General features: G+C 47.2%; 49 protein-coding genes and 1 pseudogene (1 of these 50 only partly in view). 44 read left to right on the top strand and 6 right to left on the bottom strand.

Going from position 1 to position 55,229, the window contains the following annotated elements:
• From I2D94_RS09560 to I2D94_RS09625, 13 genes and pseudogenes are all read left to right on the top strand, one after another.
• A protein-coding gene (locus tag I2D94_RS09560) for an O-antigen ligase (RefSeq protein ID WP_195396587.1) crosses the window boundary here: on the top strand, positions 1–596 show its 3' end. Its footprint begins 607 nt before the window's first position; only the last 596 of its 1,203 coding nucleotides appear in the window; its start codon lies off the left edge, out of view; the stop codon is at positions 594–596.
• Positions 559–1,524 carry a glycosyltransferase gene (locus tag I2D94_RS09565; RefSeq protein ID WP_195396589.1) on the top strand — a complete coding sequence of 322 codons (966 nt, stop codon included), beginning with the start codon at positions 559–561 and terminating at the stop codon, positions 1,522–1,524. Before I2D94_RS09560 ends, I2D94_RS09565 begins: the two co-directional genes overlap by 38 nt.
• Before the next feature lie 17 nt (positions 1,525–1,541).
• A complete protein-coding gene (locus I2D94_RS09570) occupies positions 1,542–2,618 on the top strand; it encodes a polysaccharide pyruvyl transferase family protein (RefSeq protein ID WP_195396591.1) in 1,077 nt (358 codons plus the stop codon).
• A gap of 160 nt (positions 2,619–2,778) precedes the next feature.
• A pseudogene (locus tag I2D94_RS18685) lies at positions 2,779–3,789 on the top strand (transposase); the annotation flags it as partial.
• Between the two features lie 213 nt (positions 3,790–4,002).
• Positions 4,003–5,556 carry a lipopolysaccharide biosynthesis protein gene (locus I2D94_RS09585; protein ID WP_195396597.1) on the top strand — a complete coding sequence of 518 codons (1,554 nt, stop codon included), beginning with the start codon at positions 4,003–4,005 and terminating at the stop codon, positions 5,554–5,556.
• A 30-nt stretch (positions 5,557–5,586) separates the two neighbouring features.
• Entirely contained in the window at positions 5,587–7,293 is a 1,707-nt protein-coding gene (locus tag I2D94_RS09590) for a thiamine pyrophosphate-binding protein (protein WP_195396599.1), read from the top strand.
• A gap of 1 nt (position 7,294) precedes the next feature.
• Positions 7,295–8,140 (top strand): thiamine pyrophosphate-binding protein, encoded by an 846-nt coding sequence (locus I2D94_RS09595; protein ID WP_195396600.1) that lies wholly within the window; start codon positions 7,295–7,297, stop codon positions 8,138–8,140.
• A 2-nt stretch (positions 8,141–8,142) separates the two neighbouring features.
• Positions 8,143–9,201 carry an NAD-dependent epimerase/dehydratase family protein gene (locus tag I2D94_RS09600; RefSeq protein WP_195396602.1) on the top strand — a complete coding sequence of 353 codons (1,059 nt, stop codon included), beginning with the start codon at positions 8,143–8,145 and terminating at the stop codon, positions 9,199–9,201.
• Positions 9,202–9,264: 63 nt separating this feature from the next.
• Positions 9,265–9,405, top strand: a complete 141-nt coding sequence (locus tag I2D94_RS18690) for a VanZ family protein (protein WP_370544613.1) — start codon at positions 9,265–9,267, stop codon at positions 9,403–9,405.
• 255 nt (positions 9,406–9,660) lie between these two features.
• Positions 9,661–10,563, top strand: a complete 903-nt coding sequence (locus I2D94_RS09610; RefSeq protein WP_195396604.1) for a sugar phosphate nucleotidyltransferase — start codon at positions 9,661–9,663, stop codon at positions 10,561–10,563.
• Positions 10,564–10,569: 6 nt separating this feature from the next.
• A complete protein-coding gene (locus tag I2D94_RS09615) occupies positions 10,570–11,217 on the top strand; it encodes a VanZ family protein (RefSeq protein ID WP_195396606.1) in 648 nt (215 codons plus the stop codon).
• Positions 11,218–11,477: 260 nt separating this feature from the next.
• Positions 11,478–13,244: an IS66 family transposase gene (locus I2D94_RS09620; protein ID WP_195396608.1), complete on the top strand. Its 1,767-nt coding sequence runs from the start codon at positions 11,478–11,480 to the stop codon at positions 13,242–13,244.
• Between the two features lie 235 nt (positions 13,245–13,479).
• A complete protein-coding gene (locus tag I2D94_RS09625) occupies positions 13,480–13,632 on the top strand; it encodes a hypothetical protein (RefSeq protein WP_195396610.1) in 153 nt (50 codons plus the stop codon).
• Between the two features lie 194 nt (positions 13,633–13,826).
• On the opposite strand, the gene I2D94_RS18280 is transcribed toward I2D94_RS09625, so the two are convergent.
• A complete protein-coding gene (locus tag I2D94_RS18280; protein WP_229056838.1) occupies positions 13,827–14,411 on the bottom strand; it encodes a transposase in 585 nt (194 codons plus the stop codon).
• Positions 14,412–14,449: 38 nt separating this feature from the next.
• Positions 14,450–14,980: a helix-turn-helix domain-containing protein gene (locus I2D94_RS18285; protein ID WP_229056839.1), complete on the bottom strand. Its 531-nt coding sequence runs from the start codon at positions 14,978–14,980 to the stop codon at positions 14,450–14,452.
• A gap of 209 nt (positions 14,981–15,189) precedes the next feature.
• On the opposite strand from I2D94_RS18285, the gene I2D94_RS09635 reads away from it, so the two are divergent.
• From I2D94_RS09635 to I2D94_RS09690, 12 genes are all read left to right on the top strand, one after another.
• Complete coding sequence (locus I2D94_RS09635; RefSeq protein ID WP_195396612.1) at positions 15,190–16,011, top strand: transketolase; 822 nt, start codon at positions 15,190–15,192, stop codon at positions 16,009–16,011.
• Entirely contained in the window at positions 16,004–16,933 is a 930-nt protein-coding gene (locus I2D94_RS09640) for a transketolase family protein (RefSeq protein WP_195396613.1), read from the top strand. Before I2D94_RS09635 ends, I2D94_RS09640 begins: the two co-directional genes overlap by 8 nt.
• A gap of 163 nt (positions 16,934–17,096) precedes the next feature.
• Positions 17,097–18,149, top strand: a complete 1,053-nt coding sequence (locus I2D94_RS09645) for an ABC transporter ATP-binding protein (RefSeq protein WP_195396614.1) — start codon at positions 17,097–17,099, stop codon at positions 18,147–18,149.
• Positions 18,142–19,062, top strand: coding sequence for a carbohydrate ABC transporter permease (locus tag I2D94_RS09650; RefSeq protein ID WP_072684408.1), 921 nt, complete (start codon positions 18,142–18,144; stop codon positions 19,060–19,062). Before I2D94_RS09645 ends, I2D94_RS09650 begins: the two co-directional genes overlap by 8 nt.
• Positions 19,063–19,074: 12 nt before the next feature.
• Positions 19,075–19,917, top strand: coding sequence for a carbohydrate ABC transporter permease (locus I2D94_RS09655; RefSeq protein ID WP_229056840.1), 843 nt, complete (start codon positions 19,075–19,077; stop codon positions 19,915–19,917).
• A 47-nt stretch (positions 19,918–19,964) separates the two neighbouring features.
• Positions 19,965–21,302, top strand: a complete 1,338-nt coding sequence (locus tag I2D94_RS09660; protein ID WP_006059252.1) for an extracellular solute-binding protein — start codon at positions 19,965–19,967, stop codon at positions 21,300–21,302.
• Positions 21,303–21,373: 71 nt separating this feature from the next.
• Complete coding sequence (locus tag I2D94_RS09665) at positions 21,374–21,940, top strand: hypothetical protein (RefSeq protein ID WP_195396615.1); 567 nt, start codon at positions 21,374–21,376, stop codon at positions 21,938–21,940.
• Positions 21,933–23,204: an alkaline phosphatase family protein gene (locus tag I2D94_RS09670; RefSeq protein ID WP_195396616.1), complete on the top strand. Its 1,272-nt coding sequence runs from the start codon at positions 21,933–21,935 to the stop codon at positions 23,202–23,204. The genes I2D94_RS09665 and I2D94_RS09670 overlap by 8 nt, the downstream gene beginning before the upstream one ends.
• Positions 23,205–23,444: 240 nt before the next feature.
• On the top strand, positions 23,445–23,594 hold the full coding sequence (locus I2D94_RS09675; RefSeq protein ID WP_156788879.1) for a hypothetical protein: 150 nt from the start codon (positions 23,445–23,447) through the stop codon (positions 23,592–23,594).
• Between the two features lie 457 nt (positions 23,595–24,051).
• The gene (locus I2D94_RS09680) at positions 24,052–24,252 is read left to right on the top strand and encodes a hypothetical protein (protein WP_006059257.1); all 201 of its coding nucleotides are present in this window, start codon (positions 24,052–24,054) and stop codon (positions 24,250–24,252) included.
• Between the two features lie 113 nt (positions 24,253–24,365).
• The gene (locus tag I2D94_RS09685; RefSeq protein WP_195396617.1) at positions 24,366–25,190 is read left to right on the top strand and encodes a PfkB family carbohydrate kinase; all 825 of its coding nucleotides are present in this window, start codon (positions 24,366–24,368) and stop codon (positions 25,188–25,190) included.
• Positions 25,187–25,936, top strand: a complete 750-nt coding sequence (locus I2D94_RS09690) for a TIGR04076 family protein (protein WP_195396618.1) — start codon at positions 25,187–25,189, stop codon at positions 25,934–25,936. Before I2D94_RS09685 ends, I2D94_RS09690 begins: the two co-directional genes overlap by 4 nt.
• A gap of 443 nt (positions 25,937–26,379) precedes the next feature.
• On the opposite strand, the gene I2D94_RS09695 is transcribed toward I2D94_RS09690, so the two are convergent.
• A complete protein-coding gene (locus I2D94_RS09695; RefSeq protein WP_195396619.1) occupies positions 26,380–28,080 on the bottom strand; it encodes a proline--tRNA ligase in 1,701 nt (566 codons plus the stop codon).
• A gap of 140 nt (positions 28,081–28,220) precedes the next feature.
• Between I2D94_RS09695 and I2D94_RS09700 the strand changes: the two genes are divergently transcribed.
• From I2D94_RS09700 to I2D94_RS09760, 13 genes are all read left to right on the top strand, one after another.
• Complete coding sequence (locus I2D94_RS09700; RefSeq protein WP_072684416.1) at positions 28,221–28,454, top strand: FeoA family protein; 234 nt, start codon at positions 28,221–28,223, stop codon at positions 28,452–28,454.
• Entirely contained in the window at positions 28,451–30,463 is a 2,013-nt protein-coding gene (feoB, locus tag I2D94_RS09705; protein WP_195396621.1) for a ferrous iron transport protein B, read from the top strand. Before I2D94_RS09700 ends, feoB begins: the two co-directional genes overlap by 4 nt.
• 119 nt (positions 30,464–30,582) lie before the next feature.
• Positions 30,583–31,665 (top strand): glycine cleavage system aminomethyltransferase GcvT, encoded by a 1,083-nt coding sequence (gcvT, locus tag I2D94_RS09710; protein ID WP_195396623.1) that lies wholly within the window; start codon positions 30,583–30,585, stop codon positions 31,663–31,665.
• A gap of 166 nt (positions 31,666–31,831) precedes the next feature.
• Entirely contained in the window at positions 31,832–32,215 is a 384-nt protein-coding gene (gene gcvH, locus I2D94_RS09715; protein ID WP_195396625.1) for a glycine cleavage system protein GcvH, read from the top strand.
• Positions 32,216–32,218: 3 nt separating this feature from the next.
• The gene (gene gcvPA, locus I2D94_RS09720; protein ID WP_195396627.1) at positions 32,219–33,541 is read left to right on the top strand and encodes an aminomethyl-transferring glycine dehydrogenase subunit GcvPA; all 1,323 of its coding nucleotides are present in this window, start codon (positions 32,219–32,221) and stop codon (positions 33,539–33,541) included.
• On the top strand, positions 33,538–34,968 hold the full coding sequence (gcvPB, locus tag I2D94_RS09725) for an aminomethyl-transferring glycine dehydrogenase subunit GcvPB (protein ID WP_195396629.1): 1,431 nt from the start codon (positions 33,538–33,540) through the stop codon (positions 34,966–34,968). Before gcvPA ends, gcvPB begins: the two co-directional genes overlap by 4 nt.
• A gap of 4 nt (positions 34,969–34,972) precedes the next feature.
• Positions 34,973–35,968, top strand: coding sequence for a lipoate--protein ligase (locus I2D94_RS09730; RefSeq protein WP_195396631.1), 996 nt, complete (start codon positions 34,973–34,975; stop codon positions 35,966–35,968).
• Positions 35,959–37,308, top strand: coding sequence for an NAD(P)/FAD-dependent oxidoreductase (locus I2D94_RS09735; protein ID WP_195396633.1), 1,350 nt, complete (start codon positions 35,959–35,961; stop codon positions 37,306–37,308). The genes I2D94_RS09730 and I2D94_RS09735 overlap by 10 nt, the downstream gene beginning before the upstream one ends.
• A gap of 147 nt (positions 37,309–37,455) precedes the next feature.
• Positions 37,456–38,958, top strand: coding sequence for an IMP dehydrogenase (locus I2D94_RS09740; protein ID WP_006060786.1), 1,503 nt, complete (start codon positions 37,456–37,458; stop codon positions 38,956–38,958).
• 181 nt (positions 38,959–39,139) lie between these two features.
• The gene (gene guaA, locus I2D94_RS09745; RefSeq protein WP_072684424.1) at positions 39,140–40,447 is read left to right on the top strand and encodes a glutamine-hydrolyzing GMP synthase; all 1,308 of its coding nucleotides are present in this window, start codon (positions 39,140–39,142) and stop codon (positions 40,445–40,447) included.
• Positions 40,448–40,793: 346 nt separating this feature from the next.
• On the top strand, positions 40,794–41,813 hold the full coding sequence (locus I2D94_RS09750) for an AbiH family protein (protein ID WP_072684435.1): 1,020 nt from the start codon (positions 40,794–40,796) through the stop codon (positions 41,811–41,813).
• A 600-nt stretch (positions 41,814–42,413) separates the two neighbouring features.
• Positions 42,414–43,652: an amidohydrolase family protein gene (locus I2D94_RS09755; protein WP_195396635.1), complete on the top strand. Its 1,239-nt coding sequence runs from the start codon at positions 42,414–42,416 to the stop codon at positions 43,650–43,652.
• 56 nt (positions 43,653–43,708) lie between these two features.
• Entirely contained in the window at positions 43,709–45,814 is a 2,106-nt protein-coding gene (locus I2D94_RS09760) for a LamG-like jellyroll fold domain-containing protein (RefSeq protein ID WP_195396637.1), read from the top strand.
• A 316-nt stretch (positions 45,815–46,130) separates the two neighbouring features.
• Here I2D94_RS09760 and I2D94_RS09765 read toward each other — a convergent pair whose 3' ends face one another.
• Together I2D94_RS09765 and I2D94_RS09770 are read right to left on the bottom strand one after the other, a co-directional pair.
• The gene (locus tag I2D94_RS09765; protein WP_195396639.1) at positions 46,131–47,723 is read right to left on the bottom strand and encodes a hypothetical protein; all 1,593 of its coding nucleotides are present in this window, start codon (positions 47,721–47,723) and stop codon (positions 46,131–46,133) included.
• 287 nt (positions 47,724–48,010) lie between these two features.
• Entirely contained in the window at positions 48,011–48,568 is a 558-nt protein-coding gene (locus I2D94_RS09770) for a DUF5662 family protein (RefSeq protein WP_195396641.1), read from the bottom strand.
• A gap of 141 nt (positions 48,569–48,709) precedes the next feature.
• Between I2D94_RS09770 and nusB the strand changes: the two genes are divergently transcribed.
• From nusB to recN, 6 genes are read left to right on the top strand one after another with little or no spacing between them, the layout of a single operon-like run.
• Complete coding sequence (gene nusB / locus I2D94_RS09775; protein ID WP_195396643.1) at positions 48,710–49,087, top strand: transcription antitermination factor NusB; 378 nt, start codon at positions 48,710–48,712, stop codon at positions 49,085–49,087.
• Positions 49,084–50,415, top strand: coding sequence for an exodeoxyribonuclease VII large subunit (gene xseA / locus I2D94_RS09780; protein ID WP_195396645.1), 1,332 nt, complete (start codon positions 49,084–49,086; stop codon positions 50,413–50,415). Before nusB ends, xseA begins: the two co-directional genes overlap by 4 nt.
• Entirely contained in the window at positions 50,412–50,633 is a 222-nt protein-coding gene (xseB, locus tag I2D94_RS09785) for an exodeoxyribonuclease VII small subunit (RefSeq protein WP_006060764.1), read from the top strand. The genes xseA and xseB overlap by 4 nt, the downstream gene beginning before the upstream one ends.
• Positions 50,630–51,472: a polyprenyl synthetase family protein gene (locus I2D94_RS09790; RefSeq protein WP_195396647.1), complete on the top strand. Its 843-nt coding sequence runs from the start codon at positions 50,630–50,632 to the stop codon at positions 51,470–51,472. Before xseB ends, I2D94_RS09790 begins: the two co-directional genes overlap by 4 nt.
• A 24-nt stretch (positions 51,473–51,496) precedes the next feature.
• Positions 51,497–53,362, top strand: a complete 1,866-nt coding sequence (gene dxs / locus I2D94_RS09795) for a 1-deoxy-D-xylulose-5-phosphate synthase (protein ID WP_195396649.1) — start codon at positions 51,497–51,499, stop codon at positions 53,360–53,362.
• Between the two features lie 23 nt (positions 53,363–53,385).
• The gene (gene recN / locus I2D94_RS09800; protein WP_195396651.1) at positions 53,386–55,056 is read left to right on the top strand and encodes a DNA repair protein RecN; all 1,671 of its coding nucleotides are present in this window, start codon (positions 53,386–53,388) and stop codon (positions 55,054–55,056) included.
• Here the strand turns inward: recN and I2D94_RS18290 are convergent.
• Positions 55,048–55,229, bottom strand: a 182-nt coding sequence (locus I2D94_RS18290) for a hypothetical protein (protein WP_229056841.1), incomplete at its 5' end; no start/stop codon positions are given. The genes recN and I2D94_RS18290 overlap by 9 nt on opposite strands.

Raw genomic sequence — 55,229 nt, forward strand, 5'->3', positions numbered from 1 at the left:
GAATTATTGGAACGATTGTTTTCTTGGCTTTCGTGTGGTTAATTAGTCTTAATCGGGATTTTTTTGCTAAACCTATTGTATTTCTTGGAGCGGTTCTGCTCGGCTTTTGGTTTATGTGGGGATATGAAGCTATTTTGAACAATCAGCATATTGTTGCTTTGATTACTGTATATCTTCAAAGAAGTATTTCTCTTACAGGTAGAACGATTATTTATACTGAAATGGCAAAGATTATGAATGATCATTGGCTATTAGGATTCGGCTATGGAAGCAGTTATGAAATTTGTCGTTCCCAGATAGGATTTGCGGATACTCAAAATGCATTGATGGAGTGGATAATGCAGATTGGCATCATCGGGTCAGTTTGCTTGATAATTGTATTGATTTACGCCTTTTCAAAATCGAAAAACTTAAAAAACGAAAAGCAATGGATTTGGCTTGCTGGGTATATATATACATTAATATTTATTGGAACAGTCGAGATAACATACACAATGTATTTCTTTGCTGTCCTTGTTTTAATCTATGTGCTTGGAGTAGAAGTAAGGAGGAGGGGCAATGAGTGCATTGATCAGTGTGATTTTACCTGTTTATAAAGTTGAAAAGTACATAGGTAAATGTTTGGATTCTATTTGCAAACAGTCATACGATAGTCTAGAAGTAATTTTGGTTGATGATGGATCACCGGATAGATCAGGGATAATATGTGACCAATATGCCGCAAAACACGCAAATTTTGTGGTGATTCATAAAGAGAATGGTGGTGTATCATCTGCAAGAAAAGAAGGTCTCGCTAGGGCAAATGGTGAATATATTTCTTTTGTAGATAGTGATGACTATTTGGAAAATGACTATTTTGAAAAATTGGCAAATGAAATTGGAGAGAATTGTCCAGACATTATCTGTTGCAATTGTATTGATGAGGGCGATGTACATCAGCCTAATATATGTATCACAGAAGATAGTTGTATTGAAACATTATCGGATAAAATGGAATGTTATTTTGCAGGGATGAGGTTTGCATATGTAGTCTGGGGAAAGTTATATAAGAAAGCATTAATTAGTCAAATTGATATGCCCTCAATGCGATACACAGAAGACACGTATATGATACTACAGGCATTTAAACTAAGCGCTAAGATAGTACTGTTGAATTATGCTGGATATCATTATAGAGTTCAGGAAGAAAGTGCGATGGCAGTCGCAAAAAAGATAGAAGTCATAAGAGATACATTAATTACAATAGAATATGTGGGAGAGATATGCTCAAACTTAAATAACGAATATAAAGAAAAAGCGGATACATTAATGCAAAGGTATTTGTATATTGCTATCCTTGAAAATTGTCGGGGAATGAATCGGACAACAAAATTGATTGATATAAAACCTTACATGAATAAGGCACTTAGTAGTAAAAAGATCAGTCTGCAAAGCATAAAGGAAAAAGCTTTAATAATATTATATTATGCTAATGAAAAAATAGTAAGAAGTACCTTAAGCAAATTTTTAAAAGATAAGATATAAAACGGTGGAATGAATAAATGAGAGTTGGAGTTGTAACCATAACAAATGGACCATGTAATTTTGGGAACCAGTTGCAAAACAGTGCAGTAATAGCGATTTTGGATAAACTGGATGTAAATGCAGATACACTTTTTTTTGTTTATAGAGCAGAGTATTTAGCAAGTATAAAGCATAAATTGAAGAATACAGTATTTTCAGCATTCAAACTTGGAGATTACTTACAGGCGCAACGTGAGTTAGCCTTCGAAATATTTTCAAAAAGATATGTTAAATACACTAAACCGATAAAAAAATCTGTTCCTCCGGAAGTTGTTGATAAATATGATTGCTTTATTTGTGGAAGTGATCAAGTTTGGAACCCCAATTTTAGCACAGATGATATAATGTGGGATTACTATTTGCTTGCTTTTGCACCAGAAAACAAAAGAGTTTCGTTTGCTGCGAGTATAGGTGTGTCTGATATACCCAAGGAAAAGGAGAATAAATTTGTTGGCGCGTTAAATGGATATAGAGCAATATCTGTTAGGGAAGAAGCTGGAGCAACACTTATTAGGGAAAAGGTAGGAAAAACGGCAGAAATGATTATTGATCCAACCTTAATGTTGAATAAAGAAGAATGGGATAGAATAGCTCGAAAACCGAAAAAAATAAATTGTAGTAAAAAATATGTGCTTACATACTTTTTGGGAGGTAAAGGCGAACGAGTTTCCTGTCAAGTTGAAAAACTAAGAAAAAGTGGTTACGAGATATATAATTTATTAGATAGAGGTCAACCGGATTTGTTTACCGCAGACCCTGCAGAATTTGTTTATTTGATATCTAAAGCAAGTTTGATTTTAACGGATTCTTTTCATGCGTGTGTTTTTTCTTTTATATATGAAAAACCATATTTAATCTATGCGCGAGAGGGAAAAGAAAATGGAATGATTTCAAGAATAGAGACCTTGCTTTCGAAATTTTGTATGCAACGAAAATATGTTGATAGTGGCTTGAAGAATGAATTGTTTGAACACAATTATTCAAAAGGGAAATTACTATTAAATGAAGAGCGAGAAAAAGCCATCCAATTTCTTAAAGAGGCATTGGAAATATAAACTTATGAGGATATAGTTAGTGTCTGCTGAATAATCAAAAAAGTCTTATAAATCAAGCGCTTCCTCTTGAAAAGTGGTATGATAGATGCAAGGAAATAAGGCTTTTTCATTAAATTTTCTTGCATCTGGAAGCTGCGATTATGGATCGGAGGTAGAACTCATGTATCATTCCACTGAAAACAGACAAATCAGCTTTGATGATTTCTTTCAGCCGGCAGGTCTTCATATGAACCCGAATAACCGCTGGATTCGTCTGGCAGATATGATACCATGGTCAAAATACGAGAAAAAGTATTCTCATTTTTTTAAGAATGATACGAAGGTTGGAAACATCTCCAAGCCTTTCAGAATGGCGCTTGGCTCATTGATTATCCAAAGTAAATACGGCTACTCAGACCGTGAAGTGGTTGACCGGATAACCGAGAATCCGTACTATCAGTACTTTGTCGGTCTCCCGGGTTACTAGGAGGAGAAGCCGTTTGATGCAGGCATGATGGTTTACTTTCGCAAGCGTGTCAATGCAGATGTTCTGAATGAGAACAATCTGGAATTTCTGGAGCAGGAAGCGCAAAAAATTGAAATACCTTGACGCATGGATGGCCGAGGGCTACGCAGCACCATTTGACAAGCGGATGACACAGGAGTATCTGACAATCCGGGTGCTGTATGAACAGTAGCTGTACATGTATGAAAGACGCATTCTGTTGAAAACCGTATTGTTAGTATCTTACAGCCGTACATCCGGCCGATCGTCAGAGGTAAGGCTAAGAACCCGGTTGAGTTTGGCACAAAACTTGATATCAGCATTGACGAAAAGGGTTATGCCAGACTTGAATGGGCATCCTTTGATGCGTACAATGAAGGTCTGTATCTTCAGGAAGCGGTGGAGCGATACAAGGAGCGTACTGGACATTATCCTGAGCGTGTTTTGGCTGATACCATATACCGTAACCGTGAAAACCGCAGATACTGTAAGGCCCATGGAATCCGGTTATTCGGACCAAAATTTGGAAGACCATGCAAGGCAACAAAGGCGGCTGACAGGATACTGGAGTATCAGGATAATACGGATCGTATCGAGGTTGAAAGAGTGCTCAGCCTGGCAAAACGTTGCTATGGCTTAGACCTGATTCGGTGTAAACTGCCGGAAACAACAATGACAATCATCTCATGATCCATCTTTGCAATAAATCTCTTCAAGGCATTGAAGGGCATTTTGCGCAATTTTTGGAAGCCATTAGATTTTGGCTTTTATTAGAGTCAAACGGCTGTGTGCGAACAGTATGACAGTCTGTGAATCTGCTGAAAAATGAGGTGATTCAAAAAAGCTGAGTTATTCAGCTGACACTAGATAAACCTAAGGCAGGGAGGTAATAATCAACCGATGAGAATAGAAAGAACAAAAAACGCAACCCGAAATATGGTGTTTGGTATTGCGCTGAAAATATATCAGATATTAATGCCGTTTTTTATGCGTACTGCAATGATTTATTTCATGGGAGTGCAATATCTTGGATTGAATAGTCTTTTTACTTCGATTCTGCAAGTGTTAAATCTTGCAGAGCTAGGCGTTGGTAGTGCCATGGTTTATAGTATGTATAAACCAATTGCGGAGGATGATACTGTAACGATATGTGCTTTGATGAAAATATATCGTACATATTATTCTGCTATTGGCGCAGTAATTGCTGTGGTTGGTGTTATTTTAACACCAATTATTCCACATCTAATTAGCGGTGATTTACCGACAGGTTTGAATGTTTACATCTTATACTGGATGAATTTGGGAGCAACGGTGTTGTCCTATTGGCTGTTCGCATATAAAAATGCTTTGTTTCAGGCACATCAGCGAGTTGATGTTACAAGTAAGGTGACCATTGTTACAAACACTTTCCAATATGCTGCTCAGTTGCTTATTATTTTTGCTACTCAAAATTATTATTTGTATCTGATTGCTACTCTTTTTACACAGGCACTTACAAATATAATTACAGCTGTAGCTGCAACAAAGATGTATCCGGATTACAAGCCAGCTGGAAAAATGAACAAACAAGTAGTAAAAGAAATCAATAATCGAATTCGTGACTTGTTTACATCTAAATTGGGCGGAGTGATAGTAAACTCAGTCGATACTGTAGTTATTTCGGCTTTTCTTGGACTTACAGTGCTTGCAGTATACCAAAACTATTATTTTATTTTAACATCAATTATTGGTATCGTGAGTATTGTTTTTCAGTCATGTACGGCCGGAATTGGAAACAGTGTTATAGTGGAAAGTAAAGAAAAGAATTTTAATGATTTAAAAAAATTCACTTTCATCATTGTTTGGATTGCAGGATTTTGTACATGTTGTTTTCTTTGTCTTTATCAGCCATTTATGAAAATATGGGTTGGAGATAAGCTGATGTTGGAGTTCCCGGCTGTAATTTGTTTGTGCGTATACTTTTTTATATTCGAAATCAATCAGTTACTAAATACATATAAGGATGCAGCTGGTATTTGGCACGAAGATAGATTTAGACCATTAGTAACAGCTGCAGTCAACCTTGGAATGAATCTTGCACTGGTTCAAGTGTGTGGAATTTATGGAGTACTGTTATCAACAGCTCTTTCAATGTTGTTTGTTGGAATGCCTTGGCTTTTACATAATTTGTTTACAGTACTTTTTAAAAAGTCGCAAATGCGTTGTTATTTATTTAGGTTAGTGAGGTATGTTTTGGTGACTGTGATTAGTTGTTTGCTTTGCGGCTATCTCTGTTCTTATTTGCATTTTTCTGAGTATTTAACATTGATTGTGAGGGGGGCAGTATGTTGCGTTATACCTAATGTTGTATATTGGCTGGCATATCATCGAATGCCAGAATTTAGAGAAAGCATACAGCTGGCAGATAAAATAACTAAGAACAAATTTAAGTTAGAAGAAAAAATTCTGCGTTAATAGCAAATACTGTAAGAGGGTGAATAGAAAATGAGTCATAAGTATACAGATGAAATTAATGCACTTGTGTTGGTTTCATTATTAAAAGAACATCATATTCGAAAAATAATAGCATCTCCTGGAACAACAAATATTTCATTTGTTGGGTCTGTGCAGTTTGACCCATATTTTGAAGTGTACTCAGCCGTGGATGAAAGAGCTGCTGCCTACATGGCATGTGGATTGGCAGAGGAAAGTGGGGAACCTGTTGTACTGACATGTACAGGTGCTACAGCTTCTAGAAATTATATTCCAGGGCTTACAGAAGCGTTTTATCGGCACTTACCGGTGCTGGCCGTTACATCAACGCAACATTGTGGAAGAGTAGGAAATAATGTTGCTCAGGTTATAGACCGAAGTGTGCAATTCCGAGATATGGTTAAAAAGAGCATTCAGCTTCCTACAGTCCATAATGATGAAGACAAACAATACACAATTACCGCTGTGAATGATGCATTGTTAGAATTGACACATGGAAATCAGGGACCTGTTCATATTAATTTGATTACAACTTATTCGAATGGATTTACGGTAAATGAATTACCAAAATATAGAGTGATTCGCAGAATTGTAGATTCAGATTTTCCTCAACTTCCGAATGGACGGATTGGTATATTTGTAGGTGCCCACGAGGCTTTTACCAGAGAAGAAGTAGAAATTATAGACGAATTCTGTGAGAGTAATAATGCGGTTGTGATTTGTGATCAAATCAGCAATTATCATGGCAAATACCGCTTCCTTGCCAATCTTGCAAATAGTCAAGAAATTGATTTGGGTACAAGGCAATTCGACTTGATTATTTATATAGGCTATATACATGGTGCTTACATTAATTTTCATGGTAACCAATTATGGCGTGTCAATAAAGATGGTGTTATTCGTGATCCATACAGAAATTTAACGTGTGTTTTTGAAATGGAAGAAAAGGAATTCTTCAAGCAATATTGTGGAGATAAGAAAAATAATACAATTTATGAGAAATGCATGAAAGAAACAAAGCAGCTTTTGAGTAAAATCCCTGAGTTGCCATTTTCAAATATGTGGATCGCAAAAGAAACAGCATCACGAATTCCGAACCATTCGATTTTACATCTTAGCATTCTTAATACTTTAAGAGTATGGAATTATTTTGAGACTCAAGATGATGTTCTCTGTTATACAAACTCCGGTGGATATGGAATAGATGGATGTTTATCTTCCTTCTTAGGTTCTGCTGTGGTCAATCCGGATAAAGAACATTATATGATAGTGGGGGATTTATCATTTTTTTATGATTTGAATACAGTATTCAATTCAATTTCTACAAATGTTCATATTATGTTGATTAACAACGGGGTTGGAACAGAATTCAAGAATTATAATCATAGAGCTGCATATTTTGGTGAAGATGCAAACTCGTTTATGGCAGCGAAAGGTCATAATGGTGAGAAGAACACTGAAGTTGTTAAGGAACTTTGTTCTGATTTGGGAATAGAATATATATCTGCGTCTAGTAAACAGGAATATTTGCAAAATAGAGACAGATGGCTTGAAAAATCCGGCAGTCCTATTCTTTTTGAAATATTCACAACAGATAAAGATGAAAGTGATGCCTTGCGGCTTATGAATACAATTGAAGAAAATCGTTCATTAAAGAGTAGATTGAAAAAAAGCAAGGTCTGGAAAATAGCACGAAGAATAATAAAGGGGAATAAATAAAATGGAATTTAATGGAATCAAACACATAGTATTTACCCCGGATGTGAAAGAAGCAGATTTCATAAAATCTGCGAAGCAAAGCGGAGTGAACTGCATTCCGATTCTGGATGTAAGATCAGCGGTATACACTGCAACTGGGATAAGTGCTCAAAATAAGGAAATGACGGTTGTTTGTGTAGGTGCAGGTAATTCTTCTAGGAGCGCATTTTCCGGCATGACAGAAGCTTTCTATAGAAAACTTCCGGTTGCATTGGTTACTTTTGGGACGGAACTTGATTATTCACTTGAATTGAATGATGTTGTCTGCGGACATTATGTGATTTCATCTGAAGATCAAATTAAGCACTATTTAAATAAGGAGTGTCCGGTACATATTGAAGTTCAAGTGCCCACTCAATCAATAAATAAAATAGAGTGCCTGAAAATTCAGGAGTCTCTTATGCGAGTTCTCAAGAAGGATTCCTACCTCTACATTGGACAAGGAGTGAGAATGCACCCGCTTTCTTTTAAGTGTAAGATTGTTGAGGGTGGTATGTCAAATTGTCATGAGGGAGCAATGGCAAACGTTTTAGGAGCATCTTTAGCAAAAATACACAGAAGATACATAGGATTAATCACGGAAGAAGAATTCATTCATGATATGAATACTCTTGGAAACATAAATATCAACGATTCATTATTGTATATCGTAGCCGTTCATGAGATGAATTTGACATTGAAAAATTATGCGAAGTCTCTTGGATTTGAGGTTTACACAGAAGTTGGGGACAAGATAGAGGACGCATTTATGGAAAAATTGTCAAATGGAAACAAGAAAACTGTGATCTTCATATCGCAGGAGGACTGATTATGGAGATACTTATATTAGGCGGAACGGGAGCAATGGGGGTTCCCCTTGTTAAACTACTTTCCGCGAAGGATGATATGAATGTATATGTGACTACCAGATCTAAAAAGGAAAGTATGGGGAATATTACATATATACAGGGAAATGCTAAGGAAGTTGATTTTTTCAATTCACTTATGGACAGAAATTATGATGTCATTATTGATTTTATGGTCTACTCTACTGATGAATTAAAGAATAGATTAGAGGTTTTGCTGAGTAAGACAAGGCAGTATTTTTTCTTTAGCTCATCGCGTTGTTATGCTGATTCAAAGGAACCAATAAAAGAAGATAGTCCAAGATTAGTCGATGTCTGTGAAGACCCAGAATATCTTGCGTTGGATGAGTATGGAATGGCGAAGGGAAGAGAAGAAAATCTGCTTAGATCAACCGGAAAGAAAAACTGGACAATTATTCGTCCTTATATCACATACAACTCTTATCGTATACAGTTGGGCGTGTATGAGAAAGAAAACTGGTTGAAACGAATTCTTGAAGGGAGAACAATTGTATTTCCGAAAGATATTGCAGATAAGAAGACATCTCTGACCTATGGTCCAGATGTTGCAGGTGCGATTTTGGATTTAATCGGCAATGAAAAGGCTTATGGAGAAGCTTTTCATATTACTACGGCAGAAAGTCATACATGGAGAGAAATTCTCGAATTCTACTGTCAGAAAATAGAAGAAAAAACGGGAAAAAAACCAAAGGTAAAGTATGTTGAAAACTCTAAAGAACTTCAAAAGGTATGGAACCATTGGCAAATCAAATATGATAGATTGTATAATCGGGAATTTGATAATTCTAAAATTGAATCAGTCCGAGGACATTATGTGTATAAAGATACATTTAGTGGTCTAGAGGAATGTTTGGAAGAATTTTTGGAGAAACCGAAGTGGATTCCTGGAATGAATGTAGGTTATGAGGCTTATTGTGATCGAGTAACTGGGGAGAGGACATCTTTGAAAGAAATTCCTGGAAAGAAAGCAAAATTAGTATATTTGAAACGACGTTACTTGTGATTGTTCTATAGAGTTACTAACCTAATGGTCTGTCAATAAGTTGCGCTGTTGTACTGTCAGTAAATTGCTCTTGTTCAGAAAAGCACGAAGCTTGGACTGATCTTCTCCATGAGAATCGAGATGTTGCAGTTGCTGCTACGACTGGGCACATTCCAGGTATCAGACATCGTGTACAACACGCTTGGTGGTTGCTGGGCGGAATAGTGTACTTGGAAGCAAAGAAAGTACACGAAAGGCTGTCAAAGTAAGAAATAATATAATAATACTGAGGCAAATGAGACTGATTGTGTCTCAGGTGGTGCCTTGACTCTGGGGCCACGGGAGACCGTGGATCTCGCTGCTCTGATAAGTCACACACCTCTGCGCGGTGAGCAGTAGGCAACGATCTTATGATTGGCTGAGATGCGAAGAGTAAAAACTATGATAAAATTAATTTGATAGAAAAAGTGAGATAAAATTATGAACACAACATTACTTATTATGGCGGCCGGTATCGGCAGCCGTTTCGGAACAGGAATTAAACAGTTGGAGCCGATAGATGATGCTGGACATATCATCATGGACTACTCAATCCATGATGCGATTGAGGCAGGTTTCAACCATGTAGTATTTATCATCCGCAAGGATATCGAGAAGGAGTTCAAAGAGGTCATCGGAGACCGTATTGCCTCTATTTGCTCTTCTCATAACGTAACTGTGGACTACGTTTTCCAGGATATCAATGATATTCCAGGAGAACTTCCGGAAGACCGTACAAAGCCGTGGGGAACCGGTCAGGCCGTGCTTGCGGCAAAGAGTGTAATCGATACCCCGTTCATTGTGATTAATGCAGATGATTATTATGGCAAAGAAGGTTTCAAAGCAGTCCATGAGTATTTGGTGAATGGTGGCAAGTCCTGCATGGCAGGTTTTGTGCTGAAGAACACACTATCCGATAATGGTGGTGTGACCCGCGGCATCTGCAAGATGGATGAGGAAAAAAACTTGACAGAGGTTGTGGAGACCAAGAACATCGTAAAGACCGCAACTGGGGCAGAGGTAGACGGTGTGAGCATTGATGTGAATTCCCTGGTTTCCATGAATATGTGGGGATTAACTCCTGATTTTCTGGATGTTCTGGAGGAAGGCTTCAAAGAGTTTTTCGAGAAGGAAGTCCCGGGCAATCCTCTGAAAGCGGAATACTTGATTCCCATCTTCATCGGTGAATTGCTGGAGCAGGGTAAAATGTCCGTGAAGGTTCTGAAAACCAACGATACCTGGTACGGCATGACCTATCACGAGGATGTCGCAGCAGTAAAGGACAGCTTCAAGAAGATGCTGGCGGATGGCATGTACAAGGCTGACCTGTTCAGTGATCTGTAAACGACGATGAAAGAAACGATTGATTTACTCGGAAAGATCCTCACAAACATTTTAACTGCTCTTTATGAGCCATTTGGATTCTCGCTCTTGCTTTCTTTTCTTGCTATGTTTTTCTACCTGTATGCGTATGAGCCAATACATGCTGGCAAAGGCTGGAAGAGTGCCATAGTGACCTGGTATCAGAAATTCAAAGAGAGTGTGTTCTTTCGGAAGTTGTTTTTCTTATTTTTTGTGACCTCACTTATTCTGTTCCGAACCCTGTTAAATCGGAATCTATGGATGAATCCTTTGTCCGATGTTATGGGCGGTTGGGGCATCTGGGAGACAGTGAATGGTGAACAGAAGCTGACCACCGAATGCATTGAGAACGTAATCATGATGGTACCGTTCTCAGCAGTAGTGATGTGGACATTCGGAGAGAAGATAGGAAACGGCTGGAAGAAGATCCTGTGGCAAAGCGGTAAGATAGCGTTCATCTTCTCGATAAGCATTGAGATGTTGCAGTTATTGCTTCGCTTGGGAACGTTTCAGCTATCAGACATCTTCTATAACACACTTGGTGGAATGATTGGCGGATTGATGTATTGTGCAGTTACTATTCACCGAGAAGGAAGAAAGGACAACAGAAAGAGAAGAAAAAGGAAGAATGGATAAAGTAATCTGGAAGGCTGGAAAAAAATACAGATTAAAGTCATTTCACATAATGTGGAGAATAAGCACAAGAATCACCATAAGTGAAAGGTTATCCACAATGAATTTTCAAACTTTATAGCTCTAGGGTGGATATTCAATCTTTTTGAGTCATTTTGAATCCCTCGGATGACTCCTAAATCAGTCCGCTCCCTTGGGATAGAAGGCACCTTTCAGAAGTTCCCCACATTGCATGCCCGTGCTTAGCGTGCTACACTGAAGCTATGAAAAATACAAACACTTTAACACGAAATATCAATCGTCTGTCGCCTGAACTCTACTTTACGAATGCCGATTATTTTGACGAAGGATTAATTCTATCTCTGGAGAATCAGGTAAAACAGAATCAGATCCTCTCCGATCGTATTTCTCTCTATCAAGTCAGTGCTTTAAAAAATAAGAATACAATTCAAAGCCTGACACTGAAAACGAAAGATATGAAAGTTCAGCTTTATAATCTGAAAAACAAGGAGCGGGATAAGGAAACTACGATTGAGGATCTCGATCATGAAATCGAAGAGATTTATGAAATTCTTAATGATCAGATCGGAAGTCGGGATACAACGATTGAAGAACAGGATAAAATCATTCAAGAACAGAATGAGGTCATCAATGAGCTTCGCAGACAGTTAAAGAAATATCGATTCGCGGATACGACCAATACGAATAATCCAACCTCAGCGTATCCTTTTGATAATGAAGTTAAAATCCAGGAATCCCAAGCTAAGAAACCAAGAAAACCTCAACCCGTGAACCTGCGCGAAGTTTCAGGTAAAAAGAAAGGCGGACAAAAGGGACACGTTGCCCATCATAATAAAATGAGTACGCATCCTGATATCCTTCTTGACCAGTGGGTTATCAAAGCGCCTTCCGGAGCCCAGGCAGTCAAGGTGCGTGGAAAAGTTCGCTATTATAGAACCCAGGAAATTCATGCAGAGTTCATTACCTCGGTGACAGAAACCCGATATCACCTCAAGAAAACAGGGATTCAATTGGACGAGTCGGTAATGAGGAAGTATGCGATTAACAGTGTCACATATTCGTCATCCTTGAAAGCCCAGGTTCTTTATCTCAATAATAAGGGCGTGATCGCTCTGGATCGACTGTGCACAATCCTCAACGAGTTAAGTCATGGAGCGCTGTCCATCCAGCCGTCTACAGTCGCCTGTTGGATGGCGGAGTTTGACCGCAAAAGTGAAGGATACCGGAAGTGGATTCTGGATGAGATTTTAAAATCATGGGTTGTGCATGTAGATGAAACAGGCTATAAAATCAACGGAGATCAAGCTTGGATCCATGTTCTAAGCACAGAATCCTGTGCGTATTTTATGATGACTAAAAAAAGGAAAGATATAGAAAATGGACCGCTAAAGGTTCTGGAAATGTTTGAGAACGTCTTAATTCATGATCATTACAAGGCCTACTATGATCTTGAGCCTTGTATTCATGCCGAATGTAACGAACACATCTTGAGATCTTTGAAGGGTGGCGTTGATTTTGATGATGTCAAAAAATGCCAGGAGATGATCACTCTGCTTCAGATAGCTCTGCATCGAAAACACGAACTGCAGGCACAGGGAATCCAGCAAATGGCAGAAGAAGAATACAAGGCCATTGAAGAAAAATTTCTGAACATCGCGGAACAAACGGTCAAGGAATACTATGACGAACATCCGGATATCGAAACGAAATATGTTCCGGAGGCGATTAAGACCTTGAAACGGATGAAGGAATACATCAAGGAACATCTTCTGTTCCTACGGGATTTTAGTGTGCCTTTTGATAATAATGAAGCCGAAAGACAGGCAAGAATCTGTAAGATCTTTAAAAAGATCTCAGGTCAGTGCGCAACCCTGGAAACAGGAAAGCATAAGATGGCCATGTTGAGTGTGCTTCAAACGGCAACGAAACAAAAACAGAATACCTTGGAAACCCTCGAGAATATCCTGAATTCAGGATGGCCACAGAGTCAACCGGCAGTTTTAAGCTGATCCGGTTTTCTTTTCCCTCACTTCTCGGTGAATAGTAACCATTGTGCAGTGATGAAGGCAAGAAAACGTCTGTAAAACTGGATGAAATTGTGATATACTGGGAGCGGTAGCTCCCTACGCTGCTCTGATAATCACACACCTCTCCGTGGTGAGCAGGAGGCAACGATCTTATGATCGGCGAAGATGTGGAGAGAAAACTATGTAACAGAAACAAACTAATTGAGGGGGAATAAACATGGCAAATGATTCAATGAAGAAAGAGTTAGTTGCGCATAAGGTTTATTCGGCGTGGCAGTTTATTACATATAGCTCAATTGAAAAGTTAAGTTCCACTTCAGAAAGTGAAAAAAGAAAAGTGGAAATTACTCATACAAATGCGATAAAATAAGGAGAAAATGAAAGAAACTAGCCCGTAAGTCTAGGCTAGTTCGGGTATTTGGTTTATAATGCAAATGGAAAAAGGCATAAAAAAGAGCGCATTAAAAGTGAATGGAAATCGACACTTTTTGAAATGAAAGAGTTACTTCCACTTGATTTTTGACCGTTACAGACTTCTTGCTGCTTGTATTTATGCTTTGAACATTACTTCAATAAGTGAGGCTTGAGGGTGACTTGATCGTGGGGGATCTCAGTCAATCCATAGCTAAGGAATCGATTAGCCATCTCACTATTGAAGAAGCGGAGGACGCTGAACGATGTTTTGTTGTTCAGCTTCTTTTTGTTATAGGAATTGATATGGGATGAGATGAGATTCGCCTTTTCTTGCGAATCCAAGCCGAGAGCGTATAAATCAACCTGCTTAGGACAAATCTCCCGGATGAGTAAATGAACATTTTCAAGTGAGCCCTTTTGCCAGCTGGCCATCGGATCGCAATAAAAGAGTCTTGTTCTTCGGGTTCCATCTTTCCTGATTTCTACAGAATCCGCTAAAACAAACTCGCTGCCTCGATCTGTTTTGAGTACCATCACTTCTTCATTGAACAGCGCCTCTCCCAAGATAGTTTCTAAGTACAGGATCCCTTCCAACATATTTTCAGACGTTTTCTGTTGGTGATAGACGCAGAACAGAAAATCATAGTTCAAGAACTTGAAGGTTTGAAGGAAAGGTCCATTTGAACCATCGTTGTAAACCGTGTCCATTTCAACGATGGAGGCATCGGGATTCATTTCTATAAATTCTATGAAGTCTTTGTGAGTTCTTCCCTTCAAGTAAGATCGGTCTTTTCAGAGAGCTTGATTTCAGGATGGTTTTGTAGAATGGCATAGACCGACTGCCCTTGCGCTAACAAAGGATTGATTAGGAGGCCAAGCTGCTTGATCTGAGAAAGGGTTGCATTGACGCCAATCCTCGTGTTAATAAGGCTATCCCGATACTCGTCATTGGCTTTAGAAGCAGAGTACTTGTATTTGTCATAGTGACAGCGCTGATAGGCTTCACAGCCGTTACAGGCACCCGGAGAGCGATCCCTGCGCTTACAGATAAACTTTATATAGGAAGGGCATTGAGTAGAGCAGGCAGGCGTTTTTTTGTCTTTGCATTTTGGGAATAAAGAACAATCAATCGGATAACTGGTAGAAAAGGATTTGAGGCGGTGCGATTTGATTTCTTTACTAATGGTGCTTTTATCCTTGCTCAGGGTTTTGGCAATGGCGGCTTTCGTGGAACCGTGGGGAATCCCCGTTTCGATAATTTGGCGTTCAGCTAAAGTAAGATGGAGAACCTTGTTGCAAGTCATAGAATTCAGCTCCTTTCGTGTCAAGCAAATAGTGAAAGAGTAACACGTCAACTAGAACTTTGTGTAAGAGTGATTTCTACTTGCCCTGCCCTGAAGTGAAACTTAACTTTTTAGTTGAGATTTTTTTATTTTGTGAAATTTACCCGTTTTCTTTTTTACATTCTGTACCAATAATGATAGAATAGGGAAGGCTAAAAGGAGTGAAGGAAATGAATCAAACTGAAATGAAGAAGATTGCTGCCGAAGTGCGCAAAAATATTATCCGCATGACCTGTGCAGCACAGTCAGGCCATCCGGGCGGATCGTTGTCGGCAGTGGAAATTTTAGTTTCCCTGTACTTTAACGAAATGAACATCACAGAAGAGAATGTTGACGACGTCTGCCGCGACAAATTTGTACTGTCCAAAGGACACGCTTCGCCGGTGCTCTATTCCGTATTAAAAGAAAAAGGGTTTATTTCACAGGAAGAGTTAATGACGTTCCGGAAAATCAATTCTCACATTCAGGGACATCCGAACATCAGCATTAAAGGTGTCGACATGTCGACCGGTTCGTTAGGACAGGGCTTATCCTGCGCGGTGGGCATGGCGCTGTCGTATAAAATCCATCATCAGGACTTCCGCGTTTATGCGTTAGTCGGAGATGGAGAAAGCGAAGAAGGTCAGATCTGGGAAGCGGCGATGGCGGCCGCCCATTACAAACTGGACAACCTCGTCGCGATTTTGGACTTTAACGGACTGCAAATTGACGGTAAGATTACCGACGTCATGAATCCAACTCCTTTTGATACAAAATTCAGAGCGTTTGGCTGGAATGTGATCGAGGTTGACGGACACGATTACGATCAGCTTGAAAACGCCTATGCGGCGGCCAGAGAATGCAAGGGTCAACCGACGCTGATTCTGGCACACACGGTGAAGGGCAAGGGCGTTTCCTTCATGGAAAACAAAGCGAACTGGCATGGCGTAGCGCCGAAGCCGGAAGAGGCGGAAGCTGCGATTCAGGAATTGGAGGCACAGATCAATGGCTAAGATTGCAACCCGGGAAGCTTATGGAAAAGCGCTGGCTGAACTGGTCAGTGAAAATGAAAATATTGTCGTGCTGGACGCGGATCTCAGCGGTTCCACAAAATCAGGCATGGCGAAGAAAGTGGCGCCGGATCGCCATTGCAACATGGGCATCGCAGAAGGCAACATGATGGCCGTGGCTGCGGGATTAGCTTCCTGCGGCAACACAGTATTTGCCAGCAGCTTTGCGATGTTTGCGGTCGGCCGTGCGTATGAACAGATCCGCAACAGCATCGGCTACCCGCAGTTAAACGTGAAGATCTGCGCTTCGCACGCCGGAATTTCAGTCGGTGAAGACGGTGCATCTCATCAAACCTTTGAAGATATCGCGCTGATGCGTGGTATTCCGGGGATGAAAGTAATCTGCCCTTGCGATGCAGTGGAAGCGGAAGCCGCGGTGAAAGCCGTTGCGGCAATCAACGGGCCATGCTTTGTCCGGTTAGGCCGCAGCGCTGTAGAAGTCATCCATGACGAGAACTATCACTTCGAAATCGGGAAGGCAGATGTCTTAAAAGAAGGCAAGGACGTCGTCATTCTGGCTACCGGCCTGGAAGTTCAGGAAGCGATGAAAGCCTGCGACAGTCTGAATGAAAAAGGAATTACGCCGACATTGATCAATATCCATACGATCAAGCCGATCGATGCGGAAACGATCGTGAAATACGCGCAAGATGCCAAGCTGATTGTCACCTGCGAGGAACACAGCATCATCGGTGGGTTAGGCAGCGCGGTGGCGGAAGTGCTGAGCGAGCAATGTCCGCGCAAGCTTGTCCGTGTCGGGCAGCGCGACGTGTATGGCGAAAGCGGCAAGCCAGCGGAACTTCTGCACAAATACAAAATGGACAGCGACGCGATTGTGGAAGCGGTTCTCAACAATTTAAAGTAACACACTTATCCTGGTTTGCTTCTTATGCGAGCCAGGATTTTTTTTACGCAATTATCACAATTTTAACAAAGAAAGCATTTTAGTTTTATTTACGAAGGCTGTGAAATGCTTTATAATGTTCATGATGTAAACAATTCAATTAAAATATTTCAGGAGGGGAAACATGCAAGTCCAATTAGTGGATCTGGTTAAGGATTTTGGTCAGACCGTGGCGGTCGATCACGTCAATCTGACGATAAAAGACGGCGCGCTGACAGGGTTGTTAGGTCCGTCCGGCTGCGGCAAATCAACGACGCTGTATATGATTTCCGGTTTGGAACAGCCCACCTCAGGCAAGATCTTGTTCGACGGGGAAGATGTGACCGAGGTGCCGGCAGAGGAGCGCGGCATCGGCTTGGTATTCCAGAACTATGCCTTGTATCCGCATATGACCGTGCAGCAGAATATCATGTTCCCGTTAGTCAACGCAAAAGTAAAAAAAGAGGAAGCGCTGGCGCGGTGTATGGAGATGGCTAAGCTGGTCAAGGTCGACGATCTGCTGAAGCGTAAACCGTCGCAGCTTTCCGGCGGCCAGCAGCAGCGGGTGGCAATCGCCCGGGCGTTGGTCAAGCAGCCGAAGGTTCTGTTGTTGGACGAACCGCTGTCCAATCTCGATGCCCGTCTGCGTTTGGAAATGCGCGAAGAAATCCGCCGCATTCAGAAAGAAACCGGCGTCACGACGATTTTCGTGACCCATGATCAGGAAGAAGCGATGAGCATCACTGATGAAATCGTGTTGATGAAAAAAGGTGTTATCCAGCAGCAATGCTTCCCGCAGCGGATGTATCTGGAACCAGCTAATCAGTTTGTCGCCGGCTTCTTAGGCAATCCGCCGATGAATTTCGTGGAGGTTCAGGCTGAGCAGGGGATGATCCGCTTGAACGAAGCGCAGTATCCGGTACAGGAAGACATCAGCGGAACAATGCTGGCGGGCATCCGTCCGGAATCGTTTACGCTGGGAGAGGAACTGACGGTCGTGGTAGAATCTGTGGAAATCCGCGGTCGCGACCAGCTGATCACCTTTACGCTCAATGCCACTCCGGTTCATGCTTTGATTGACAGCGTGCATTTAGTCAAAGCCGGCGCGCCGATCTCCCTGGCTATTAAGGGTAAGCGCATCTATCTGTTTGACAAGGAAACCGGTCGGCGGCTGAATAAGGAATTTAAGTATGAGTAAGGCTCCTGCGGTAAAAAAGCGCTCCGCGTGGAAGAAATTCTACGAGAGCTATAAAGCCTATCTCTATCTCGCTCCGGCGATTTTAGTCATGCTGGTTTTCGTACTCTATCCGCTGGTGAAAGTGTTCCGGATGGGGTTTTATACAAAGTACAACTATCTGACGGAAGTCGGCAAGGGGTTTGGCCTGAAGGCGTTCGAGCATGTTCTCGGCGATCCTTCCTTCCAGCTGGCGCTCAAGAATACGCTGATCATCTTTGGGGTCGGCCTGCCGATTTCGCTGATCATCGCGCTGGTGATCGCCGTCCTGATCAACTCCAAAGTCAAATTCAAAGGCGTTTTCCAAACGGTGTATTTTCTTCCGTATGTCACCTCGATCATCGCGATCGGCATTGTGTTCCGCTGGCTGTTCCATTCGGAATACGGCTATATCAATTATTTTCTGAGCCTGTTCGGGATTCCGGCAATGAAGTGGCTGTCGGATCCGAAGCTGGCGATCTGGGCCGTTACGATCTTCTATATCTGGAGTGGCCTGGCATTTAAGATCGTGCTGTTTCTGGCAGGTCTGCAGAAAATTGACGAGCAATACTATCAAGCGGCCCGGATCGATGGAGCGAGCAAGCTGCGGACGTTCTTTCACGTCACGCTGCCGCTGTTGTCGCCGACGCTCTGGATGGTCATCATGGTATCGGTGATCTACGCCTTCAAGCTGTATAATGAAATCTTCTCGCTGTTCTCCGGTCAGGCCGGTCCGGCCAACAGCGCGATCACCGTTGTTTATTACATTTATGATATGTTCTATAACCGCAATCAGGTTCATTATGCCTCGGCGGCCGCGATCATTCTGTTCATCATCATTACGGTCGTGACGATGATCCAGAACCAGGTGTCCAAGCGGTTCATCCATTATAACTAGGAAGGGGAGAGCATGATGAAAAAGAAAAACAAGCTGCCAGGTCAACTGGGCACACTGCTCAAATATGCCTTCCTGATCGCCGGCGCGCTGACGATGCTGTTCCCATTTCTCTGGATGATTCTGACGGCGTTCAAAACCCTGGATGAATCGATCCGGATTCCGCCGATCTGGTTCCCGAAGGAATGGATGGCGGTAAACTTCAAAACGGTTTTCGATACCGCTCCTTTCGGGCAGTATTTCATCAACACCTGCATCATCGCGACGATCTCCACGCTGCTGGCGGTTGTGGTCACGGTACTGGCGTCCTTCGCCTTTTCCGTTCTGGAATTCAAGGGGAAGAAATTCTGGTTCTGGCTGTTTCTGTCGACGATGATGGTGCCGACGGAGCTCTTGATCATCCAGAACTATGTCACCGTCTCCCATCTGGGCTGGCTGGATACCTACCAGGGCATTATTATTCCAACCCTGGCCAGCGGGTTTTACATCTATATGCTGCGCGAATATTTTATGCAGGTACCGCCAATCTTATATAAAGCCGCGAAGATCGACGGCTGCAGCGACTGGCGTTATCTGTGGAAGGTCATGGTCCCCATGAGCAAGAATGCGATCGCAACGATCTCGATCCTGCACTTCATCACGACCTGGAATTCCTTCCTGTGGCCGTTAATGGTCACCAACAGTCCGGACAAGCGGGTGCTGACGACCGGCTTGATGTACTTCAACAACGACGCTTCATCCTTCGTGAATCTGCAGATGGCCGGCGCCTGTGTCGTCATTCTGCCGATGGTCGTCTTCTATCTGATCTTCAGAAAGCAGATCATCAACGGCGTCGCCCGCGGTGGTATTAAAGGGTAGCCTTGGGCAGGCCCTTTGATATATAAAATAAAGAGAGGAAAGAAAACATGAAAAAAGGCTTAATTTGCATTCTTTCTCTGATGATGGTTCTCGGCTTAGGCGCTTGCTCGTCCAACGGCGGCAAGACGACGGAACCGGAGAACGGCGGCTCGGACAAGGCCGCTTTAGTCACAGAGATCACCAGCCCGATCAGCATTGAATTCTGGCATAACTGTACCAACATCCAAGAGGAAATCGTCAACCAGCGGGTTGAGGAATTCAACAGCACGATCGGTAAGGAAAAAGGCATCACCGTCACCGCGATCAACCAGGGCTCCAGTGCGGAAGTCAACAACAAGGTTGTCGGCGCGGTCAAGGCAAAGAACGCTCCGGCGGTGGTTCTGTCCCAGCAGACCTATGTGGAAGATCTGCTCGCCTCCGAAGCGGTGGTCGATCTGACGCCGTATATCAACGATGCGGCGGTCGGCATGACGGACTACGACGATATCTATGAATCGTTCAGAACATTCGGCGCCAACTATTCCGTCGAAGGAACGTATTCGCTGCCGTTTACAATGTATACGGAAGTGCTGTACTACAATCAGAAATTCTTTGAAACCAACGGATTAACCGTGCCGACAACCTGGGAGGAGCTGGCTGAAACTTCTGCGAAGATTCAGGCGATCACAGGCAAGCCGGCATTTGGCACCGACTATCCGGCGGATATGTTCATCACGCTGACCAAGCAGTTCGGCGGCGATTACACCAACGTCAAGGGCGAACTGTTATTCAACAGCGAGGCAGCCATCAAGGCGCTGACCTACATGCAGGAAAATATCCAGAACGGCAATTTTCGGTTAGCGGGCGAAGACATGTTCTTCTCCGGTCCGTTTGCCAACGGAATCGTTCCGATGTATATCGGCAGAACCGTGGAAAGCCAGTACATTTCCAGCAAGATCGCGGATCCGGAACAGGTTGTCTGGGCTTCCGCCGCAATTCCGCAGGCTGACGCTGCCAACAAGCAGGTCATTTCCAACGGTTACGTTTTAGCGGCGCTGAACCAATCCGGCAATGCGGAACAGAGCTATGCGGCTTATGAATTCATCAAATTCATGTCAAGCAAGGAATCCAACCTGCCGATGACGCTGAACACGGGGTATCTGCCGATCCGCCAGAGCGTGGTTGACGATGCAGAATACAAAGCATTCGTGGAAGCGGGCACCAACGACACGAAGATCTCCGGTCCGGCTCAGTCCGACGCTTACTTCTTCCTGCCGGCGTTCTCGACGGACGACTACACATCCAGCGCAGTTTATGAAGCGGTGAAGACGATGATGGACGAAGTGCTGGTCAATTTCAAAGATCCGGCAGCGGCCATCGAAGCTTGCCTGAACAGCCTGAAATAACCAACGACAGGGAAGGGGAGTGCCGGTTTGACTTCGCTTCCCTTTCTTTTTATGAAAGGAGGCGCAACGCCATGGATTTAAAAGGTTTGAAAACAAAACACGGATATCAGGCTGAGGAATTGATCTCCGCCCTGCAGAAGCTGATCCGCCGCGCAGAAACGGAACGGGCCGCGACGGTGGCGATGGAATGCTGCATGAGCAGTGAAGCGTTGGAAGACTTTGTCTGGAAACGCTTAAAAGCGATCTGCGTAGAGGATATCGGCATGGGCCAGCCGCAGGCGGCGCCGGTGATCGACAGTCTCGATCATTTCCGCAAGGATTTCGACTATGGCGAATCCGATCGTTGGATGTTCACGGTGCATGCGGTTCGTTATCTTTGTCTGTGCGATAAAAACCGTGATTCCTGTAATCTGAAAAGTCTGATCAAGCGGAAGCTGGAAAGCGACCCGAAGGGGATTGAGCTGCCGGACTTCGTATATGACATGCACACGGAAAAAGGCCGTGCGATGGGACGAGGCTATCTGCATTTCCTGGATGAAGCCAGTCAGGTAATCCCTGAAGTGCAGGTGGAGGAAAACACCTGGAAGCAACAGCTGCGGGCGCTGATGGCAGAGAATCAGGAGGGACATCATGAATAAAAAGACACTTGTCATTTCGATCGACGCGTTGATCAGCGATGATATCCCGCTGTTGGAAACGCTGCCGAATTTAGGCCCCCTTGTAAAAGGCGCGGCGCAGGTGCGCGATATCGAGTGCATCTATCCGACGCTGACCTATCCGTGTCATGTTTCGATCATGACGGGCTGTTATCCGAATAAGCACGGCATCGTTCATAATGAGCGGCTGCAGGTCAATGTGCCGAAGCCGCAGTGGAACTGGTGGTACAAGGATATCCGGGTCAAGACGATGCTGGATTACGCGAAAGCGGCAGGACTGAGCACCGCTACAGTGACCTGGCCGGTCATGGCCGGTTCCGCCGCCGATTACAACATTGCGGAAATCTGGGCGCCGACGATCAACGACGACCCGACAGACATCTGCACTCAGGCTAACAGTCCGGCAGTCGCAGAAATTTTTGAACGCAACAAAAGTCGTTTAAAATGGATGCTGACGCCGGAGTTTGATAACTATGCCGAACATTGCGGCGCGGAAATTATCGAAACGTTCCAGCCGGATCTGATGTTTATCCATTTCTCCTATGTTGATCATCAACGACATCAAAACGGCGTAAAAGGTGAAAAAGTCAATGAAGCACTGAGGTTTGTGGATGATAAGATCGGCACGCTGATCGCTGCGCTCAACCGTCAGAATTTATTGGACAAGACCAACATCGTCATCCTGGGCGATCATGGTCAGATCAATGTATCCCATTTGTTCAATCTGAACAAGTTGTTTTATGATCGGGGATTGATCGATATCGATGAACAGGGGAAGATTACAGACTGGCGGATGTACGCTCAATCCTGCGCTTTCTCTGCGCATATTCATTTAGGCCCGGCGATGGATCGGAATGAAGCGGCGGCGATACTGAAAGAAATTCAACAAACCTATCCGCAGGAAATTGAAAAAGTATGGACGGCTGAGGAAGCCCTGAATCAGTGGCACATGAAGGGAGATTTCGAGTTCGTGGTGGAAGCGGTGACCTCCGTTTCCTTTGGCAAGAACCTGACGGGCGATCTGATCGAGTCCGTTGATAATTTCGACTATAAATTCTCAGTTGCCACGCATGGACATCTGCCGACGAAAGGCGATCAGCCGCCGTTTATTCTAAGCGGTCCGGATATTAAGATGGGCGTCCAGATTCAAGGGGCGAAGCTTGTGGACGAAGCGCCGACAATTATGAAGATTTATGGTATTGTCATGGAAGATATTGACGGTCATCCGCTCGATGTTGTGCGTTAGCCTTTCAGCTTTCATCGAAGATCAGGGTCAATCACTCAGAGAGTAACGAATAGAATGTAAAAAAAGCAATGAGCGGACAGAGCTTGTTTCTAGTGAAAGAAACGCGGTCGAGTCCGTCGATCATTGCTTTTTTTAACCTTTGGATATCTTGTTTTTAAAACTCAAATAAGTTGATTTCATTATTGAGTTATAGACTAGTCTATGCTAGACTTAAATTGCCCGAGGAAAGGATGTGAAGAGATGGGGAAGTCCAAGGGCAAGAGAAAAAGAAGCACGCCCAATGATCAAGACCAAATCAGTCTGATTATTGAAATCGTTAAACTAATAACGGCAATTATCAGTTTAATCGGTGTGCTTCTTCCTTTTCTTAAAGAGATCGGCTTATTTTGAGCCTTTCTCTTTCCCATCTCTATTATATGCAAAAAAGAGATAGAAAACAATCGCAAAATTTTTTAGTCGATTCGTTGGGACTCAGCTTAAAATGAAGTCATTGTTATATGTTGCCATCTATAAATGCCACTAAGAAATTTTGCCAAGTGAAATGGATTAGATTTAGTTCGTTTTATCAAACTCAAATAAGTTAAGATCACTATTGAGTTATAGACTAGTCTATGCTAAACTTAAGTTGCCCGAGGAAGGATGTGAAGAGATGGGAAAATCCAAGGGCAAGAAAAAAAGAACTACGCCCAATAATCAAAACCAAATCAGTTTGATCATTGAAATCATTAAACTAATAACGGCAATTATCAGTTTAATCGGCATAGTTCTTACATTCTTAAGGGAAATTGGCTTATTTTAAGCCATTCCCTTCCCATCTCTATTATATGCAAAAAGGAGGCAGAAAACAATGGAAAAAAAGACTTTTAATCAAGCGGCTTATGTTAATGAATATAAGAAAAAGTTCTATAAACAGTATGCGTTTCGTTTCAGTTTGAAAAAAGATCAAGCGATTATTGATCACTTGGAAAAGCAAGCAGATAAAACAAATTATATTAAATCACTCATTCAACGTGATATCGAAAAATCAGAAAAGGAAAGTTCATTATAAACTAAATATATTTCGCTGGATAGACTAGTTTTCTCTCAATCTCTGCGATTGAGGCGGACGTTTGTTCTGAGGGCATGCTATAATAACGCTGTGAATTAAAGGGAGAGTTGGAAATGGAAAAAGAAATTCTACTGGTTAACGATTTGTGCGGCGTTGGGAAAGTCGCCTTGTCCGTTATGATTCCGCTGTTGTCAGCACAGGGACATATCGTGCATAATCTGCCGACCGCGCTGGTGTCCAATACGCTGGATTACGGTGTTTTTGATATTCAGGATACGACGGACTTTATGGAGAATACACTGAATACCTGGGATCAGCTGAACTTTCATTTCGATTGTATCTGCACGGGATTTCTCGTTTCAGAAAAACAGGTAGAATTATTAAAACGATTGTTTGTCCGTCATCCGGAGGCACTGAAAATTGTCGATCCGATTCTGGGCGATGAAGGGCATCTGTATCCGGGTGTGGATCCTTCCGCCGTCGAACTGCGCAGAGAATTAGCTGCTTCGGCCCAGGTGATCGTTCCTAATTTAACGGAAGCAGCACTGTTATGCTCGCATCCTGACTGGGGGATCAGCGTTACCCGGAAACAGAAGGATCAGCTGCTGGACGAATTGACAGCGTTAGGCTGCAGCTCGGCCGTGATCACCAGCGTCGTCTTTGCGGAAGATGGCGGTCATTATGTTTGTGGCCGTGATGAACAAGGCGTCAGCTTCGATCTCCCGTTTGAAATGATTGACGTTCGGATTCCCGGTACCGGCGATGTGTTCTCCGCCGTTTTGGCCGGGGCATTGCTGCAAAAGAAAACGCTGCCGGAAGCGTGTCAAAAAGCAATGGATGCCGTTGAAGCGTTAATTCGCCAAAATCAGTACAATTCCGATTTATATCGGGGCCTGCGGATAGAACAGGCCATCACTGAAAACCGGGGGATTCTATGATGAATTCCAGAGCTAAGATTATCATCACGCTGATCGATCGGAAGGGACCCAACGGCTGTCACCGGGGACATCAGATCGGTGATAGTTATGACTTTGACACAGAACGCGGACAATTGTGTCCTATGGCGGCGCATGTCGCGTTTCCTTACATCGATATTCTTCGCTATGGCGGACAGATTCCCGGCAATCCGGAAAACCGCGCGGTGTTCTGCTGCCCGGATGTCGATACGATCAATGTTTACCGGATTGAAAAACTGGTGAGTCAGGATACAGAACGACTGGAGCTCACGCCTTTGACTGTCAAGGATGCAGATACCGTCCTGGCGATGGCCGGCAAGGAATCCGTTGCCCGCTATATGCGCTTTTCGACGTTGAAATCTCGTTCGGAGGCCGTGGACTTAATCCTGCAGCTGACCGCGGGAATTAACAATGCCTGGCTTGTGACCAGAAAATCGACGCAGAAACCAGTGGGCGTGCTGGCATTAAAGCAAACGGAGAAGCCCGAAGTGCGGGATGTGACTTTGTTTCTGGATGAACCAGCCTGGGGCTACGGATTGGGGCAGGAATTGCTGAGCTGGGCAACGGATTTTGCCAGTCAAACTTTGAATATTTCTGTACTGCAGGCTTATATTGCCATGGAGAACACGGCCTGTCAGCGCCTTTTAAGCCGTTTGAATTATAAATTGGAAAAACGCTTCGATTTTGAGGATCAAAGCGTTCTGGTTTATCACAGAATAATCAATTAAAGCTGCGTTCGTTTCGGGACTTGACCTAAACGGAAAGGGGTCTTCCGACGGAAGAACAGAAGACTGCCGAAAAGAGCGGTAACGACTTCCAACAACGATTTCATAAGCGATGTTCCTCCTTTGTCTTTATTCTATGCTTATCCTGGCGGATCTACCATGGACAGGCATGACAAAATCCTCACAATTTTGTAAGGTTTGTGATTCCTTGATTCCTGGAAGCGCAGCCGGCCTGGAGAAGCTGGAAAAGCGGAGGAGATCAAGTCGGCCAGGTTCTGCCGATTATGAGCTTAGACTAAAAACTAACAGTCATGCCAATGAAGCTTGGAAGCGAGATCCAACATCCAGAATAAAAGCGAATGACGCTATTCATGCCAATAAAAAAGTGATTTCTGACATTGAATCCAGAAGATCACTTTTTATTTTACCGTGATTGTCCTTTTGACTTACTCGCCCTGATGAATGAGCTCTAAAACCTTAGCGACTACGTTGTCAATGCTGATGTCTTCCGCTTTTTCCGCCTTGCGCAGCTTCATTTCAACAAGACCGTCGCCGATTTTCTTGCCGACGGTCAGCCGGATTGGCGTACCGATCAGATCCATATCCTTGAACTTAACGCCCGGCCGTTCATCCCGGTCGTCCAGCATGACATCGACGCCGGCTGCCTGCAGCTGGGCATACAGCTGTTCTGCGGCAGCCATCTGCTGCTCATCCTTTTTGGCAATGACAACGATCGCTACCGGATACGGCGCGATATTGATCGGCCAGCATAAGCCATGCTCATCGCTGTGCTGTTCAGCCAGCGCGGCCATGCAGCGGCCGATGCCGATGCCATACGAACCCATCCAGACCGGATTCAGTTTGTTTTCCTGATCGAGATATTCCAGATCCATCGCCTGAGCATATTTCGTTCCCAATTTAAACGTATTCCCGATTTCAATGCCTTTTTTAAAGACGATCTTGCCGCCGCAGATCGGACAGGTATCGCCTTCCATGATCTGCCGGACATCCGCCGTGTAATCCGCTTTGAAATCTTCCTGATTGACATGGATATAGTGATATCCCGTCTTGTTGGCGCCGGTGATGAAATTCGCCATATGCGAAACTTCCAGATCCATGATTAAAGGACAATGCAGACCGATCGGACCAGCGAAGCCGATTTTGGCGTCGGTCGCTTCGACGACCATCTCAGGTTCTGCTAGCGCGATTTCCAAGCCGCCGACAAGCTTGAGAACCTTGGTTTCATTGACTTCCCGATCGCCCCGGACCATCACCGCAAACGGCTTGCCGTCGATGTTGTAAATCAATGTCTTGACAAATTGATTAGCCGCTTCATGCAAAAACTCGGTGACTTCCTCGATCGTGCGCGCATTCGGTGTTTCCACCAATTCCTTCGGCAGATGCGCTTCCATGCTGTCAGCGCCCTCATCTTTGCACGGCGCAACTTCCAGGTTGGAAGCAAAGCTGCATTGGTCGCACAGAACTAAAACATCCTCGCCGATTTCCGTGACCGCCTGGAATTCCTCGGACAAAAGTCCGCCCATGACGCCGGTATCGGCGCGAACGATCTTGTAATCCATGTGCATCCGGTCAAACGCCCGCTTGTAAGCATCGAACATCTTTTGATAGGCGACGTCCATGCCTGCTTCATCCTTGTCAAAGGAATAAGCGTCCTTCATGATGAACTCGCGGACGCGGATCAAACCATAGCGAGGCCGCGCTTCATCCCGGTACTTCGTCTGAAACTGATATAAATTGAACGGCATGTCCTTGTATGAGCGGATTTTCATGCCCGCCGCAACGGCGAACAGTTCCTCGTGTGTCGGACCGAGAACATAGCTCTTGTTAAACCGGTCCTTCAGCGAGAACATGCTGGAACCGAAGTTATCCCGCCGGCCGGATGCGACGTAAACTTCTTCCGGGATCAACGCCGGCATCAACAATTCCTGGCTTCCCGCCTGATCCATTTCTTCACGGACGATGTTTTCAATTTTTTTCAGCACTTTATACCCAAGGGGAAGGTACATATAGACTCCTGCCGAGCTTTTTTTGATCATGCCCGCGCGAACCAGCAGATTACCGCTGACGGAATCTTCATCCTTTACGTTCTCACGCAGAGTCGTAAAGAAACTTTGACTTAATCTCATAACGCTTCTCTCCTATTCTTTGAAATTAACCTTTCTGATTATACCACAATCTGCCTGTTATACCAGAGTGAGGATGTCGAAATTTGCGCGGAAGGAAGGACTTTTTATAAGCATAGTCTGTAAGGAAAGGAGAGTCAGCGATGAAACTAACACAATTGCCATCCGGCCTCAGCGCAGTCATCACGCGCATTGACCTGCCGCCGGCGCTGGCGGACCGGCTGGAAGCTCTGGGTTTGCGGGTGGGCGAGGACATTGAATTTGTCCGCAGTGCGCCGCTGCAGGATCCGGCGGAATACAGCGTCGGGGGCAGCCTGATCGCGCTGCGCCGGCCGGATGCCGCGCGGATCCATGTCGCTTTGAAGAAAACCGAATGAAGACCGTAGCCTTTGTCGGCAATCCCAACGCCGGGAAAACTGCCTGGATCAACGCGCTGTCGGATGCTGGGTTTGAAGTTGGCAACTGGCCGGGCGTTACGGTGGAGCGCAAGCAGGCACAGGTTGAATGGGATAAGGAAGCGATCACCCTGATCGATCTGCCGGGTATTTATGATTTACAGAAAACCAACAACGAGGAACAAATCACCCAGGACTTTCTGGAATCCCAGCCAATCGACTGTCTGATCAACGTCCTGGACGCGACGCATTTACAGCGGGCGCTGCGGCTGACGCTGAAATTAAGGATGCTGCAGATTCCGATGATTCTGATTTTTAACTTTTACGACGAGGTGCTGAAAAATGGAATTGAGATTGACGCGGCAAAGCTGAGCCGTCGTTTGGCCTGTCCGATTCTTTGCGCCAGCGCGTTTGACAAGCAAGCCGGCCGCCAGGTGAAGGACACCGTTCTGGCGATGCTGCATCAGCCCTTTGACGGCTACCGGCCGCTGCTGCCAAAACCGTTGGAACAGGCGTGGGTCGATGAAGTCAACGCGCTGCAGCTGGCAGAACCCTTTGCCTCGCCGCTGGCGTTGAAGAAACAAGCCTATCAAAAGCTCTGTGACCGCCAGCCGCAAGCGATGCATGAGGCGCTGTACCGAGCGGTCGACAGCTTGATGAGCCATGTTCGTCAGGATCCACAGCGGCGGCTGTTAAAAACCAAGCGGATCGACGCGGTGCTGCTGCACCGGATCTGGGGACTGCCGCTGCTTCTGGCGATGAGCTTTGGGATGCTGATGCTTATCTATAATGGCAGCGCGCCGTATGTGGCTTGGCTGAATCAATTAACTCTCTGGATGCAGCACGGCTGCCGGCTCTTATTGGCCTCAATGCCGGCCTGGGTGCAATCGTTGGTCTGCGATGGGTTGTTGGCAGGGATCGGCAGTGTGCTCAGCTTTTTACCGTTAATGGCATTTTTGTATTTCTTCCTCGGCTTGCTGGAAGAAAGCGGCTATATGGCCCGGATCGCGTTTTTAATGGACCGGCTGATGCGGCCGTTTGGCTGCAGCGGCAAAGCGTTTGTTTCCTTGTTGTTAGGCTTGGGATGCAATGTTCCGGCCGTGATGGCGACGCGCGTGATTGAAGAGGAAAGCAGCCGCCGGCGGACAGCGCTGGTCGTTCCATTAATCAGCTGCGGCGCGCGCTTGCCGATTTATCTGTTGTTTTCGGCGGCGTTTTTTCCCGGACAGGGTGGGTTGGTCGTGTTTACGCTGTATGGATTAAGCCTGGTCAGCGCGTTGGTGTTATCGCTGGTGCTGTCGCTGCCGGAGCATCGCAAACAGCCGTGGATGGTGCTGGAGCTGCCGGTATATCGCCGCCCATCGCTGCCGGTGGTGTTCAACAAGGTCCGCCAGGAAGTCAAAAATTACACCCGTAAAGCGCTGACTGTCGTGATGCTGGCAATGACAGTGCTGTGGGGACTGACCTATTTTCCGACCGGGGAGATCGCCACGTCCTACGCCGCGCAGTTTGGCAAGGCGGCGTCCGTGATTTACGAACCGCTGGGTTTCGGCACGCAATGGCCATTGGTTGCCAGCCTGCCTGGATCCATCGCGGCCAAGGAAACAGTCGTCGGTTTTCTGGCTTCGGTGTTAAGCGAAACAACGGAAACGCCGCCGGATTTTGCCGAGGAATCCCGGAACCTGATTTCAGGTCTGGGCGAAGCGGTGAAAAACAGTGTCGTGCACCTAGCGGATTTCAGCCAGGAAGGGCAGGATGCCGGTTTGATCAGCGAACTGGGCGCGCTCTTTCCAGATCCGTTAGGCAAGCTGCGGGCCTATTGCTTCCTTGTCTATTGTCTGTTTTCGATTCCCTGCATCATGACGCTCAACGCCCTGCGGCAGGAATATGGAACGAAGCTGATGCTGAAATCCATCGCGATCATGCTGGCGCTGCCGTATGTGGTCAGTCTGCTTTTATTCCAATTAGGACGCTTGCTGTTCTGGCTGTAATCGGTTGGATAGGAAAAAGAACAGAGTTATCTTGTGAAGTGCAGAACTTTATGGAAAAGCGCTTTCATTTTCGCTATAATAAAGCTACAAGAGGAACCTGAAAAGGAAAGGAAACGAAGATGACAGAAAAAACATCGTTATACGACTTTCATCAAAGCCACCAGGGCAAGCTCGTTGAATTTGCCGACACCTGGCTGCCCGTCCAGTATCCAACCGGCATCCTGAAAGAACATCAGGCGGTCCGTGAACAAGCGGGACTGTTCGATGTGTCGCACATGGGCGAATTTCTCGTCGAAGGTCCTGAAGCGGCCGCTTTTCTCGATCATTTGCTGACCAACAAGATCGCCAATCTGAAACATGGACAGATGCGCTACAGCTGCCTGTGTTATGAAGACGGCGGCACGGTCGACGATCTGATTGTCTACCGGTTTGACGACGAGCATTTTTTATGTGTTGTCAATGCTTCCAACAAGCAGAAAGATTGGGAGTGGTTTAATCAGAACTGCCGTCTCGACGTCCGGCTGCGCAATGTTTCATCGCTCATTTCGCAAGTTGCGCTGCAGGGCCCCAAAGCAATTGAGATCCTGGGCAAGATTGCCGATCTGACTTCACTGCCGGCAAAATCGTATTGGTTTACCGATCAGATCGCGGTCGCTGGCAAGGCCTGTCTGGTTTCGCGCAACGGCTATACCGGCGAGGACGGCGTCGAAATTTACATGCGCAATGAAGACGCGATGGCGATCGTCGAGGCGATCATGACTGCCGGAACGCCGCTGGGATTGATCCCGTGCGGACTGGGCGCGCGCGACACGCTGCGCTTAGAAGCGGCGATGCCACTGTATGGGCATGAGCTGGACGCTGAGACCTCACCGTTAGAGGCGGGTCTGAACTTCGCGGTGAAACTGGATAAAGCTGATTTTATCGGCAAGCAGGGAATTCAGGAAAAAGGTCTGACGAAGGTCCGGATCGGTCTGGAACTGCTCGACCGCGGCATTGCCCGCGAGCATTACGAGGTTCGCCAGGATGGAGCAGTCATCGGTCACATCACCAGCGGGACGATGGCGCCGACGCTGGGCAAAGCGATCGCGATGGCCTATGTCGACGTCGATCACGCTCAGGATGGCGCTGAGGTCGAGGTTGTTCATGGAAACCGAAGCATGAAGGCGCTGATCACGCCGATGCCGTTTTACAAACGGAAATAACGCGGATCAAAGGACGGAAAAGGGCGAAGGAAAACGTTCGTGAAGCGCAGAAACATGGCCTCAGCTTCCGCTTGAACGAGGAAACCTGCAGTCCTTGCTGGAATGGAAAAAACCGGCGGGACTGGGACAATAAAAATAAAATAAGAAATGAAGGAGGACACACAAAATGTCAGTCGTAAAAGAAGGTCTGCTTTACAGCAAGTCGCATGAATGGGTTGAAACGCTGCCAGACGGCACAGTAAAAATCGGAATTTCCGATTACGCGCAGGACAGTCTGGGTGATATCGTATTTGTCGACATGCATCCCGCCGGCGAGGAAGTCGAAGCGGAAGGCGCGTTAGCCGATGTCGAATCCGTCAAAGCCGTCAGTGAAATTTATTCGCCGGTCGCCGGAACGATCAAAGAAACGAATGAGGAATTGATCGACGCTCCGGAAAAGCTGAACGAGGACTGTTACGGCAACTGGATCTGCGTGATGGAGAACGTCAGCGGATTAGACGATCTGTTAAGCCCGGAAGCCTACAGCGAATATCTGACGACGCTGGAGTAGCCCATGAGCGATTACATTGCATCCAGCCCGGAAGAATTGCAGGCGATGCTCGATTCGCTGGGGCTGAAAGATTTAGACGCTTTAACCGGGCATCTGCCCGAAGCGGTGCTTTTAAAGGAAGACGGCTGGGATCTGCCGGAGGGCATGAGTGAATTTGAAGTGTTGGCGAAGCTGAAGAAAATGGCCTCGCACAACCGGATTTATGAAGATCTCTACCGCGGGGCGGGCGCTTACCGCCATTACATCCCGAGTCTCGTCAACGCGCTGTCCAGCCGCGGCGAGTTTCTGACGGCGTATACGCCGTATCAGGCGGAAATGAGTCAGGGACTGCTGCAGTCCATTTTTGAATATCAGACAATGATCTGCGAGCTGACGGGCATGGACGTCAGCAACGCCAGTGTGTATGACGGCGCGACGGCCGCGGCTGAAGCCTTGCTGATGTGCCGGGATCCGAAGCATCGCCGCGTGCTGGTGCCAGCGTCGGTGCATCCGCAGATCCTGCAGGTAATCCGGACGTACGGCGAGGCCTACGGTATGACAATCACTGTCTTAGAGTGTCCGCACGGCGTGCTGGAAGAAAGTGTGCTGCGGGAAGCGCTGAGCGAGGATACGGCCTGTCTGCTTTTGCAGCAGCCGAACTATTTCGGTTTAATTGAAGACGCAGAAACGCTGTTTGCAGCGGCGGCGGAGAAAAAGGTAAAAGGGATTCTGCACATCAATCCGATCGCGGCGGCACTGCTGCCGTCAGCGAAGGAAGCCGGCGCTGTGATCGCGGTCGGCGAAGGCCAGCCGTTAGGCATGCCGCTGAACTTCGGCGGGCCGTATCTGGGCTTTATGGCCAGCGTATCGGCGATGATGCGCAAGCTGCCCGGCCGGATTGTCGGCCAGAGTACCGATCACGAAGGCCGGCGGGCTTACGTCCTGACCCTGCAGGCCCGTGAACAGCACATCCGCCGGGAAAAGGCCAGCAGCTCGATCTGTTCCAATCAGGCGTTATGCGCGCTGAGAGCGGCGATCTACTGCAGCGCGATGGGCACGGAAGGCATCGAACAGGTCGCCTCGCACTGTGTCAGCAACGCCCATTATTTAGCGCAGGAGCTATGTGAAAAAACAAAGCTCAAACTGAAATATGCCGGCGAATTCTTCCATGAATTCGTAACGGTCAGCGACGTGCCGAGCGGCGTGCTGCTCAAACATCTGGAAGATCACGGCATCCTGGGCGGACTGCCGCTGAGCGATCACGAAATTCTGTGGTGCGCGACAGAAGTGAACAATAAGGAAAATATGGATCATCTGGTCGAACTGATCGGGGAGGTGGCCGCATGAGCCAGCTGATTTTTGAACGCGGAACCCAGGGACATCGGGGCGTGGCGCTGCCAAAGCTTCAGGTTCCTGCGTATACTTTAAAAACAAAACTGCGCGCTGAGAAACCGCAGCTGCCTTCGGTCAGCGAACTGGAGGTCGTGCGCCATTACACCGAATGCTCCCAGCGTGTCAAGGGCGTCGATCACGTCTTTTATCCATTAGGCTCCTGCACGATGAAATACAATCCGAAAGTCAACGAAGACGCGGCCAACCTGGAGGGCTTTACGGCGATCCATCCGCTGGCGCCGGAAGAGGACGTGCAGGGCTGTCTGGAAGTTGTCGCAACGCTGGAAAAATATCTGACGCAGATCACCGGCATGGATGCGTTCTGCTTCCAGCCGGCCGCAGGCGCGCATGGCGAATTCAGCGGCCTGATGACGATCCGCAACTATTTGAAACGCCATCATGAAGATCAGCGCACCGTCGTGTTCGTGCCGGATTCCGCTCATGGAACCAATCCGGCCAGCGCGGTGATGGCGGGCTTTACGGTCAAGCAGATTCCAAGCAACGCGGAAGGCAACGTCGATGTGGAAGCGTTGCGGGCGATGGCGGATGAAACGACCGCGGCGCTGATGCTGACGAATCCCAACACATTGGGCCTGTTTGAAAAAGATATTTTGGAAATCACAAAAATCATTCACGACGCCGGCGGTCTGGTTTATTACGACGGCGCGAATCTGAACGCGATCATGGGCATTGCGCGTCCGGGCGATATGGGCTTTGACGTTGTCCATCTGAATCTGCATAAGACGTTCTCCACGCCGCATGGCGGGGGCGGGCCGGGCAGCGGGCCGATTGGCGTCAAGCGCCATTTGATTCCCTATCTGCCGTCGCCGCGGATCGAAAACGGCCGGATTCATGAGGACTGTCCGGAAAGTTTAGGCCGGATGAAGATGTTCTACGGCAATTTCGGCGTCATGGTCCGGGCTTTAACCTATGTCATGATCTTAGGCAAGGAAGGTCTGCGCCGGACAAGCCAGGTCGCGGTGCTCAACGCTCGCTATCTGGAACATGAACTGAGCCGGAACTACGATATGGCGATTGACCAGCCGTGCATGCATGAATTCGTCATGACGCTGAAACGTCAGCATAACGACCTGGGCGTCAGTGCGATGGATATCGCCAAGGGGATGATCGACCGCGGCATCCATCCGCCGACGATGTATTTCCCGCTGATCGTGGAAGAAGCGCTGATGGTGGAACCGACGGAAACCGAACCGAAGGCGGTGCTCGATGAAGCAGTGCGCGTGCTGAGTGAGCTGCTTGACTTGGCGGCCAGTGATCCGCAGGCACTGCAGGCATGTCCAACGACGACGCCAGTCGGCCGGATCGACGAGGTTCAGGCGGCCCGGCATCCGATTCTGCGCTGGCAAAAGGGAAACAAATAGCACAATGCTGTATTTTACAGAGGGTCAGACTTTTGACCCTTACTTTAATTTAGCGATGGAGAAGTGGCTGTGCGATCATCTCGACGGCCGGCGGATTCTCTATCTGTGGCAAAACGAGCATACCGTTGTCATTGGCAAAAACCAGAATCCGCTGAAGGAATGTCGGCTGGCGGCGCTGAAGCAGGACGGCGGCTTGTTAGCCCGGCGCTGTTCCGGCGGCGGGGCGGTCTATCACGATTTGGGCAACCTGAACTTTACGATGTTGGTTCCCAACGATCAGTTTGATCTGCATCGACAATGCTCCGTGCTTTTGCAGGCTGTGCGTCAGTTCGGGGTGGACGCGCAGTTTTCAGGCCGCAACGATCTGACGGCGCAGGGCCGGAAATTTTCCGGCAACGCCTTTTATCACGGGCCCCACGGCAGCTTTCATCACGGCACGCTGCTCGTCGATACGGACAGCGAGAAAGTGGCCAGATACCTGAAGGTATCCGCCGCGAAGCTGAAAGGCAACGGCGTCGATTCCGTCCGTCAGCGCGTCATCAATTTAAAGGAATGCGCGCCAATGATGACGATCAGCCGGCTGAAAACCGCACTGCGGGAAGCGATGGAACAGGTTTATGGAGAACTGGGAACGATGTGGGAATGGACACCGGCGCAGATTGCGGAAATCAAAGCGCTGGCCCAGTTTTACCGCAGCGACGCCTGGCTGTTCCCAGAGAAATTCCAGGCTGATTTATGTTTGGAGAAACGTTTCGCCTGGGGTGAGATCCAGGCGCAGCTGCAGCTGCAGTCCCAGCGTATCTGCGCCTGCCGGCTGTATACCGACGCGATGGATGCGGCGGCGATCACGGAGCTGGAAGCCTTGCTTCATGATTGTCCGCTGACGTCCCAGGCGCTGCAGGAACGCGCTTTATCCGCAAGTCCGCACCATCCGCTGATCCCGGAATGCATTGCGTGGATCAGCCAAGAAATAGAAGGGCAGGAAGCAAAATGGGATTAAAAACCGAGCTTGTGATTCTCGGCGCCGGCCCGGCCGGCTATGAAGCGGCAATTCACGCCGCCCAATGCGGCATGCAGGTCGTGCTGATCGAAAAAGACCAGGTCGGCGGCACATGTCTTAACCGCGGGTGTATTCCGACTAAAAGCCTGTTATACCAGGCGCATCAGCTGCGGATTGCGGCGCAGTACGCCAAGATCGAGATCGACGGCGAAGCACTGCGGCTGCAGAAGGAAGACACCGTGGGGAAGCTGCAGAAGGGAATTGCCCAGCTGATCAAAGGCAATTCAATCCAGTTTCTTCATGGCGAAGCGAAAATAACCGGCCCGCAGACGGTCAGTGTGAATGATGAGATCATTGAAGCTGAACATATTTTGATCGCGACCGGCTCCCGGACTTCAGTTCCGCCGATTCCGGGAATTGAACTGGCGATGACCTCGGATCAGGTGCTGCAGTGGGATCGTCCGCTGCCGCAGCAGGCTGTGATTATCGGGGCCGGCGTGATCGGCCTGGAATTTGCGGATTTATTATTGGATCTGGGGGTTGGGGTAACGCTGTTGGAAGCCGCCCCGCGGCCGTTGATTCAGGCGGATCGGGAAATTGCGCAGAATCTTCAAATGATCCTCAAGCGCCGGGGCGCGCAGCTGCATTGCGGCATTACGATTACCCAGATTCATGAAAATGCCGTAGACTATGTAGAAAAGGAAAAACCGATGCGCGCGGAAGGGGAATGGATCATCGCCGCAACCGGACGCAAACCGGTGTTATGCGATTGCGCGCCGGCACTGGCGCAGGAGCGCGGCCGTTTGATCACGGATGCCTGCGGCCGGACGTCGGTTCCTACGATTTATGCTGCTGGGGATGTGACCAGCCGGATTCAGCTTGCGCATCTGGCCAGCGCGCAGGCGATCAATGCGGTGGATACAATGCTGGGCCGGACGCCGCAGTTTGATTTAAACTGCGTGCCGTCATGTCTGTACACCCATCCGGAAGCGGCGTGGGTCGGCTTGTCGGAGGAGGAAGCGCAGGCGCAGGGGTTATCGGTCATCGTGGGCAAGACCAGCACCTTAAGCAATTCCAAATCCATGATCGAACAGGCGCCGCGCGGTTTTGTCAAGCTGATCGCCGATGCGGCCACCCGTCAGTTAGTGGGCGGGGTGATTGCCGGAGCGCATGCCAGCGACTGGATCGGCACAGTGGCTCAGGCCGTCAGCCAGCATTTGACGATCGACGACTGCCAGCGCGTGATCATGGCTCATCCAACCTGGAGCGAAGCGCTGCACGAAGCGCTGATGGACTTTGATCAGCATGCCATTCATACCTTATATAAGCGTACAAAATAACGAAAAGGCGGGCTCTCTTTTACCGGAGGACCGCCTTTTATCGTAAGAATTGTAAAATTTTTCAAAACGGATCATTTAATCCTTTACTTTGGGGCACAATTTCATTATAATCATGGATAATACAAAAAGGGAAAAGGAGCGAATACTATGGCATATTACTATGATCAACCGTCTCATACCTTCAGCGAATACCTGTTGGTTCCGGGCTATTCTTCCAGCGAGTGCATCCCGACGTCTGTCAGCCTGAAGACGCCGTTAGTCAAGTTCAAGAAAGGTGAAAAACCGGCGATCGAAATGAACATCCCGATGGTCAGCGCGATCATGCAGGCGGTGTCCGATGACCGGATGGCGGTGGCGCTGGCAAAGGAAGGCGGCGTTTCGTTCATCTTTGGATCACAGTCGATTGAAAGTCAGGCGGCGATGGTTGCCCGTGTGAAAAATCACAAGGCCGGCTTTGTCGTCAGCGATTCCAACATTACGCCGGATATGACGCTGGCGCAGGTTCTTGAACTGGTCGAGGAAACAGGACATTCCACGATGCCGGTCACTGAGGACGGAACTGCCAACGGACGCTTAGTCGGCATGGTTACCAGCCGCGATTACCGGGTTTCCCGGATGGCGCCGGAAACCAAGGTTGCGGACTTCATGACACCGTATGACAAATTGATCGTCGGTCATGAGAGCGACACCTTGTCGGACTGCAACGATCTGATCTGGGAACACAAGCTGAACCAGCTGCCGATCATCGACGAGAATCAGCACCTGTTGTATCTTGTTTTCCGTAAGGATTATGCCACGCATAAAGAAAATCCGGATGAGCTCCTGGATTGCCACAAGCGGTATATCGTCGGCGCGGGCATCAACACGCGCGACTATGCGGAACGTGTTCCGGCGTTAGTGGAAGCGGGCGTTGACGTGCTGTGCATCGATTCTTCGGAAGGCTTCAGCGAATGGCAGAAGCGCACGATTTCCTGGATCCGTGCGAAATACGGCGACTCCGTTAAGGTTGGCGCAGGAAACGTCGTCGACCGCGAGGGATTCCGGTTCTTAGCGGAGAGCGGCGCGGATTTCATTAAAGTCGGCATCGGCGGCGGTTCCATCTGCATCACCCGTGAAACCAAAGGCATCGGCCGCGGTCAGGCGACAGCGGTCATCGAAGTTGCGAAAGCCCGTGACGAATATTTTGAAGAGACCGGAATTTACATCCCGATCTGTTCGGACGGCGGCATCGTTTACGATTATCATATTACCTTAGCGTTAGCGATGGGCGCGGATTTCGTCATGCTGGGACGGTATTTCAGCCGCTTTGAAGAATCGCCGACAACGAAGCTGATGGTCAATGGCACCTATGTCAAAGAGTATTGGGGCGAAGGCAGCAACCGTGCCCGCAACTGGCAGCGCTACGATTTGGGCGGCGCTCAGAAGCTGAGCTTTGAGGAAGGCGTCGATTCCTATGTTCCGTATGCCGGAACGTTAAAGGAAAACGTCACGCTGACGTTGTATAAGGTGAAATCGACCATGTGCAACTGCGGTGCACTCTCGATTCCTGAGCTGCAGCAGAATGCCCGGCTGACCCTGGTTTCCGCGACCTCGATTGTCGAAGGCGGGGCGCACGACGTCATTGTCAAAGACAAGAGCTCGATGAAATAAGCTTTTCCCTTACCCTGAGTGAAAGATCGGAAACCTCCGGTCTTTTTCTAAAGGGGGAAGGGGATCAAGATAAGTTGGCAAAATTCAAAAGTTGGTAAGAAAGGCAATCGGCGATTGCAAAGAAACCCGAATTTTGTTACATTAGGACTGGAATAAAAAGGAAGTTGAAGGAGGAACAGCGATGAAACAGGATATGATTTTAATTTTAGATTTAGGCAGCGATGAAAATACCGTACTGGCGCGGATGATCCGTGATCTGGGTGTCTACAGCGAGATTAAACCGCATGATATCACGGAAGAAGAACTGGCGAAGCTGGATAATGTCAAGGGGATCATCCTTAACGGCGGCCCGCTGAACATCGTCGACGGCAAGGCGATTGAAGTTCGTGATTTTATCTATGATGCAGGCGTCCCGGTGCTGGCAGTGAATTATGCGGCGGCCAAGGGCAAGCATTGCCTTGATCAGTGGCCGGCAGAGGAAGACGCGATGCGAGCGGTCGTGAATTCCTTCTTGTTTGACACTTGCCATGCGGAAGCGAATTGGAATATGAAAAACTTCGTTGCCGACCAGATCGAATTGATCCGGCGTCAGGTCGGGGATAAAAAGGTGCTGCTTGCGTTGTCCGGGGGCGTTGATTCTTCGGTCGTCGCAGCCTTGTTGATCAAAGCGATCGGCAAGCAGCTGGTGTGCGTGCATGTCAATCATGGCCTGATGCGCAAGGGTGAATCGGAAAGTGTAATTGAAGTGTTCCGCAATCAGATGGATGCGAACTTGATTTATGTGGATGCGAGCGAGCGGTTCTTAACGAAACTGGAAGGGGTAGCGGATCCGGAACAGAAACGTAAAATTATTGGCGCTGAGTTCATCCGTGTGTTCGAGGAAGAAGCGCGCAAGCTGGAAGGGATTGACTTTTTGGCGCAGGGCACGATCTATCCGGATATCGTGGAATCGGGCACGAAGACCGCGAAGGTCGTCAAGTCGCATCACAATGTCGGCGGCCTGCCGGAAGACATGAATTTCGAGTTAGTTGAACCGTTGTATTATCTGTTCAAGGATGAAGTCCGGGCATGCGGCCTGGAACTGGGCTTACCGCATGACATGGTCTTCCGTCAGCCATTCCCGGGGCCGGGACTGGGCGTCCGCTGCCTGGGCGCAATCACAAGAGAACGGCTGGAAGCGGTGCGGGAATCGGATGCGATCCTGCGCGAGGAGTTTGCGAAGGCGGGACTGGATAAGAAAGTTTGGCAGTATTTCACGATTGTTCCGGATTTCAAATCGGTGGGCGTCAAGAACAATGCGCGCTGCTTTGAGTATCCGGTGATCATCCGCGCCGTCAACACGATCGACGCGATGACCGCTTCGATTGAACAGATCGACTGGCCGGTGCTGACAAAGATCACGGATCGGATTTTAAAGGAAGTCAAAAATGTGAACCGGGTTTGCTATGATTTATCGCCGAAGCCATGTGCGACGATCGAGTGGGAATAGAAAATTGAAAAAAGTGCCTTATTAGGCACTTTTAGCATATTTAAGGTATCACTAAGTACAAATTGAGTACAAAATCTATTCGATAAACTATTTAAAAATGTTTGGTGAAGTTATATTTCTCGTATTTTAAAATATCTACGAAAATGATATTAATAACAAATATATTCCTATTGACCAAAAATGAAATTTATTCATTTTTGGTCAATAGAGCTCGGTATATGTCAAAATATCATATTAAAATAAGTGTTTTCTGTTACGGCTTAAAACCTTTAACTTGTATAGTCAATAATTATGTCTAAAAATTATACAATATCAATATGAGAAAATATTTAAAAGAGGTACTGCTATGAATAAATTAGTTATAATTGGAAATGGATTTGATTTAGGTCATAATTTACCAACACAATTTAAAAATTTTATAGAATCAAATGAAAAATATTTGCAAAAATACAAAATTTTCAAAGGTGAAAATTGGAATAATATTGAAGAAAATTATAAAAATTTAGTAATAGATATAATGAAAAATAGGGAATATGTGGATGTTTCTGAAATATTAGAAAGTATTATTTCTGAATTTGGATTTGATAAATATGGCGAAATTGCTTATTTACATTTGGAGTCTAAAGAGTTCTTAAGCGAAGTAAATAAGGTTCAAGAGCTTGTGGAATTACTGACAAATTTTGAAAAAAATTTTATAAAATATTTAAGAAAAAATTGTAATCAAAAATTTTTTAAAAATATTACCCCTAGAGAAAGAATAAAAGACATATTAAAGGAATCTAGATTGATTATTAATTTTAATTATACAGATGTTGTTGAAAAAGTATATTCCATTAGAGACATTATTCATATTCATGGACATATTAATGATAATAATATTGCCATAGGTACTGATGCATTAGATGAATTGATGGAGTCAATGATGGATACACGATATCCAACTGAAATTCCTTGTAAAGATAAATATGCTTTTCAAGAAAAGATGTTATATTATGAAGAAGATGAAGATGGAAATCTATACGAAAAGGAGAATTTAAGAAGATTATTTAATGAAATAGAGAGTTCAATTGAAGAGAATGAATCTAAACTTTTCACATTAATAGATAAAAAAAATAAGGATGCACTTTACTCGAGAAACAATGTTAAAAGAATACTAGATAAAGAACGATTTGATGAAGTCATTATTTTAGGACACTCATTAGGTGAAGCTGATATGTCAGTTTTTAGTAGAATTAACAAAACCGCATATGTAACTTGTTATTATTATGAAGGGGCTACAAAAGAAGATATAAATAGAATGAAACATAATTTGGATGTACTTAAATTAAATTATGATTTAGTGCCAAATGGTTTGTTATATAAATAGGACAATTTAATTAAAGAAAGAAAATTGATTATTATGAATGCTATTACTAGATAAACTTTATGAATTTGATGTTACTGAAAAGATTTTATATCAGATGGACATTTCTATTAATAACATTGGAAAAATGATTGATGGATTTCCAAAAGGTTTAAAAATAGAAAGAAATATCAGAAAAATTTATTTTATTTCATTATAAATCAAAAAATCTAAAGACATTTAAAAAAAATATTTTGAAAAAGAATATAATGAAAGATAAGGAAGGAGGAATTAATAAGGAAATTCTAAATTACTAGGAAGAGAGAGTAATTGTCTAGTTTGATTTACTATGTCATAATATATTTTATATTAGTGAGTTTAATTAAATGCTATGAAAAATATATTTTTACTATTATTGGCAGTATTATTCTAATTAGGTTATCAGGAACAAATCATGTGAATAGATAAACCAGAAAATCCTGCTTTTATTGGTTCATACAATGAATATAAACCTGGAAAAAGATAATTTGTAATATCAATGTTATAGTTTGAAATTTAATCTTTTTAATTTTACGCAATATCTTACTACGACAAATCAAAAATGAAAAGACAAGAGGAAATTCTATGAAATTGAAAAATGCCTGGTATCATAATGAGAATGATCGCTTAATTCAAGGTAATTTAGTTATTGATCAGGATCAGATCGCTGAGTTCTGTAATGACTCAGAAGAACTGGATTGCAGTCATCTGTTAGTTCTTCCCGGTATGGTCAATGCCCACTTTCATGGCACCAGCACTGTCACGCGCGGCTTGTTTATGGATATGCCGGTGGCGCAATGGCTCAACGACACGCCGCAGGGACAGCTTCAACAACGATTTGTCAATGCGTTAAACCGCTGCACAGAAGAAGAAAAGATTCAACTATCGCTGTATGAATATATATCGATGCTGAAGCAAGGCGTAACGACCGTTTTTGACTGCCGCTTGTTTCAACAAGATTATCAAGCCAAGAAAAGAGCTGGCGAGCTGTGCGGAATCCGTCTGACTTTGGAAGCGGATGATCCATCACAATTAGATGATCAGGGGCTGTTAAAAACAGCGCTGCCGTTGCCGGAGGAAAGCAGCTGGTCGCAGGATCGCTGCAGTCAAGCACAGTTCTGGAAACAAAATCATCCGCAGACAATGTTCAAAGCGCATTGCATGGAAACAGATCTGGCCGCCTCGACCATTCAATCAAAAGGCTATCGACATACGATTGAAGCTTATACTCAAGCCGATCTGCTCGATGAACACAGCGTTCTCATTCATAACTGTAAAGCTCCGGCAGAGGCGATCCAGCTTGCCGAAAAACGAGGCGCACGGATGATCAACTGTCCAATCTCCAATCTGAAGTCGCAGAACGGCGTCAGTCCGCTGAAAATGATGCTTGATCAGGGAATTGAAATCGGGTTGGGCACAGATTGGGGAAGACTGCAGTTCATGGATGTTATGAAATGTGAGTATCTGCTTCTGCGGGATCAACATGTTCTCAATCCAGCGCAAATCGTCTGGAAAATGGCGACGGAGTGGGGCGCGCGCTGCTGCGGATGGCCGGAAACCGGCCGTCTGAAGCCTGGAATGCAGGCCGATCTCATTTTTATCCGAATGGACGATCCGGATTTTCAGCCGCTGATCAGCACACCCCAGTTCAGCGACGTCCTGCAGAACTGGGTTTTCGACGGCCGCCCAGAATGGATCGAACATGTCATGGTCGCCGGGCAATGGAAAGTCAAAAATCGGAAAGTTTGCATTCTTAACGAAGCTGAGCTTGTTGCACGACAGCGGCAGCTGATGAAGAAACTGATATCGGAAACCTTGAAGTAAGCATGGTGTTCATGCTTATTTTCTTGTATACTAAAAGATAAGAAAATAAGAAAGGAATGATTTCTCTGTCAATCTTGAACAAAATGATCCTTTCACTGCTGAGTCTCTGTCTGCTCGGCGGTTGTCAGAAAAATCCAAAGACAACGCACGTGCCCGATACCAGTCTGGCGACGGATACTGCGGAGGTCGAATATTACAACTCAACGAAAGCTCCGGAATGGACATGGCGCGAAGGGATTAAAATGGATGGCTATCTTTTAACCAGCGATGCGGAGCATACGATGGAAAGCACGATCCTGAACGGCAGCGATACCGCAACACTCAGCTTCTGGATCAAGCCGTCGACAAACGTTCCGGATCTGCCGCTGATCTCCGTAGTCAACGAGCAGCAGGAAATGATGAAGCTGACCAACCTGACGCCCCGGGAAGACGGAACTTTGCAGGGAATGGCGCTGCAGATGAAAGCTGAGGGGCAGGAACAGTGGCTGATTTCCAACAGCGAATTTACGCTGAATACCCATCGTTACAATCAAATTGTGATTGTTTTTGAAGGAACGCAAGCAACAGTCTATCTCAATGGACAGGCGGCAATGACAGGGCAAATGGGCGCTTCGATCAATCAGATTGAAAAATCTTGGCTTGTCGTCGGCAAGGATGCGATTGCTTATGGCGATTGCATGGAAGGACAGTTCCAGGATTTTCAGATTCGGAAAAAAGCCCTGAGCGCTTCAGAAATCGAAGATGAATTCGACCGTTTTTATCCAGAGGTGCTACTCAGTGAAATCACCATTCCGAATGCGGAGGATCTGCGAGAAAACCTGACGCTGTATCCTGAGGTGGACAGTCAGTACGAAGCCCAATGGATCAGCAGCGACCCAGCTTTTTTGAAAGTCGAAAACAACGAAGGCGTGATCACTGTTCCAACTCCGGAGCAGGGGGATCAACAGATTACGCTGACGCTCTCAACTAAAATCAAAAACCGTCAGTTCCAACGCGACTTCCCGATCACAATCCGGGCCCAGACACCGGCAACCCGCTTGCTTCGTGATGTCAAAGCGCTGCCGATTACATTGGGCACATTGCTGAATGCGGGGAGTTCACTGCCAACCGTGGGCGAAAATGACAGCGTGATCGAATGGAAGGTGGTTTCAGGTGAAATTCGATTGGAAAACAATGTTCTGATCAAAATAAATCCGGAAGACGAACGTGTGCCGGTCCAGCTGGAAGCGACGCTCCGGCAGGGGGATCAGCAGGAAACGGTGACGATCGAAGCCGTTGTGCTTGACGCTTATGCAGGTTATATCTTATCGTATTTCAACGGCGATCTCGGTAAAGAAACGGGAAAGCTGGCGTACAGTCTGGACGGTCTGCACTGGACTGATTTGAATCAGGGACAAGCCATTCTGACCAGTAAGCTGGGAACCGGACGGGTCCGCGATCCGTTTATCGGCCGCGACGCCGAAGGTCAATTTGTGATTCTGGCGACGGAAGGGTATGATAATCCTTCGATCTATGTCTGGAAAAGCGAAGACCTTGTGAATTTAAGCGATCATGGCCTGCATCGGATCGCCTGGTTCGATAAAGGACTGTACAGCACCGGAAGCCGGGCCTGGGCGCCGGAAATGACGTATGATCCCGCTGCCGGAGAGTATGTGATTTATTATTCCGATGCGCAGGATCCGAAAAGCGGATCCATGTTTGCGGTGACTACCCAGGATTTTGAAACCTTTACTTATCCCAAATCGCTGTTCAATCCAGGCTATAAAGTGATCGACGGCACAATCCTGCGCATGCATGGTCAGTATTGGATGCTTTATAAAGATGAACGCGAGGCGGCGCAGACGATCTTCTATACGGGCACCCAGGATCTGACTGCGGGGTTTACGCGCCGTTATGATGATTTGTTTATCTATAACCGCAAGTATATTGAAGGACCGTTTACGCTGCCGTCGCTGCATGAGCCCGGTGTTTTCTATCTGTACGTGGACAATTACCCGAATCAGCGTTTCTATGTCGCGCGCTTTTCTCAATTAGGAGAAGACGCTGATTTTGAGTGGCTCGCAGAAGTCGACTATACGCTGCCCAACGACGACGTCCGGCATGGCTCCGCGATCCCGGTAACGCAGAAAGAGCTTGATCGTATTCTGCAAGCCTATTCCTGATTTTTAACGGTCGGGGATTGAACAGGGCAGCTGAGATCGCCGCGAATCCGCGTTGGACAGTTTGATTTTAATCCTTCCATGATTCTAATGAAAAACGTTTCTTACTCGAGCCCTGGCTTCAACCAGGACTGATTTAAGAAACGTTTTTTCTGTAACAGCGGAAAGGTCAAAGTTCCGTCTTTTTCTCTGATCTTTTGCTTCGCTTTTCGTATTTCAATGTAGGCCTTCCTTGCACTGTAAGTCTTTCTTTTACCAGATCAGGCAAGTGATAATAAGTTGTCATTCTTTGCCCCGGAAGGAAAGGATCTTCGACACTTTAAGCCAATCCGAATTCCCTCCAGACGGATAAAATTGTACTGTGACTGTGACCGGTTAATCGGCCGGCCTCTCTGGAAGACAGAAGCGGATGATCCAGTTTCATCTGACAGATCGTCTGAATATCGCAATCTTTAATTTTCTTTTTAGACGTGGAAATTTTATTATTTTTGTTTTGTTTCTCTGTCTGTTCGTCGTAGAGCCCGCTTTGTTTCAATATCCGGTAAACCGCATGGCGCTCCATGCCAACAAGCTCGGCAATCTCCTGAGTGGAGGCTTGCGGACGGTCCTTTTTCATCTGGCAGATCTTTTCATTCCGCGCTTGGGTCCGATGATGATAACGCACTTGTTGCCGCTTTACGCCCAGCTTTCGTTCCTTCTGACTGTCATAAATTCCGGCGTTGACCTGGACTTCTTTTACTAAATCCCGGCTGACGCCGAAGTATTTCGCCAGGGCCCGCACTGACATTTCAGGATTTTTAACGCTCATTTCCAGGATATTCAGTTTTTCTGATTTCCACGCGGCTTTTGTGAATTCGATCCAATCCAGACCAGCCAGATCGCATTTCAGGATTTGAGAAAGTGAGGAGCGAAGCAGATCAGCTTTGATCGCTTCGGTTTCGCTTTTCTTACAGTTAATTTCAAAATAGCGCTCAGCGGTGATGCCATGGTCCAGGGCCAGCTTTCTTTTTTGCGCGTCGTTCACTTTGTTTTTCTTTAACGTATTCTTAAAATAACCAGTGCCTTCCTCATAATGCTGCTTTCCATGCGCTTCCAGGATCACGCCGAAATCCGGCAGATAGAAATCATAGGAAAACGACTGCGCCCACGGCAGCTCTTTTCTGGAAGCTTCCTGGATATAATGAATTTCAAGATGATCCAGCACGGATTTGATCAGCCGGTGCGGAAAGGAGCGCCCGACAGACCAGGAACAGGCGCAGCCGATGGAATGCGTATGATGCAGCGTCGAAATCGCAATCGCTTTTTCGCGCACGTTACCGCAATAGGGACAACGGAAGCGAAGCTTTTTGTTTTGTCCGCGGGTATATTGTCGGGCTTCGTCTTCACCGCCGGGAAAAAAGGGGATCATCCAGCGATCGGTTTGAGCGATGGAACGCTTTCCAGACAGAGGCGAATACCGACAGTGACCGCAGGCACAGCTTTTCGGCGGCAGAACTCGTTCTTCCGCCATCCAGGTTTTAGCGCCACACCGCGAACACAAGATCAGAACTTCGCGCTGCGTCATCCGAGGATTGGTTTTTAAACGCCCGCGGCGCTGATCTATAATCGTATAATCCCGCCGGGCGTCCGCAAACCGCTGCCCCAGCGACGTAACAAAACCGAAATGGCGCGTTTGAAGGATCCTGCCTAAAATACAATACTTGACAGAGCTGGCCGGCACCGCGGGAATAATCCGGCCGGCATACCGGATATCCAGCACCGATTCGCCATGATTTCCTTTTTCAGCCCGCAGGATCGTCAGTAGGCCCTGCTGATCATCATAATGAAAGGGAATGTCAAAACCTTCCGACTGATTCCAGGCAATAAAATGACGCGCGTCGCGGGGAAGTCCGGATAAATCAACAGAGCGCATAGGATCACCTCGCTTTTATCCAACGGATTGTTTCTGAGTATAGAACTTAACTGTAAATAAAAAGAGAATTATGGCACAGTCTGCGCTTAAAATCCTGATGAAAGTGGGATGCGGAAAGTAAAGCAATGGGGAAGGGCGGCCGCACTATTTCTTTAGGAATATATCTTTTTGCCGGAAAAACGGTCTTCAACAGGAAGAAAAGCGGCTGTTCTGCGCCGCTTGCTTGTCCTCTGTAAAAATCTGTTAAACAAGCGATCAGGGCCTTTAAAACATAATCTCAGAATACTTTAAACGACCTCCGAGCGCCGCAAATCCTGCTGAATTTTCTTAAACGCCGCATCGATCCCGAAATCTCTAACCCATTCCAAATACTGCTGAAGCAGCGCTGCGGTATGCGGATGCATGAACTGCTTGTCGCTGCCCTGAAGGAAATACTCGATCGGCGAAGCGTTTGTATACTTCTCTTTCTGATACGTCTGACACGCTGCGATCCGGTCGCAGACCATCTCTGCGACATACCGCTTCGGCATTTCCACGCAAAATAGGCCCTGACATTGCTTGTTCCGGTCAATCCAATACTCCCAATGATGCTTGTTATGCCCTTTGTGATGCAGCCAGCCCTCGGAATAGCCTTTGGCTTCTTTTTCGGCGTCGATCGGCGAGCGGTAGCCTTGGAAATAACGCACTCCCGCCCAGAATTCAACCGGGCTGTATTTCGACAGATCATGAAGCAGACCCTGCTTGATCAAGCCCATTTTAAAGCACAGCCGTGTCACTCGCAGCTTGTGCAGTGTAATCGTCTTTAAATGTCCCCAGAAACGTAAGGGGAATGAGGAAGAACGCATATCGATCCTTCTTTCTGTTCTGTTTTCCATTCTATATGAATGTTAAAAAAAAGGCAAATCAAAAGTCCGCAAAAAGGCATGAGAAAGAGTTTCACCAAACCGTTTTTCATGCTAAAATAATACAATGAGCGGAGGGTTAACATGAACCGACATAGTTGTAGAGAAAAAGCGATGATCTGTTTGTATCAGCATCGTCTGCTGAACAAACCGATGGATGAAATCATTGAGGAAGTCATGGAGATGAAAACCGGAGAGCTGGATGATTTCAGCCGGATTCTGATCCTGGATACCCTGGACAATGAAAAACGATATATCCAATACATTAACGAAACCTTAAAGGATTGGAGCTTTGAGCGCTTAGGCGTTCTCGAACAGGCGATTCTGCTGATGGCGTGCAGCGAACTGGATCACCAGACGGCCTCGGCAGCGATCATCATTGATGAAGCCGTGCGGTTAGCGAAAGATTACTGCGACGACGAAGCCTACCGATTGATCAACGGCGTTCTGGACAGAATATGAGAAACCGGCAGCTGAGCGTCAGCGCCTTAGTCCGGTATCTGAAAGGCAAGCTGGATCAGGATCCGCTGATTCAGCGGGTGATCGTTGCGGGCGAGATTTCCAATTTCACAGCCCATCGCAGCGGTCATTGGTATTTCACATTAAAGGATGAGAAATCACGCATCAGCTGTGTGATGTTTGCTTCCAATGCGGCCCGCTGCAAGTTTATTCCCAAGGAAGGCGACTCCGTGCTGGTGCAGGCCAACACGTCGATCTTTGAAGCCAGCGGACAGCTTCAGCTTTATGTTACGGCGATGAAGCCGACCGGTTTAGGCGATCTGTATTTGAAATATGAAGAATTGAAGCGCAGGCTGCATGAGGAAGGTCTGTTCGATCCGGCCCGGAAAAAACCGCTGCCCCAGTATCCGATGCGGATAGTCGTCATCACTGGAAAAAACACCGCGGCGCGCCAAGACGTTGTTACGACGCTGGCCCGGCGGTGGCCGATTGCCCAGGTGAGCGAAATCCCTGTGCTGGTGCAGGGAGAAGGCGCGGCCGGACAGATCTGCGCGGCACTGCGGCAGGCGGACACGTTAGGTTTTGACGTCATGATCTTAGCCCGCGGGGGCGGATCGATTGAAGATCTGTGGTCGTTCAATGAAGAATGCGTAGCCCGAACGATGGCCGGTTTGCAAACACCGGTAATCTGCGGCGTCGGTCATGAAGTCGACGTCACGATTGCCGATCTGGTCGCTGACCGGCGGGCTCCGACGCCCACCGGCGCGGCCGAGATGGCAACACCGCAGTTGGCGGAGGTGCAGAGCCATTGTCTGCGCCAGCGGCAGCAGCTGATCTATCTGATGAATCAGAAACTGCGGCAGCAGCGCCAGCGTTATCAGCAGCAGGTTGAAAGCCGGGTCTTTCAGGATCCGATGAGTCTGCTTCAGCCGCTTCAGATGCGGCTGGATTACGACAGCTCACGGCTGCAGAACACAACCCAGCGGCTCCGCAGCCAGCGGGCCCGGCTGGATCAGCTGAGCGCAGTTTTGTTAAATCAGACCTCGCGTCAGGTCCATCTTCAGCAGCAGCGCTTGGGACAGCTGCGGCTGAATCTGAATCACCATGAGAAACAACAGCTGCTGCTTCGCCAGCAGCAGCTAAAAGAAAAGATCCGGCTGCTGGACGCCTATTCCCCGTTAAAGATTCTGGGGCGCGGCTACGGTCTGATCGCTCAGAACGGGCATTTAGTCCGTTCTATCCAGGAAATTAATGTCAACGAGGAGCTGCGGATCCGGCTGCATGACGGTCAGATCCAGGCCCTTGTCAAGGAAAAGGAGGAACAAGCATGAGTGAAAAGCCGACGTTTGAACAGTCAATGGACCGGCTGGATCAGATCGTTTCGCTGTTGGAACGCAATGAAATCGCGTTGGAACAAGCGATCGGATTGTTTGAGGAGGGCCTGAATCTAGTTCAGGATCTCGATACCCAGCTGCAGGGATATGAAAATAAGGTACAGGAACTGATGCTGCGGCATCAGCCGAAAGAAAGTCAGGACGAAAACTTATGATGAACGAATTTGAAGCATTCCTGCAGCGCCAGTGCCGGCTGCTGAAACGTTCCGAGGTCAGCGAAGCGATGGAATATTCGCTGATGGGCAAGGGAAAACGGCTCCGCCCGCAGCTGTTGTTCGCGGTCGCGGAGGGTTATGGACTATCAGCACAGGACGGCTTTATGGCCGCCGGAGCGCTGGAAATGATGCATACGTATTCCCTGATTCACGACGATCTGCCGGCAATGGATAACGACGATTACCGCCGGGGCCGCAAGACGTGTCATAAACAGTTTAACGAAGCGACGGCAATTCTGGCCGGCGATGGTTTGCTGACGCAGGCCTTTGCCTTAGCCGCCAACAGCAGCGACGACCCGGTCAAAGCATTAAAAATCGTAAAGGAGCTGGCCTCGGCCGGCGGAGCGGAAGGCATGATCTTAGGCCAGATTAAGGATCTGGAGGCGGAAAACAGCCCGGCTGTGACGCTGGAACAGCTCAAAGAAGTCCATTTGTATAAAACCGGCTGTCTGTTTACTGCGCCGCTGGTCATGGGCGCGATTCTGGCCGGTCAGGACGCGGCCATTTCGCAATGGCGAAAGATCGGCGCACTCATGGGCTTGGCCTTTCAGATTCAGGACGATATCCTGGACGTCACCAAGAGCAGCAAGGAGCTGGGAAAATCAGCCAGCGATCTGGATAACAAAAAATCGACTTATGTCACTTTATTGGGGTTAGGTCAGGCGCAGGATGCGATGACCGAGGTTTACCGTCAGACGCGTGATGCGATCCGTCAGATGAATCTGGATACGCAGCGGCTGATCGCGATTCTGGACGCGATGGAATTTCGTCAGTATTAAGTGAAGATAAGGAGGTTAGCGGAAATGGATTTAACCGATATACACGATCCCGCGTTTTTAAAGCAGCTGGATCAGCGGCAGCTTAAAGCGCTGGCGCAACAGATTCGGGAATTCCTGATCGATCACGTCAGCAAGACCGGCGGACATCTGTCCAGCAATCTGGGCGTCGTCGAGCTGACGATCGCTTTGCATAAGGTGTTTGATTCGCCGCAGGATAAAATCTTTTTTGACGTTGGACATCAATGTTATACGCATAAAATTTTAACCGGCCGGGCCGGCCAGTTTGATACGCTTCGTCAGTATGAGGGGTTGTCCGGCTTTCAGAAACGAGCCGAAAGTGAGCATGACGTCTGGGAGGCGGGACACTCCTCGACGTCGTTGTCAGCGGCGTTAGGCATGGCGGTTGCCCGGGATCTCAACCATGAACAATATCACATCGTGCCGGTCATCGGCGATGGCGCCCTGGGAGGCGGGATGGCACTGGAAGCGCTGAATCAAATTGGCAGCGAACAGCGCAACATCATCATCATTTTCAACGACAACAACATGTCGATTTCAGAGAATGTCGGCGTTTTGACGCAGAACTTTGCCAAGCTGCGCGCGTCCAAGCCGTACAATGCGTTGAAGAATGATCTCAAGACGGCGCTGAACCGCAACAATGTCGGTCAGGTGGTGCTGACCGGCCTGCAAAACATGAAGGACGCGGTGAAAAAAGGCGTGATTGATACCGGCGTGTTCGGTGAATTCGGATTGGAATATCTCGGACCGGTCGACGGCCATGACATCAAGAGCCTGATTCAGATCCTGAAGGTTGCGAAATCCCATCAAGGGCCGGTCGTCGTGCATGTGCTGACGAAAAAGGGCAAGGGTTATTCCTATTGTGAGGAAGATAAAGAAGGCGTCTGGCATGGCGTCGGACCGTTCAATCCCCAGACAGGAAAACCGTTGTCGGCCACGCCGGCGGGCTATCTTTCATGGTCTTCGGTCATCAGCGAGACACTGGTTCGTTTAGCGAAGGACAACAAAGATATCGTCGCGGTGACGCCGGCAATGATCACCGGCAGCAAGCTGGAAAAATTCTTCGCGGTTTACCCGGAGCGTGCGTTTGACTGCGGGATTGCCGAAGAACATGCGGCGACGTTCTGTGCGGGACTGGCGATCAGCGGGAAACGGCCGTTTATCTCGTTGTATTCCTCATTCCTGCAGCGCTGTTATGATCAGATCAATCATGATATCTGCCGGATGGATCTGCCGGTCGTGATTGGTATTGACCGGGCCGGACTGGTAGGGGAAGACGGCGATACGCATCACGGCGTCTTCGATATCGCGATCCTGCGTTCTTTGCCAAATCTGATTTTAGCGCAGCCTAAAGATGCCGGGGAAGCCCAGCAGCTGATGGCAACGGCGTTTGCCCAGCCGCATCCGATGGCGATCCGCTATCCGCGCGGGACTGCGCTGTATAACGAGCTGGCGCAGGTTGAACCGATTCCGGTCGGCAGCTGGACGCTCGTCAATACGGAACCTGATCACCGATGCACCGTCGTGACCTATGGCCCGGATGTCGATAAAGTCGTATCCAAAGTGCTGACCAATTCGCTGCCGGTTCAGGTTGTCAATGCCCGGTTCTTCAAGCCGCTGGACGAAGTCATGCTGCAGCGGCTGGCGGAGGAAGGCAAGCCAGTTATCGTGTATGAAACAGATATGCTGGCGGGCGGTCTTTCCAGCGCGATTCTGGAATGGGCTGCCGATCATCAGGCGGCGATGACCATCCGGCGCGTCGGCATCGGCGATACTTACGTACCGCAGGGTTCGCTGAATAAAATTCGGCGGCTGGAAGCGATTGATATCCTGAGTTTGTTCGATGTGATTAAAGAATACTGCGAAGCTTAAATCATTCCGGAAGGAGGAAGCTGATGCTTAAACATCTGTATGTCAAAAACTTCATTCTGATCGATGAGGCCGATTTGGATTTTGATGCGGGCTTCAGCGTGTTCACCGGAGAAACCGGCGCGGGCAAGTCGATTTTGATCGACGCGATCAGTTTGCTTTGCGGGCAGCGCGCCCAGGCGGGATTCGTTAAACAAGGCGAAAATAAGGCACTGATTGAAGGCGTCTTTGATTTCTCCACGAATCCGCGGGTGCTGGCATTATTGCAGGAAGCTGGCTTCGATGGGGATGAGGACGTCGTCATTAACCGAGAGATCAGCGCGGAAGGCAAAAGTCAGATGCGTCTGAATCACCGCGTGACCACGGCGAACTTCATTCGCGAGCTGCTGGGATATGAAATTGACATTCATTCCCAACATGATACGCAATATTTATTAAACCGCAATTCGTTTTTAAATCTTTTGGATCAATATCTGGATGACGAAGCGTTATTAGCCAGCGTCAGAACTCAGTTTAAAGCTTACCGACAGCTGAATGATCAGCTTGAGGAAGCATGCAGCCCGAAGGCTGAGCAGGACTTGGAATTCCTGCGGTTTCAGCTGAATGAAATTGAACAAGCGCAGCTGAAGCCGGGCGAGGATGAGGAGCTGGAAGCGATCGAACGGCGGATTGCGGCCCGCGAGAAAATCTATCAGCGGGTAGCGGAAAGTCTGGAAATTCTGGATGGTGAACAAAGCGCGGTTCCGCAGCTGTACGAGGCGGCGCGGCTGACCGGCGGATTTCCGGAAGAAACGGAACTGGCAGAAATCAGCGAAGCGCTGAACGAGCACTATTACGGCCTGCAGGATTTGAAAGAACGGCTGCAGCGTTATTTTGAATCGCTGGAATTCAGTGAGGAACAAATCAACGAAGTTCAGAGCCGGCTGTTTGAAATCAATCGTTTAAAGCGGAAATACGGCCGCAGTCTGGATGAAATTCTGGAAAAGGGAGAAAGTTTCCGGCAGCAGTTAAATCAACAGGAGCACCGTCAGGAATACTTGCAAGAGCTGCAGAAACAGGTGCAGACCGCCTACAAGCAATTTGAAGAAAGCGCGCTGAAACTGCGCCAGATCCGGCAGCAGAAAGCCCTGGCGCTGCAGAAGGAAGTTGAAATTCATCTGCACGATTTAATGCTTCCGCATGCGCGGTTCATTTTGCACCTGAAAGACGCCAAGCCGTCGGCGCACGGTTTGGACGAAGCGGACTTCATGATTTCCATGAACCCCGGCGAGCCGGTTCGCTCACTGACGCAGGTTGCCAGCGGCGGTGAATTAAGCCGTTTAATGTTGGGACTGAAAACGATCTTTACCCGGCTGGAGGGGATTCAGACCGTCATCTTTGACGAGATTGATACCGGTGTCAGCGGCCAGGTCGCAACTGCGATCGGCTTGAAGATGAGTTTATTAGCTCGTGACGCGCAGGTCTTCTCAGTCACGCATCTGGCGCAGGTTGCGGCGTGCGCGGATCAACATTACCATGTTACCAAGCGTCAGGGACAGGATTTCACGGAAACCCAAATCCAGTGTTTGAGCAAAGAGGAACGGATTGACCAGCTGGCCCTGATCTCGCAGGGCGAATTGTCCGATACGGCCCGGCAGGCAGCCCAGGAGTTATATCAACGCAATCAAAAGAAAGTGAATGAAGCACGGTCAGTTTGATCGTGCTTTTACTTTCTTCAAAGTCTGGCAGGGGCATTCCGCGCTGGAATAGACTACGATCCCTTGGACAACCGCTATTTTCGTTGGAAATATTTTGGCTCTTTCAAAAATAGTGTTGGTGAGAGAAAAACCGAAACAAGAAAGACGCAGATGAGTTCCAGAAATGGGACTCA

This window comes from Holdemania sp. 1001302B_160321_E10, from assembly GCF_015552275.1.
Taxonomy (GTDB): Bacteria; Bacillota_I; Bacilli_A; order Erysipelotrichales; family Erysipelotrichaceae; genus Holdemania.

What these genes read in the sequence shown, in the direction of transcription:
- I2D94_RS09565 (WP_195396589.1), top strand. Translation starts at nt 559, where the DNA reads ATGAGTGCATTGATCAGTGTGATTTTACCTGTTTATAAAGTTGAAAAG.
- I2D94_RS09570 (WP_195396591.1), top strand. Translation starts at nt 1,542, where the DNA reads ATGAGAGTTGGAGTTGTAACCATAACAAATGGACCATGTAATTTTGGG.
- I2D94_RS09585 (WP_195396597.1), top strand. Translation starts at nt 4,003, where the DNA reads ATGAGAATAGAAAGAACAAAAAACGCAACCCGAAATATGGTGTTTGGT.
- I2D94_RS09590 (WP_195396599.1), top strand. Translation starts at nt 5,587, where the DNA reads ATGAGTCATAAGTATACAGATGAAATTAATGCACTTGTGTTGGTTTCA.
- I2D94_RS09595 (WP_195396600.1), top strand. Translation starts at nt 7,295, where the DNA reads ATGGAATTTAATGGAATCAAACACATAGTATTTACCCCGGATGTGAAA.
- I2D94_RS09600 (WP_195396602.1), top strand. Translation starts at nt 8,143, where the DNA reads ATGGAGATACTTATATTAGGCGGAACGGGAGCAATGGGGGTTCCCCTT.
- I2D94_RS09610 (WP_195396604.1), top strand. Translation starts at nt 9,661, where the DNA reads ATGAACACAACATTACTTATTATGGCGGCCGGTATCGGCAGCCGTTTC.
- I2D94_RS09615 (WP_195396606.1), top strand. Translation starts at nt 10,570, where the DNA reads ATGAAAGAAACGATTGATTTACTCGGAAAGATCCTCACAAACATTTTA.
- I2D94_RS09620 (WP_195396608.1), top strand. Translation starts at nt 11,478, where the DNA reads ATGAAAAATACAAACACTTTAACACGAAATATCAATCGTCTGTCGCCT.
- I2D94_RS09625 (WP_195396610.1), top strand. Translation starts at nt 13,480, where the DNA reads ATGGCAAATGATTCAATGAAGAAAGAGTTAGTTGCGCATAAGGTTTAT.
- I2D94_RS18280 (WP_229056838.1), bottom strand. Translation starts at nt 14,411, where the DNA reads ATGAATCCCGATGCCTCCATCGTTGAAATGGACACGGTTTACAACGAT.
- I2D94_RS18285 (WP_229056839.1), bottom strand. Translation starts at nt 14,980, where the DNA reads ATGACTTGCAACAAGGTTCTCCATCTTACTTTAGCTGAACGCCAAATT.
- I2D94_RS09635 (WP_195396612.1), top strand. Translation starts at nt 15,190, where the DNA reads ATGAATCAAACTGAAATGAAGAAGATTGCTGCCGAAGTGCGCAAAAAT.
- I2D94_RS09640 (WP_195396613.1), top strand. Translation starts at nt 16,004, where the DNA reads ATGGCTAAGATTGCAACCCGGGAAGCTTATGGAAAAGCGCTGGCTGAA.
- I2D94_RS09645 (WP_195396614.1), top strand. Translation starts at nt 17,097, where the DNA reads ATGCAAGTCCAATTAGTGGATCTGGTTAAGGATTTTGGTCAGACCGTG.
- I2D94_RS09650 (WP_072684408.1), top strand. Translation starts at nt 18,142, where the DNA reads ATGAGTAAGGCTCCTGCGGTAAAAAAGCGCTCCGCGTGGAAGAAATTC.
- I2D94_RS09655 (WP_229056840.1), top strand. Translation starts at nt 19,075, where the DNA reads ATGATGAAAAAGAAAAACAAGCTGCCAGGTCAACTGGGCACACTGCTC.
- I2D94_RS09660 (WP_006059252.1), top strand. Translation starts at nt 19,965, where the DNA reads ATGAAAAAAGGCTTAATTTGCATTCTTTCTCTGATGATGGTTCTCGGC.
- I2D94_RS09665 (WP_195396615.1), top strand. Translation starts at nt 21,374, where the DNA reads ATGGATTTAAAAGGTTTGAAAACAAAACACGGATATCAGGCTGAGGAA.
- I2D94_RS09670 (WP_195396616.1), top strand. Translation starts at nt 21,933, where the DNA reads ATGAATAAAAAGACACTTGTCATTTCGATCGACGCGTTGATCAGCGAT.
- I2D94_RS09675 (WP_156788879.1), top strand. Translation starts at nt 23,445, where the DNA reads ATGGGGAAGTCCAAGGGCAAGAGAAAAAGAAGCACGCCCAATGATCAA.
- I2D94_RS09680 (WP_006059257.1), top strand. Translation starts at nt 24,052, where the DNA reads ATGGAAAAAAAGACTTTTAATCAAGCGGCTTATGTTAATGAATATAAG.
- I2D94_RS09685 (WP_195396617.1), top strand. Translation starts at nt 24,366, where the DNA reads ATGGAAAAAGAAATTCTACTGGTTAACGATTTGTGCGGCGTTGGGAAA.
- I2D94_RS09690 (WP_195396618.1), top strand. Translation starts at nt 25,187, where the DNA reads ATGATGAATTCCAGAGCTAAGATTATCATCACGCTGATCGATCGGAAG.
- I2D94_RS09695 (WP_195396619.1), bottom strand. Translation starts at nt 28,080, where the DNA reads ATGAGATTAAGTCAAAGTTTCTTTACGACTCTGCGTGAGAACGTAAAG.
- I2D94_RS09700 (WP_072684416.1), top strand. Translation starts at nt 28,221, where the DNA reads ATGAAACTAACACAATTGCCATCCGGCCTCAGCGCAGTCATCACGCGC.
- feoB (WP_195396621.1), top strand. Translation starts at nt 28,451, where the DNA reads ATGAAGACCGTAGCCTTTGTCGGCAATCCCAACGCCGGGAAAACTGCC.
- gcvT (WP_195396623.1), top strand. Translation starts at nt 30,583, where the DNA reads ATGACAGAAAAAACATCGTTATACGACTTTCATCAAAGCCACCAGGGC.
- gcvH (WP_195396625.1), top strand. Translation starts at nt 31,832, where the DNA reads ATGTCAGTCGTAAAAGAAGGTCTGCTTTACAGCAAGTCGCATGAATGG.
- gcvPA (WP_195396627.1), top strand. Translation starts at nt 32,219, where the DNA reads ATGAGCGATTACATTGCATCCAGCCCGGAAGAATTGCAGGCGATGCTC.
- gcvPB (WP_195396629.1), top strand. Translation starts at nt 33,538, where the DNA reads ATGAGCCAGCTGATTTTTGAACGCGGAACCCAGGGACATCGGGGCGTG.
- I2D94_RS09730 (WP_195396631.1), top strand. Translation starts at nt 34,973, where the DNA reads ATGCTGTATTTTACAGAGGGTCAGACTTTTGACCCTTACTTTAATTTA.
- I2D94_RS09735 (WP_195396633.1), top strand. Translation starts at nt 35,959, where the DNA reads ATGGGATTAAAAACCGAGCTTGTGATTCTCGGCGCCGGCCCGGCCGGC.
- I2D94_RS09740 (WP_006060786.1), top strand. Translation starts at nt 37,456, where the DNA reads ATGGCATATTACTATGATCAACCGTCTCATACCTTCAGCGAATACCTG.
- guaA (WP_072684424.1), top strand. Translation starts at nt 39,140, where the DNA reads ATGAAACAGGATATGATTTTAATTTTAGATTTAGGCAGCGATGAAAAT.
- I2D94_RS09750 (WP_072684435.1), top strand. Translation starts at nt 40,794, where the DNA reads ATGAATAAATTAGTTATAATTGGAAATGGATTTGATTTAGGTCATAAT.
- I2D94_RS09755 (WP_195396635.1), top strand. Translation starts at nt 42,414, where the DNA reads ATGAAATTGAAAAATGCCTGGTATCATAATGAGAATGATCGCTTAATT.
- I2D94_RS09760 (WP_195396637.1), top strand. Translation starts at nt 43,709, where the DNA reads ATGATTTCTCTGTCAATCTTGAACAAAATGATCCTTTCACTGCTGAGT.
- I2D94_RS09765 (WP_195396639.1), bottom strand. Translation starts at nt 47,723, where the DNA reads ATGCGCTCTGTTGATTTATCCGGACTTCCCCGCGACGCGCGTCATTTT.
- I2D94_RS09770 (WP_195396641.1), bottom strand. Translation starts at nt 48,568, where the DNA reads ATGCGTTCTTCCTCATTCCCCTTACGTTTCTGGGGACATTTAAAGACG.
- nusB (WP_195396643.1), top strand. Translation starts at nt 48,710, where the DNA reads ATGAACCGACATAGTTGTAGAGAAAAAGCGATGATCTGTTTGTATCAG.
- xseA (WP_195396645.1), top strand. Translation starts at nt 49,084, where the DNA reads ATGAGAAACCGGCAGCTGAGCGTCAGCGCCTTAGTCCGGTATCTGAAA.
- xseB (WP_006060764.1), top strand. Translation starts at nt 50,412, where the DNA reads ATGAGTGAAAAGCCGACGTTTGAACAGTCAATGGACCGGCTGGATCAG.
- I2D94_RS09790 (WP_195396647.1), top strand. Translation starts at nt 50,630, where the DNA reads ATGATGAACGAATTTGAAGCATTCCTGCAGCGCCAGTGCCGGCTGCTG.
- dxs (WP_195396649.1), top strand. Translation starts at nt 51,497, where the DNA reads ATGGATTTAACCGATATACACGATCCCGCGTTTTTAAAGCAGCTGGAT.
- recN (WP_195396651.1), top strand. Translation starts at nt 53,386, where the DNA reads ATGCTTAAACATCTGTATGTCAAAAACTTCATTCTGATCGATGAGGCC.